Origin of the sequence: Paraburkholderia hiiakae (assembly GCF_904848665.1) — a bacterium.
GTDB classification, from domain to species: Bacteria; Pseudomonadota; Gammaproteobacteria; order Burkholderiales; family Burkholderiaceae; genus Paraburkholderia; species Paraburkholderia hiiakae.
Genome location: NZ_CAJHCQ010000001.1, coordinates 514,739 through 572,409 on the forward strand (window position 1 = coordinate 514,739; position 57,671 = coordinate 572,409).

Here is a 57,671-nt window from a genome sequence, read left to right on the forward strand (position 1 = left end):
CGCGATGTCGGCGCTCGACCACCAGATCGAAGTGGCCTCGCTCGACCCCATCGACGCGCCTTACGTGCGCGAATTCCCGCTCCCACTGCACGCCTTGGGCCCTGGCCGCGGGCACTACGGATACACCCCCGGCTACGTGCCGTGGCTGCGCGCGAACGCGAGGCGCTTCGACGCGGCGATCGTGCACGGGCTCTGGCAATACCACGGCTTCGGCGCGTGGCGCGCGCTGCGCCACGCCCAGGTGCCGTACTACGTGTACACGCACGGCATGCTCGATCCGTGGTTCAAGGCGACCTATCCGGGCAAGCATCTGAAGAAATGGGCTTACTGGCCGTGGGCCGATTTTCGCGTGCTGCGCGACGCCGCCGCCGTGATCTTCACGACCGACGAAGAACGCCTGCTCGCGCGCGAATCGTTCTGGCTGTACCGAGCGAACGAGCGCGTCGTGCCGTTCGGCACCAATGCGCCCAACGAGAGCGCGGACACGTTGCGGGAAGCCTTCCTGCAACAGTCGCCGCATCTGCGCAACAAGCGCATCGTGCTGTTCCTCGGGCGCCTGCACCCGAAGAAGGGCTGCGACGTGCTGATTCACGCGTTCGCCGAACATGCGCGCCAAACGCCGGATGCGCATCTGCTGATTGGGGGCCCCGACCAGAGCAACTGGCAGCCCGCGCTGCAAGCGATGGCGCAGTCACACGGCATTACGCACCGCATCAGCTGGCCGGGCATGCTGCAGGGCAATCTCAAGTGGGGCGCGTTTTTTGCTAGCGACGTATTCGTGCTGCCTTCGCACCAGGAGAATTTCGGCGTTGCCGTGGCCGAGGCACTGGCGTGCGGGCTGCCCGCACTGGTCTCGGACAAGGTGGGCATATGGCGCGAGATCGATGAGGATGGCGCGGGTTTCGTCGCGCCCGACACGGTCGCCGGCACGCAGCGGAACTTCGCGTCATGGCGCGCGCTCGACGAACGCGCGCGCGACGCGATGCGCGCGCAGGCACGGCGCACGTTCGATGCGCGCTTCGCGATGGATGGCATGGTGCGCTCGCTGCTCGGCTTGTTGCAGGAACATCTGTCGCACGCGGGCACTCGATTTCGCCCAGAGCACCCGCTGAGCGCCATGGCGCAGGGCGAGCCCGCGGAGCAAACCGAATAAGCGGAAAAAGCGGAAAAAAGACGGCATCAGATAGCGGAAATGGTAGGGATTGGCAGGGGTGACGAAGCAACGCAGCTGAAGCGTCATAACGAGTCGAACGATGGGCCCGCGTTGCACTTTCGTGGCGATGTGCGAATCCTGTGAGTAAGGGGGCAACACTATGTTAGACAGCACACCTGATTGTTCTGGCGGCGAGGCCGTGGATGCAACTGCAGCAACCGCGACGCAGCCCGCGCGCAGTTTGCGCGGATTATCGGCGGGCCGCGCACGGGCGGCCATGTCGGCGATGGTGGCCATGGTGACGACCGCGGCCCTGCTTGCGGGCTGCGGGCTCTCGCCTGGCATGACGGCGCCATCGAGCGTCACGCAGGCGAAGGCCGCGACCGGCGCCGCGCACACGGGCGGCAACGGAGATCAGCCTCCACCGGGCGCACTCGTCGAGATCAACAACGAACTGGTCGCAAAGGAGGCGGCGGAGAGACCGGCGACTGTCCCGTCGAACGTCGAGACGTTGTTCGGCACGCCCAAGCCCTACACGCTCGGGCCCGGCGACGTGCTGAGCATCGTCGTGTGGGATCACCCCGAGATGAATCTGCCATCGGGCGGCAGTGGTGGCGGCAACGGGGCGCAGGACCAGAGCGCGAGCCAGGTGCAGTCGGGCTATACCGTCGACTCGTCTGGCGCGATCCAGGTAGCCTACGTCGGGCCGATCCACGTGGCGGGGCTCACCGAGATGGAAGCGCGCAACCTCGTGGCGAGCAAGCTGGCCTACTACCTGAACAAGCCACAGGTGACGCTGCGCATCGAGTCATACCGCAGCCGGCGTGTGTATGTGGACGGCGAAGTGCGCACGCCTGGCCTCATGGTGCTCAACGACATGACGATGTCACTGCCCGAGGCGATCAACCGCGCGGGCGGCTTCACGGCGGCGGGCGACCGCTCGCGGGTTAGCGTGACGCGCGGCGACAAGACGATCCTGGTGAACATTCCCGACATGATCAAGAAGGGCGTGAACCCGGACAAAATCCTGCTGCAAAACGGCGACCTCGTGCGCGTGTATTCGGCGAACGAAAGCCGCGTGTTCGTGCTCGGCGAAGTCGGGCACCCGGGGCCGCTTCCGTTCGATAACGGGCACCTCTCGCTGAACGACGCGCTGGGCAACGCGGGCGGCATCAGCCAGGGATCGGGCGACGCCTCGCAGGTGTATGTGGTGCGCGGGCAGCAGGAAGGACACCGCACGGTCTTCCACCTCGACGCGTCGACGCCGGAAGCCATGGCGACGGCCGACGAGTTCGACCTGAAACCGAACGATGTCGTGTTCGTCGATGCCTCGGCGCTCGTGAAGTGGAGCCGCGTCATCAACCTGATCCTGCCGAGTACGCAGGCGGCCGCAGCGGGCCGGGCGGTGGGTTACGGCGGGTACTAGCGTGGCGGAGTTCGTGTGGGTATGAGCAGGCCTTCGGGCCTGCTCATACCGAGAATGAACGTGCTTGAAACGAGCCAGCCAGGAGCCGCCTTATGCCTTGGGCGGCTTGCTTTGCTCAAAGCGCCAGCGGATAAAGCGGCACGGATTGCCGCCATACACGCCGCCGGCTTCCAGCGATCGATGCACGACCGAGAGCGGCGTGACGACCGCCGAGCGTCCGATCGTCACGCCCATTTGCACCACGCATTTCGACGAGACCCACGCGCCGTCCTCGATCACGATCGGCGCGACATGCAAGTCCATGTTCGTGCGCATGTCGTGCGACCCCGCGCTGAGAAACGCCCCCTGCGAAATGCAGACATTCGAGCCAATGCGGATGGGCGCCTGGTTGTAGATCCACACGTCCACGCCGATCCAGCAGTTGTCGCCCATTTCCAGATTCCACGGCGCCTTCACACGCATGGGGTGCACGAGGCGGCAACCCTCGCCGACCTTCGCGCCGAACAGGCGCAGCAAGCCCACGCGCAGCGCGGAGAGCGGCAGCAGACGATTGTCGAGCACGCAGGTCTCGACGAGATACCACGCGGCCTGCACGAACTTGCCCCGGCGCGCGACGTAATTGCCCTTGCCCGCACGGCTCAAATCGATCACGCGGATGTCCGCGCTGGCAGACTGCGCTGCGGCCGGCGGCGCGGCGCCTGCGGACGGTGCCTCGCCAGCGCCATCCCAGCGACCCGCCGCGCTGACGCTCCCTTTGAGTGTCCCTAAACCTTCGACCGCTTCCGTCATGAACGCTCCTTGCCCATCCGGGTCGGTTCTCTGCGGCTTCCCTGCTGCTTTCCGGCTTGTCGCGAGCCCTGGCCGATTGGACAACGGGCCGCATCAAGCGACGATTTCATTATCGGGCGGCCTGCGCATCGCCTCTCGCGCGTGGCCGACACGGCAGGGGTTTTGGCGCAGCGGGGCGACGCTGCGTGGGCAACATGAAGGCTTGATGCCGCATGATTCGCGGCGCGCGGGATCCATGCCATGTTCAGCTTTTATCGTCATCGATTTGCACCTTATGCGCTCGCCGCCGCGCTGCAAACCGCGTGCGCCGCATGGCCGTGCCCGGTGTTTGCACAAAATGCCCCGTCCGGCGCGCCAACCGGCGGCTCGCCCGCTACTGCGAGCGACCAGAGCAGCCAGGGCGACACCCTCACCAATGCCGTGCAGCGCCAGAAACTCGACGAACAGCGCCTGCTCGGCGGCCCGGGCACTTCGGGCAACCCGTACAGCGTGACCCCGTACACCAGCAACGGCGCTTCGCCAGACGACGCGGAAGACGCGCTCACGAACGAAAAGCACATGCACGTCGTCACGCCAGGGGACTACGCAGCGAGCATGGCGAACGCCACGGGCGGCAGGGTCGACAGAGGCAGCGCTTCGGGAAGCAGCAGGATCGGATCGAACGGCAGGTCTCGCGCCGGCAGCGCTATGGCGAAGAATTCGGCAGGTGGACATCGATCGACCGCCGGGTACGACTACGGCGCAAGCCAAACCTCTCCGACCGCCCAGGTCTATGGCAAGCCGTACAGCAACCCGTACGGGTCACCGGACCAGACCAACTCGGAACTGTACAAATCGCCCTGGTAAATTCCGCCAGCAACCCAAGGCCACAAACGCGGCCTTGGGCGCCTTCGATCACACATCGGACTGCTCGACCTCTGGCAACGTCGACCCGCCCTGCCCCGCTTGATGCGCAGGTTGACCCGCGCCTTGCTGCGCCGAAGAACCGCCACTCGACGCTGACTGCGGCGCAACTCGCGTCTGACCCGCCGGCTCGGCAACCTCACCCGCGAGCCCGGCAAGCCTCGCTTCGAGCACGTCGAAGATCGCTTGCGGTGACAGCGTGCGCTTCGCGTAGCGCCGTGCGGCACGGCCAAGCGCGGCGCTACGCGCGGGGTCACCGGCCAGTTCGACGATCGCCGCGGCCAGCGCCTCGCCGTCCTCGGGCGGCACCACGATGCCATGGTCCGACACCACGTCGAAGAGACTCGTGCCGGGCCGCGCCATGGCGACCACCGCACGGCCGCTCGCGAGCATGCCCGTGAGCTTCGAGGGCATCACGAGGTCGGCGGCGTCGTTGCGCTGCGGCAGCACGTGGATATCGGCCACGTTCAGCAGTTCGTTGAGCATCGACACTGGCTGCAGCGGCAGCACATGACAGTTCGAGAGCGGCTCGCAACGCGCCATCAGTTCCCGCTTGGCCGCGCCGTCGCCGCAGAACACGAAGCTGATATCCGTGTGGGCGACAAGCGCCGTTGCGACGTCCGCGAGGATTTCGATGCCCTGCTTCGCCCCCATGTTCCCCGAGTACAGCACCACGGTGTTGTCCTGCGGGATGCCTAGGCGCCGCCGGAACGCGCTCGGATACGGCAGCGGAAAGATCGCCTGGGTATCGACCCAGTTCGGCAGGCACACGGCGCGTGAGGCGTCCGCGCCCTTGTCGATGGCGCGCTCGACCATGCGTGCCGAAATCGACGACACGGCGTCGAAGCGCCGCAACAGCCAGCGTTCGCCGGCGAGGGCCGCGCGCCCGAGGCGCGACCCCTGGCCGCCCTTGAGCAGCCCCAGATCGAATGCTGCATCGACTTCGAAGTCCTGAATATGCAGCCAGCTGCTCGCGCCAACGGCGCGCGCGAGCATGAGCGCGCCGGGCGCGCAAAAGAGCGTCGGCACGATCAGCATGACGGCCTGGGGCCGCCACGCCGCGAGCCGCGCGAGGAGCGGCAGCGACGAAAGTGCGAAGCTCGCCAGATGGACGATGCGTTTGAAGCCGCCCTGCTGCGAAGGCACCCACAGCGGCGCACGCCAAACGTCCACGCCACGCAAGGTTTCGCGTGTGTAGCGCCCCGCGCGATAGCCGTCGTGCACGCGCCACTGCGGGTAATAAGGCGGCGCGCAGACCACGCGCACCTCGTGGCCGTGCGTCGCGAGCAACTCCGCCATTTCGGCCGTGTATTTGCCGACGCCTGTCACTTCAGGCGCGTAATTCAGTCCGTAGATCAGGATTCTCATTGCGTTGCTTCCGTCCCTGAACTGCTTTTGAACTGCTCGTCTACCGCTTTCATTCGTCTCGCGCGTCGAGCGAAAAAAAGCGGGCGTCGTGCATCCGGTCCGCGCACGACGCCCACCACCAACCAGACGCCTCTTCCCTTTCGTCCCTGGGGCCGATTGTTTGAAAGCCACCGGTCCCGTCAGGTCACCTCAAACCCGCATGCCCGCCTCGTATGCCGGCGCGGCATAGGTTTGAAGAAAGTCGTCGTAGGTGCGGGCGAGCCCCTCCTGGAGGCCAATGTGCGCGTGCCAGCCCAAATCGCCCAGGCGCGACACGTCGAGCAACTTGCGTGGCGTGCCATCGGGCTTGGTCGAATCGAATACCAGTTCGCCGGCGAAGCCCACCACGTCGCACACGCGCTGCGCGAGATCGTGGATCGACAGATCCTCGCCAACGCCGACGTTGTAGACGCCGTCGCCGGTCTCGTGCTCCAGCACGAAGATCGTCGCATCGGCGAGATCGTCGACGTGCAGGAATTCGCGGCGCGGCCTGCCTGAACCCCAGACGGTCAAGGTGCGCTGGCCGTTGCTGCGCGCCTCGTGCGCCTTGCGGATGAGCGCGGGCAGCACGTGGCTGCTGCCGAGATCGTAGTTGTCGTTGGGGCCGTACAGGTTGGTCGGCATGAGCGAGACGAAATGCGTGCCGTACTGGCGGTTGTACGCTTCGCAGAGCTTCAGGCCTGCGATCTTCGCGATCGCGTAGGCCTCGTTGGTCGGCTCGAGCGGCGAGGTGAGCAGATACGTTTCGCGGATCGGCTGCGGACATTCGCGCGGATAAATGCACGACGAGCCGAAGAACACGAGGCGCTGCACGCCCGCGTTGTACGACGCCCGGATCACGTTGGTCTCGATCGCCAGGTTGTCCCAGGCGAATTGTGCAGGCTGCGTCGAATTCGCCAGGATGCCGCCCACGCGCGCGGCCGCGAGCAGAACTGCGTCGATGTTCTCGCCTTCAAAAAAGGCGTCGACCGCAGCCTGATCGGTGAGGTCAAGCTCCGCGTGGGAACGCGTGACGAGGTTACGGTAGCCGTGCGCTTGCAACGCGCGCACGAGCGCTGAGCCCACCATGCCGCGGTGGCCGGCAACGAAGATTCGGGAGTTCGTGTCCATGGCGTCTCACTCGTGATGTTCGAGAGCCTTGAAGCCGGCCAGCGTGACGAGCGCGTCGCGCCGGGCAGCCTGATAGTCGGCTCGCACCATTTCCTTGACGAGCGCGTGGAACGAGGTCGCCGGCTTCCAGCCCAGCTTCTCCTGCGCCTTCGAGGCGTCGCCGAGCAGCGTCTCGACCTCGGCCGGGCGGAAGTAGCGCGGATCGACACGCAGGATCACCTGACCCGCTTCGAGCCGCATCTCGCGCGAGTCCACATGGTCGACAATGCCGACCTCTTCGACACCGTTGCCCTCGAAACGCACCGTGATGCCCAGTTCCGCCGCCGCCGCGCGCACGAAATCGCGCACGCTGTATTGCACGCCCGTTGCGATCACGAAGTCCTCGGGCTTCTCTTGCTGCAGCATGCGCCACTGCATGTCGACGTAATCGCGCGCATGGCCCCAGTCGCGCATGGCCGAAAGGTTGCCGAGATACAGTTCCTTCTGCAACCCGACGGCGATGCGGGCGATCGCACGCGTGATCTTGCGCGTGACGAAGGTCTCGCCGCGCTGCGGCGACTCGTGGTTGAAGAGAATGCCATTGCACGCGTAGATGCCATACGCCTCGCGGTAGTTGACCGTGGTCCAGTACGCGAAGAGCTTCGCGACCGCATAGGGGCTGCGCGGGTAGAACGGCGTGGTTTCGCGCTGCGGCACTTCCTGCACGAGCCCATACAGCTCGGACGTAGAAGCCTGGTAGAAGCGTGTCTTCTTTGCGAGGCCGAGAATGCGGATCGCTTCCAGAATGCGCAGCGTGCCGAGGCCGTCCGCGTTCGCGGTGTACTCGGGCTCGTCGAAAGACACGGCCACGTGGCTCTGCGCGGCGAGGTTGTAGACCTCGTCGGGCGCGATCTCCTGGACCACGCGCAGCAGCGCCGTGGTGTCCGTCATTTCGCCGTGATGCAGGTGGATGCCGGGTTCCGAGTCGTGGGCATCGCGATACAGGTGATCGATGCGGTCCGTGTTGAAGAGCGACGAGCGGCGCTTGATGCCATGCACCTCATAGCCTTTGTTCAATAGCAGTTCTGCAAGATACGAACCGTCCTGACCGGTGATGCCGGTAATCAAAGCAACTTTGCGAGCCATTGCCATCGTTCTCTCCTCGCGTGCGCGAAATGGGATTCGGTGGTTTTCATCATCGACGACCGACCCGAAAACCGGCCGTCAACCTGCTGTTACCCTGTCGCTACCCTGAAACGCTTTCGTAACCGTAATAACCGCCGCGATACCCGCCGCCGATGAATGCGCCGGTCTTCGGCACGTCGGTGAGCAGCACGCCGCGCAGATTCACGCCGCCTATGCGCAGGCGCTTGACCGTTTCCTCGAGTTCCGAAATCGGGTGACGGCCATGGCGGATCGCGAGAAGCGTCGTTCCCGCGTAGCGTCCGATCACCGTCGAGTCGGTCACCGCGAGCACCGGCGGCGTATCGACGATCACGAGGTCGTACTTCGCGCCCAGTTCTTCGAGCAGCGACTCGAAGCGCGGACTCATCAACAGCTCGGACGGATGCGAGTGCAGCGAGCCCTTGGCGAGCACGTCGAGGCCCGGCAGCACCTCGTGCTGGATCGCGCGCTCCAGCTCCGCGCCGAGCAGCACGTCGGAGAGGCCCGGCTGGTGCGCAATGCCGAAGTGCGAGTGCACGTCGCCGCGCCGCATATCGCCGTCGACGATCAGCACGCGCTTGTTCACCGAGGCGACCAGCGCGGCGAGATTGACCGAGAGGAACGATTTGCCGATGTCGGGCCGCGAGCCCGTGAGCATCACGATGTTGTTGCGCGCGTCGTTGAGCGTGAGCTGCAGCGAGGTGCGCAGGCTGCGCACCCCTTCCACCGCGACGTCCTGCGGATTCTGCTGCGCGAGCACGTGCAGCCCGCGCCGGCGCGACGTCACGTGATGCTGCAGCCGCAGTTGTTGCGGGCTGCGCGGCACCACGGCGAACACCGGCACGCCGAGCGCGGCTTCGAGTTCGTCCGGGCGCTCCACGCCGCCGTACAGCGACTTGCGCACGAACGCGACGAGCACGCCCAGCACGAGACCCGCGCCGATCGCGAGCGCGATCACGAGCAGCTTCTTCGGACGCACGGGATCATCCGGCGCTTCGGCGAAATCGACTACGCGCACGTCGCCCACCTGGCCCGCGCGCGCTACACGCAGTTGCTGCGCGCTGTTCAAGAGGCTCGTGTAAAGCTCCGTGCTCACATGCACGTCGCGCAAGAGGCGCACGGCAGACTGCTCCGTATCGGGCAGTTGCGCCACGTTACGCGTGAGCTGCGACTGCGCGGCTTGCAGCGTGCCGATCTGCGCGTCGAGCGCCTGAACGGCCGGGTGATGCTCGGTGAAACGCTGCGCGAGTTCCGCGCGTTGCTGGCGCAGATCCTCGAGACGGATCTTGTTGTCGCTCACCTGCTGAAGCAGCAGCCGGCTTTCTTCGCCGAGATCGACCGTGCCGTGCTCGTTACGGAACTTGTTGTACTTCTGCTCGGCCGCATCGACCTGTGCGCGCAGTTGCGGCAACTGGTCGTCGAGGAACGCGAGCATGTGTTCCGCCTCCGCCGAGCGGCTCGCGATGTCCTGCTTGATGAACTCGTGCGCCACGTTGTTGAGGATCGCGGCCGTCGTCTTGCTGTTGTGGCCTTCGAGACTCGCGCGGATCACGCCGGATTGCAGCCCGACTTCCTGGATTTCGAGCGCGCGCTCCAGCCGGTCGACGGTGGTGAGCGTCGAGGCGCGCGTAAGGAGGAAAGGCGTTCCGGGCGCCCCGCTCAAGCTGTCCACGTGCAGCGCGATCGGCCCGACCGACGTATTGGCGCTCACGTCCTCGCCTACGCGGCCCTGCAGGAGCGGAATGCCGTCGGGGTCGCGCAGCGTGAACGTGCCGGGTTCTTCGCCGGCCACGACCGTGAAATCGCGCTCATACATCGCTTCGGGCGTATCGAAGCGCGATACCGCGATGTCGCCGCCACCCCATGCATAGCCGGACGGGCGCATGAACCCGGGCAGCTTCTGCGCCCAGGGCGAGCCCAGGATGCCGGAGAGCATGCCGCCAATCACAGGCATTTCGCGCGGCCGCGCCGAAATGTCGAGGTGCAGCTTGCGCACCGTTTCCTCGGTTACGTTGCGCGACTTCAACATTTCGATCACGCCGTTCGCGGTCGACTTTTCATCGAACATGCCCGTGAGCGGCGGCAGGCTGCTGTCCTTCTTGCTGGCGTCGCCCTTGTCGACGAGGTGGAACAGCACGTCGGCACGATAGGTCGGCGTGGCGAGGAAGGCATAGGCCGTGCCCAGCAGCGTGACGGCGAGCGTCACGATCGCGATCGCGCGCCAGTTCGCCACCATCGTTTGCAGGTAGTCGCCTAGGTATCGCTCGTCGGCGCCTGCTGCGCCATAGTAAGCGCCGTCATAATTCATCGCCATCTTGCTTCTCCCGAAACCTGGTGTTGCTTGCTGGTGATGCTTGCTCAAATGCGCCGCAGCGCTCAGTACGCGTTGCGGCCGATCAGCCCGTGAACGATCGTGGCCGCGATGATGCGCATGTCGAGCCAGAACGACCAATGGCCGAGGTAATACAGATCGTGCGCTACGCGCATTTCCATCTTTTCGAGGCGATCGGTTTCCCCGCGAAATCCGTTGACCTGTGCCCAGCCGGTAATGCCGGGCTTGATGCGATAGCGGTTGATATAGCCCTTCACCACGCTCTGATAAAGATCGTCGTGCTCGAGCGCATGCGGGCGGGGGCCGACCACCGACATGTCGCCGCGCAGCACGTTGTAGAACTGCGGCAATTCATCGAGGCTCGTGCGGCGCAGGAACGCGCCGAGACGCGTCACGCGCGGATCGTGGCGCGTCGCCTGGCTCACCGTGCCGGGCGCTTCCTTGTGCTCGCGCATCGTGCGGAACTTGTAGATCGTGAACACGCGGCCGTCGGCGCCCTTGCGGCGCTGCCTGAACAACACCGGCCCCGGCGAGGAAACTTTCACCGCAATGGCAATACCGATGAGAAGCGGCATGAGACTCACGAGCGCAAGCGCCGCGAACACGCGATCGAACATCGCCTTCTTGAACTGCGCGCTCGCGGGCAGTGGCGAGGCGACGAGGTTGATCGCGGGCACGCCGAGCAGCTCGATCACCGTACTGGTGTCGAAAAGAGCCAGCGAGCGCACGTCCGGAATGAAGCGGATGTTCACGAGGTCGTTGCGAAACTCGCTCACGAGCCGCACCACCGTGCGCTCCTCGGCAAGCGAAAGGGCGAGCCACAACTCGTGCACGTCATGCTCGCGGATATGCCGCGCGAACGCCTCGATCGTGTCGCACACCGGCGCGTCTTTCTCGCTAGCGGGTCGCGCGGATTGCGGCATCGTGTTGTAGAGGGCGCTCGCGCGAAAGCCGGAGCCTGGTTCCGCATCGATGCGCCGCACAATCTCGTCGCACTGCGAAGCGGAACCCGCAATGGCGACCTGATGGAGATTCATGCCCGCGCGACGCATGTGCGAAAGCACGCCGTGCGCGAGGAAGCGCCACGTGATGAGCAAGCCGCCCGCAAGCGCCGTCCAGTAAGCGAACCACAGGCGTGAAACGAGGTCGACGTGATGCATCGTTGAGTACATCGAGATCAGCGCGCAGCCCTGCACGACGAGCCAGGCAAGCGACACCTGGCCCGCGAGCAGCGCCTTGGAGCGGCCGCGCCACGACTGGTAAAGCTCGAACGCCGGAAAGATCACGAGCGCAAACGCCGCGGCGAGCAGCACAAAGGCTTCGTTCACGCCGCGCGGCACGACATCGTCGAAGCGGATCTCCGACGCCACGCTCGCGCCGATCATCACGGCAGATACGTCGAGCACTCTCGCCATCAGATTTTGTAGCTCGCGCATGCTTTCTCCCTTTTTTTCTCCCTGCAAGCCGTGCCGCTGCCTTCAACCGCAGCGGCCGTACGTATCGTCGAGACGGACGATGTCGTCCTCTCCCAGATACGCTCCCGACTGCACCTCGATGATCTCGAGCGGCACCTTGCCCGGATTTTCCAACCTGTGACGTACACCGAGTGGAATGTAAGTGGACTCGTTTTCCGTCAGAAGAAAGGATTCCTCACCACGCGTGACGAGCGCAGTGCCGCGCACAACCGTCCAGTGCTCGGCGCGATGGTGATGCAGTTGCAGCGAGAGCCGCGCGCCCGGCGTGACGACGATGCGCTTGACCTGGAAGCGCTCGCCGGAATCGATGGAATCGTAGAAGCCCCACGGACGTTGCACCTTGCGATGCGAATCCGCCTCGGGCGCGTGCTCGGCCTTGATGCGCGCAACGAGCCCCTTCACGTCCTGCACCTTCGAGCGGTCCGCGACGAGAACCGCATCGGCGGTCTCGACCACCACGAGGTTCGAAGTCCCCACGCAAGCCACGAGCCTGCCGTCGGAATGCGCGTAGGTCGCAACCGCCCCCTCGAACACCACGCGCCCGCGTCCCACATTGCCGTCTTCGTCTTTTTCCATCGCGGCCCACACGGCGTCCCACGAGCCGAGGTCGGACCAGCCCGCGTCGAGCGCGACCACCACGCCTTCGGGCGTCCAGCCGTTGCTGCCCGAAAGCCGCTCCATGACCGCGTAATCGATCGAGTCGGACGGTGCGCGCTTGAAGGCGTCTGCGGCCGGCCGGAACACGGGGCCGTCTTGCTGCCCGTCGACGAATGCGGCAAGGCACGCTGCATGCATGTCGGGCTGCAGTGCGCGCAGCGCGTCGAGCCAGACGCTCGCACGCATCACGAAGATGCCGCTGTTCCACCAGTAGCCACCCTGCGCGATGTATTGCGTGGCGAGTTCAGGCGCGGGCTTCTCGACGAAGCCGTCGATGCGGTGCGCGCCGTCGGCAATCGCCTCGCCCACGCGGATGTAACCAAACCCCGTTTCAGGCGAGCGCGGCGGCACGCCCAGCGTGACGATTGCGCCGCGCTGCGCATGTCGCGCGGCGCATTCGAGCGCGCGCTGCAGAGCAGCCGTATCCGCAATCGCATGGTCCGAAGGCATGACGATCAAGATCGCGTCGTCACCGTTTGCGCATGCGAGCGCCGCGCCGAGTGTGAGCGCCGGCGCCGTGTCGCGCCGCGCCGGCTCGACCACGAGCCGCGCGTCCATGCCGCACGCACGCAACTGATCGACGATCACGAAGCGGTGTTCTTCACCACATACGACGATTGGCGAACTCGCGACCTGCCACTCTGACGAAAAGCCGTCGAGACGATGCACGGTTGCCTGCAGCAGCGTATCGCTGCCCACCACACCAATTAGCTGCTTAGGGAAATGCTCGCGCGACATGGGCCACAAACGCGTGCCAGATCCGCCCGCCAGCACAAGCGGCACGATGCGCGTGCACGCTGCGGCTTCGACGCGGGCCTGACTCTGGCCCTCCTGAATCGATGACCTTTCATTCATGTTCGGACTCCTGCATATCGGGCAGGATCGCCTCGACTCGCGACGAGCGACCCTGTTACGGCGATGTGCGATCGTTATTACCGCGGCGTTACGAGGACCGCGGTTACAGTGCCTCTACACCGGCCTCGCGGCGGCTCTGCTCGCGGTATTCGGTGGGCGAAATCATCATGCGTTTGCGGAAGATCTTGGCGAGGCGGTCGCCATTGCCCATCCCGGTGCGGCGCGCGATCTTGTCGACCGGCAATTCCGAATCGGTGAGCAGGCTGCAGGTAATTGCAAGGCGCGCATGCAAAAGGTAATCAGATGGCGTGATGCCCATCTCCAGCTTGAAGCGGCGCAGAAAGTTTCGCTCGCTCATCGCCGCGACCTGTGCCGCGTCCGCTATCGAAATGGCGCGCTGACAGTTTTCCTGCAGCCAGCGCGCCGCTGCACGCACTTTGTCAGCCGGCGCGCTGCCAAGCGCATCGCCGAGAAACGGCAACAGGTTGCCGCCCGAATCGGGCATGAGCCGCTCCGTCACGGCGCGCGCAACATCGACACCCAAGTCGCGCTTAACAAGCGTGAGCGCGCTCTTCATCGACTCGAGCCGGTCGCCGGCGTCGCCGCCCGCTTCCTCGCGTCCCGTTTGCATCGCAAACGAGCCGAACTCGTGTTGCGTGCGCTGGCCGCACAGGCTCGCCGCCTCGAGCAGCGAACGGCCTTCACCAATCGGACGAATGGTGCCGGTATTCGCATGCACGCGACGCAGCCATGCGACGAGACGCTCGTCGTTGGCGGCCGCGAAGGCGCCCTTTCCACCCGCCACGAACAGCGCGTCGAAGCCGACGTAGTGGCGTGCATCGAGTCCATCTGTCCAGACCCGTACCGACGACGAGCACGTCACGTTGCCGCCATCGGCTGAAAGGATGCTTACATCGTAAGGTGAGCTACGAGTGGTGTCTGTCGAGAGTTCGTTCGCTACATGAAACACTTCAGCCACAATACCGGCGCCAAGGAGCGAACAACCATCGAACAGCAGAATTGCGATATGACGCACCTCTCGACTGATGCCCGCGGTCACTAGATGCGGGCGACTGAACGACGGTAAATCCAGACTTGCGTACGCCATGCTTTTCCCCTAAACAATCCCCCGTACCAAGCGAAAAGTCCCGGTAATAGCATTTCGATAGCATTCCATGTGCAGTGCATCATATGCAGAGAAAAATTCCCGCAACGACGACTGACCGAAACTGGCGAGACATTGGCGCATTTAGTCCGGTCGAGGACCGTTTAGAGGCTTGGGCGCCGAGTCAAATGACAAAAAGCAAACTGCGTGAAAGGCAATTTGTTCGATTACATCGACTTGGGCAAAAGTGCCGGATAACCGTTACAGGCCGGTATTTTCGCCTTTGTTACGACAAAATCGTTCGATGCCTTCCGATCGATGCGTACGCATGGGATGGAAGAGAAACGAGCAATAAAAGACTGCGACTCTATTCGTCTGATTAAATGATGTTTAAGAATCTTTGCGCTCAAATTTGGAGCATGCGAAACGCAGTTTAAACCTGTTAAATCCTGTTTGCGCCGCACAATAAAAAAATTCACAAAAAGCCGCTTTATATGCTTGGACTCCGCGAGCACTGCACAACTCTCTCGCGGGGCTTCCAGGGAGAATTGCGCGAAAAGCCTGGACGCTGGCGTCAAATGACTTGCTCGAACAACTAGGCTTACCCTTTCATGCTGTGAGGAACCTGCCAATGACATTGCGCCTAGCCCTTGCATCCGCGTTCGTGACCCCTCGTTGCGCGTGCCGCTCGCGCGCCTGTTCATGGGTGCCGGCTGCAACGCTCGCGCTCGTCCTTCTCGGCATCCTTTTCCCGGCAGTGAGTTGCCGCGCCGCCGACGCGCCCGTTTGCAGGAGCGCCGCCAGCCGCGCGGCGACAGACACAGGCGACGATCCCATCTCGGCCGACACACCCGGCAGCGACGGCACCCGGCTCTTTCCCCACGGCAAGAGCGTGCGTATCGAAGTGACCACGCGCGCTACGCGCGACGACAAGGTGCAATGGCAGCTCACGGATACGTGGAGCCGCCCGCAGGCCAGTGGCAACTTCACGGTGGCAGCCGGCCCACGCGTCACGTCGCTCACCTGCACGCTGCCGCAGGCGGGCTACTTCGCGTTTTCGGCGTCGCTGGCTTCGCAATCCTCTGCGGGTTTGCCCCAGCGCGGCACGCGGCCGGCCGGCATCACAACGTTCGGCGTGCTGCCCGATGTGAGCGCAGCACTGCCCGCACCGATCTTTGCGCGCCAGGACCTGCACCGCTTCGGCGGACAAGGCTCAGCATATATCGCGCCCGGCCAGCACTGTTGCGGCGGGGACGGCTTGCGTCCGCTCTACACGGACCTCGGCCTTGCGTGGGCCAACGACAAGCGCGGCTGGTATGTCATGGAACCGAAAGGTCCCAATACATTCGATGCTGCCGCCTCCCAGCTCGATCTGCAGTTCAAGCCTGGCGACATCATGCGATTGATCACGCTCGACGGGTTTCCCGCGTGGGCGAGTCCGAACGGCGAGGAGACCCACAGCTACGTGCCTTCGTCATTGGCCCAATTGCGCGATTACATGTCGCGCGTAGGCGCGGAGTCCGCACGCATCCGCGCGCGTGTCTTCCCGCGCCAGGCGCACAACTACTATCAGGTCACGTGGGAGCCCGACAAGGACGGCGGGCTGCCGTGGAAAGACACGGACGCGCATTTCGTCGATCTCTACAAGACCGTCTACGAGGGCATGCACTCCACCGACCCGTCGGCGATCGTGATGGGCCCAACCTATGCAGGCGTGCAGGGCAACACGGAGTGGCTCAAGAAGTTCGCACCGCTTGGCATTGCTAAATATATCGATGGTGTGACGATCCACGGCTACTACGATTTCGGCACGAGCCCTTCGCATCCACCGGAACGTTTGTACGGCGCACCCGACAAAGGCACGCTTTCGCTGCCTGAAGCCATGCGTGAGCTGCGCGCGACAATGCGCGACATGCTCAAACCCGGCGCCCCGCTCTTCGTGACCGAAACAGGTATTAGTTACGACATCGGTACGAACTACGCGGCCAACTATCCCGACGCGCAAACGCTCTACGCGCAGGGTGCGGTCGTGGCGCGCGCGCATCTGATCCTGCTAGGCGAAGGCGCGGACACCACGTTCATTTTCTATGGCGCGGACATGCCGGAGACGACGCCCGGCTACGGCGTGTTCTTCGAACTCGAACATCCGAAGGGCATGTACGGCGCGTCGAACATCAGCCCCAAGCCGGCCGCGCTCGCGGTCGCGACCATGACGCGGCTGATCGACGGTACGTATACACTCGGGCCGCTGCGCGGCACGCCCGCGGGCGTCTACGCTTACGCGTTCGCGCGGCCGGGCAATAGCGGCAATAAAGACAGCAAAGGCGGGGGCAAGGTGATCACGGCGCTGTGGAGCCACGACAACGCGCGCTGGAGCGCGAAAACCGGCTTCGATGCAACGCGCGCGACGAACTACACGCTTCAGGTGGACGCGCGCGGGCGCTCGGGCCAGGTGAGCGTGTTCGACATGATGGGCAACCCGACCACGATGACTTACAACGACGGCATGCTCCCGCTGCGCCTGACCGAGTCGCCCGTTTATGTGGTGTCGGACAACGCCGATGTCGCCAGATCGAACGCCGTCACGCCCGCAGGCTACGTCGCGCCGAAGCCTTGAGCGCGTGGGCGACGCCCCGCATCTTGGCCCACGATAGCGAGACTTAGGCGGCTGTGGACAGTGCAACGCGATATTGACCCGCCTAGACTGCTCTAGAACGCGACGCCTGATTGTCATGCGCCGCGCGCGCAGCGGCTGCGCTCGAGACAATCATATCGACACGACCGACACCCCACGGATCCACTCGTCCATGCTGTCGCCTACCGAATTCCTCGAGGTGGTGCGGCTCGCACCGCTTGTCGGGATCGACCTCATCGTCGCTGATGCCGACGGCCGCGTGCTGGTGGGCGAGCGACGCAATCGCCCGGCGCGCGGCAAGTGGTTCGTGCCGGGCGGACGCATTCGCAAGGACGAATGGCTCGACGCCGCATTCACGCGCATCGTCGAAACGGAGCTCGGCATTGCGGGCATGCAGCGCTCGGCCGCTCGCTTCGTCGGCGTGTACGAGCATCACTATCCGGACAACTTCGCGGCTGAGAACGGCATCGGCACACATTATGTTGTGCTTGCTTACGCGTTCATGCTGGACAGCACCGTGCCAGTCGGGCGCTTCGATCAGCACAGCCAGTACGCGTGGCTGTGGCCCGAGGAACTGCTGATGCGCGATGACGTGCACAAGAGCTCGAAACAATATTTCCGCTGAAAACGCGCAAGTGCCAGACACACACGCGCATTGCTTTGCGCGCGGACGTTGCGAAGCTCACATGTGGGTGGCGCTCGCGTGTGCCCGTGTGCGCCACGCGCGCGGGGCCCGAGTGCAACGCTCGAGCGAGCCCAAGCCAGCCTACCAGCGCATACCGAACCATTCTGCCAACTTCTCGGCATTTTCAGACTGCGCCGTGCGCCAGGGGTTCACCGGCCTATCATGAATCCCGAGAGCGTGATGTGACCGCATGTAACAGCCCGAACAGCCGGATCAGGGCACGCGGCGCAAAAACGCAACGTACTCCTGCGAATCCTTTCTGCGCGAGGAACCGGCCATGTACATCGATAGGGTGGTCTGCCGGCAAGCCGCTTTCCAGCCGCGCGGCGCTCACTTGAATTTCGGACACGTGGCCAAACGCATAGCCATTCTGGTTTTCGAGGGCTTCCCGCTTGGGGACGTGACCTTGCTCGCCGACGTGTTTCGTCTTGCGAACGATGCCTGCGCCGACACGCTTCCTGCTTATTCGATCGTCATGCTTTCCGAGCCTGGCGGCAACGTGGCCAGCGGCTGCGGCCTGCGGATATGGTCCGAGAGCCTGCATGGCCCGCTGCGCAGCGGCTTCGACACGCTATTCATCGCCGGCGGCCCCGGTGCGATGGAGGCGCGCGACAATGCGCGACTCATCACGCGGCTTCAGATGCTCGCACCGAAGGTACGCATCATCCGCGCGCTCGGCGAGGGACGTGCCGTGCTCGCCGCCGCAGATGTGCCCTTCCTGCGCACGGGCGGCAATACGGCAAGCTCGGCGCAGCGGTTGCGCCGCGCGCTGGAGGCGCGCAACGCCGGCGCTTCGGTCGTGACGCCTTCCGAGGCGCTCGTCGCCGCGCTGAAGGTGGTCAAGCGCAATCACGGCGTGGCGCTTGCGCAGCGTGTTTCCGAGGACTCGATGCCGGGCTCCTGGGAACGGCTCGGCCCCATGCTCGACGATGGCGAGGCGGACAGCGCAAACGGCAAGATCAACTCGGCGGCTCACTGGCTGCGCGAGAACTACCACCAGCCGATATCGGTCGCCGACGCGGCGCGCGTCGCGCAGATGAGCATGCGCAACTTCCTGCGCCACTTCAAGACGCAAACGGGCCTCACGCCGTCCGAATATCTGCTGCGTACCCGGCTCGATGCGAGTTGCCTGTTGCTTGCGCAAACCAATCTTCCCATCGACGAGATCGCGCAACGCTGCGGCGTGCCGCGCGGCGAGCGTCTGGCGCGGATCTTCCGGCGCAGGCTCTCGATTTCGCCATCGGGGTATCGCGCGGTAAACCGGAGGGCCTCGGGCGAGTGACTCCGGTTGCAAATCGATACATGATTTACTGCTGCTCACGCAAGACGCCGAGCTTTCGCGCGGCGTCTTTTTCATTCGGCGTACTCAGTATGTAACGTCAGCGTGCAACGTTACAGCATGCCTGAGCCGAAAATCTCCGTGTGAATGCGCGAGGCATCGACGCCGCGGGCAACGAGCGCCTCGCGCTGTTCGCGCATGAACGCCACGGGGCCGCACAGGTAATAGTCGGCGTCGGGCAGCAGCACATCCGCTTCGATGCGACCGATATCGATGCGCCCCTCGAAATCGTAGTCCACGCCCTGCCGGTCATTTGCGCCGACTTCTTCGTAGAACACCGCACGCTTGACGTTCGGGTACTCGGAGACGGCGTGACGCAGAAAGTCGCGGAATGCGTGCACATTCGCGTTGCGGCACGCGTGCACGAAGGTCACTTTGCGCTCGCTGCGTTCGGCGATCAACGTGGAAAGCATCGACTTCATCGGCGTGATGCCCACGCCGCCGCTCATCAGCACGACCGGCGTCGTCTTTTTGCGATCGAGCGTGAACTCGCCCATCGGCGCGCTCACGTGCACCACCGCGCCCTCTTCCACGCCGTCATGCATGATGTTCGACACGTGGCCCGGCTGTGCTTCGCCACGGCCAGCCTCGCGCTTCACCGAGATGCGCAGCCATTTGCCGTGGGGCGCGTCCGAGAGGCTGTACTGACGCGGCTGGTCCACGCCGAGCTTGTCGACGAAGCGCGTCACGCTCACATACTGCCCCGGCTCGAAACCGCCTGCGGATGCGCCGTCGGCCGGCGCGAGATAGAACGAGGTGATCTCCCCGCTTTCGACTTGCTTGCGCATCACCTTGAACGGGCGGAAGCCGCTCCACGAGGCGCCCTCGTACAGCTTCGCCTCGGTGCCGATCATGATGTTCGCGAGTTGCTCGTAGGCCAGGGCCCAGGCGTCGAGCGTAGGCTGGTCCACTGCGTCGCCGAGCACGTCGACGACCGCGCCGAGCAGATGGCGGCCGACGATCGGGTAGTGCTCCGGACGGATGTTCAGGCTCGCGTGCTTGTGCGCGATGTGCGTGACCGCGCCGCCGAGCGCGCCCAGATTGTCGATGTTCGCGGCGTAGGCATAGACCGCGCGCGCGAGCGTTTCGGGCTGGCTGCCACTTTGCTGGTGCGTCTGGTTGAAGATGTTCTTCAGTTCGGGATGCGCGGCGAACATCCGCTTGTAGAAGTGCTTGGTGATCGTGGCGCCGTGCTCGGCGAAAACGGGCGCAGTGGCCTTCACACGGGCCATCTGATCGACGGTGAGCGCAGTCATTTGCAGCTTCTCCTTGGTAAAGATGCACACACAATACATCTTTAAGGCGACAGCCCGACCCGGACATTTTGTCGCACCCCAGCAGTTCGCGGATTGCACCAGGTACGAACTCGCGGCGGGCGGTCGTGGGGCGGGCTTCAGCAGGGCTCCTGCAGTGCGGGAAACATCCTCTTTCGGACGGTAGCGAGGCGCTCGCGCCCCTTTTGTTCTCTACGCGCCTTCGCCCTTGCCCGCGCCGCGGTCGTGCCGCCAGAGCACGTCGCTGCCGCCCGCAGCCCGGTTAAGCACGCGCGCGAGCACGAACAGCAGATCGGAGAGCCGGTTGACGTAGCGGCGCGGCGTATCGGCGAGCGGCGGCCCCGAGTTCGGCGCGGCGCCCAGTGCGACGACCGCGCGCTCGGCGCGCCGGCATACCGTGCGGCACACATGGGCGAGCGCCGCCGCCCGCGAGCCGCCTGGGAGGATGAATTCCTTGAGCGGCGCAAGCGTGCCGTTGTATTGCGCGAGCCAGGCGTCGAGCCGCGCGAGGTGTTCGTCGGTCACGAGCGTGTGGCCCGGGATGCACAGCTCGCCGCCCAGATCGAACAGGTCGTGCTGGATAGCGACGAGCGCCCCGCGGACGTCGTCGGGGAGCGTCTCGCACAGCAACACGCCGATCTGCGAGTTCAGTTCGTCGATGTCGCCGATCGCGGCAATGCGCGCGTCGTCCTTGCGCACGCGGCTGCCGTCGCCGAGGCCAGTCGAGCCGTCGTCACCGGTGCGCGTTGCAATCTTGCTCAGGCGATTGCCCATGTTGTGCCCTCCGAGGCTGAAAATGCGCGTGGGTCGCGCATGACGCGCGCCCAGCGCCGTGTAAGGCGCGTACATCCGCCGGCCATTATAGGTTTCGTGCACCGCAGCATACGGAGCCCGGCTTTGCGCCCCGGTCGTTCAGCGTAAAATGGTCCGCGCCAAGAAGTCATACTCATACGAAGGAGACACCCGCGTGAATCACCCCGCGCCGCCGGCCCTCGCACGCCGCCCGTTCCCCACCGAACTCCTCGATCAACTGCGCAGCGCGTTCGGCGAACGCGTCTCCACGTCCGAAGCCGTGCGCGCCCATCATGGTCGCGACGAATCGCCTTTCGACCCGCAGTTGCCCGACGCCGTGGTGTTCGCGCAGAGCACAGAAGATATTCAGACCATCGTCAAGCTGTGCGCCCTTCATGGCGTGCCGATCATTCCCTACGGCAACGGCTCCTCGCTCGAAGGTCACTTGCTGGCCGTGCAGGGCGGCGTGTCGATCGACCTCTCGCAGATGAATCGCGTGCTCTCGATCAACGCCGAAGATCTCACCGTGACGGTCGAGCCCGGCATCTCACGCAAGCAGCTCAATGAAGCGTTGCGCGACACGGGTCTCTTCTTCCCGATCGACCCGGGCGCCGATGCGAGCATCGGCGGCATGACGGCCACGCGCGCCTCGGGCACCAACGCCGTGCGCTACGGCACGATGCGCGAGAACGTGCTCGGCCTGAAGGCCGTGCTCGCCGACGGCCGCGTGATCAAAACCGGCACGCGCGCGCGCAAGTCGTCGGCAGGCTACGACCTCACGCGCCTTTTCGTGGGCTCGGAAGGCACGCTCGGCGTGATTACCGAAATCACGGTGCGGCTCTACCCGCAGCCCGAGGCGGTGTCGGCTGCGGTGTGCGCCTTCCCTTCGATGGCCGAGGCCGTGCGCACGGTGATCGAAACGATTCAGATCGGTGTGCCGATCGCGCGCGTGGAATTCATCGACTCGCTCGCGGTGCGCGCGATCAACAAGCATTCGAACCTCACGTTGCGCGAGAAGCACACGCTCTTCTTCGAATTTCATGGCACCGAGGCGGGCGTGGCGGAGCAGGCCCAGCTCGTGCAGGAGCTTGCCGCGCAGCACGGCGGCGAAGGCTTCGAGTGGGCCACGCGCCCCGAGGACCGCACCCGCCTGTGGAACGCGCGCCATAACGCCTACTTCGCGATGCTGCAGCTCAAGCCCGGCTGCCGCGCCGTGACGACCGACGTGTGCGTGCCGATCTCGCGCCTCGCCGAATGCGTGATCGAGACCGAAACCGATCTCAAAGCCTCGCCGCTACCCTGCCCGATCGTCGGCCATGTGGGCGACGGCAACTTCCACGTGGCGATCCTGATCGACCCTGACAAGCCCGAGGAGATCGAGGAGGCCGAGCGCCTGAATCACCGCATCGTGCAGCGCGCGATCGCGATGGACGGCACCTGCACGGGCGAGCACGGCGTGGGCCTGCATAAAATGGGCTTTCTCGTGGAAGAGCACGGCGCGGACACCATCGACACGATGCGCGCGATCAAGCACGCACTCGATCCGCACAATTTGATGAATCCGGGCAAGATCTTCAGCTGGGCGGCGTAACCGACAAGCGCAGAGAAGCGCAAACGAGCGCAAACAAGCGCAACAGACGGGAGGAGACATGAACGCACCCGAGGCGAACTTGCCCGAGCTGAGCCCGGAAGCACTCGCGCAGCGTCAGCGCGAGGTGGTCCAGGCGTTGATGGCCGTATTGCCGGCGCATTGCCTGCTGCATCGCGAGGAGGACACTGTCGCCTACGAGTGCGACGGTCTTGCCGCCTACCGGCGGCTGCCGCTCGCGGTGGCGCTGCCGGAAACCGAGTCGCAGGTGCAGCGCATCGTGCAGATCTGCCGGCGCCTCGACGTGCCGGTCGTGCCGCGCGGCGCGGGCACCGGCCTCTCGGGCGGCGCCATGCCGATTCGGCACGGCATCGTGCTTTCGCTCGCGCGCTTCAAGCGCATTCTCGAAGTCGATCCCTACGCGCGCACGGCCACCGTACAGCCGGGCGTGCGCAATCTGGCCGTTTCTGAAGCGGCAGCGCCCTTTGGCCTTTACTACGCGCCAGACCCTTCCTCGCAGATCGCCTGCACGATAGGCGGCAACGTTTCGGAGAATTCGGGCGGCGTGCATTGCCTGAAGTACGGCCTTACCGTGCACAACGTCCTGCGCGTGCGCGCCGTGACGATGGACGGCGAGATCGTCGAATTCGGCTCGCTTGCGCCCGATGCGCCGGGCCTCGATCTGCTCGCGGTGATGATCGGCAGCGAAGGCATGTTCGCGATCGTGACCGAGGTGACCGTCAAGCTGATTCCGCGCCCGCAAACTGCGCAGGTCATCATGGCGAGCTTCGACGACGTCGTAAAAGGTGGCGACGCCGTGGCGGGCATCATTGCCTCGGGCATCATTCCGGCCGGCCTGGAAATGATGGACAAGCCCGCCACGCGCGCCGTGGAGGAGTTCGTGAACGCGGGCTACGACCTCGACGCCGCCGCGATCCTGCTGTGCGAAGCCGACGGCACGCCCGAGGAAGTCGCCGACGAAATCGCGCGCACGACCACCGTGCTGCGCGAGCATGGCGCCACGCGCATCCAGATCTCGCGCACCGAGGAAGAACGCCTGCGCTTCTGGTCAGGCCGCAAGAACGCGTTTCCGGCGGCCGGCCGCATCTCGCCCGACTACTACTGCATGGACGGCACGGTACCCCGCCGCGCGATCGGGCCGCTGCTCGCCCGCATCCACGAAATGGAAAAGCAGTATGGGCTGCGCTGCATCAACGTATTCCACGCCGGCGACGGCAACATGCACCCGCTCATTCTCTTCAACGGCAACGACCTCGACGAATGGCACCGTGCAGAGGCCTTCGGCTCGGACATTCTCGAAACCTGCGTCGAACTGGGCGGCACGGTGACGGGCGAGCACGGCGTGGGCATCGAAAAGATCAATTCGATGTGCGTGCAATTCTCGCCACAGGAGCGCGACGCGTTTCATGCGGTGAAACACGCGTTTGACCCGGCGAGGCTCCTCAACCCCGATAAGGGGATCCCCACGCGAGCGCGCTGCGCCGAGTACGGGCGCATGCACGTGCGGGGGAATCTGCTGCCACACCCTGAGTTGCCGCGCTTCTGACGGACACACAAACGCGCGCAAAGCATCGCGCCATTTATGCGTTTCGCGTGACCCGCATGAGGGTCCGCTCCGGGTTGTCAGGAGAGGTTCGCTCAGTACAATCGAACGAACCATATAACGAACGAGCGCGACCATCACGACATGGAAGAGGACGACATCGTCTCGGACTGGTCCGAACGCATCCGGGCGGCGAGCGCCGATGGGCGGGCGCTGCGCATTCGCGGCGGGGGCACCAAGGACTGGTACGGCCAGTCGCTCGAGGGCGAGATTCTCGACACGCGCGCACACCGCGGCATCATCGCGTACGACCCGGCCGAACTGGTGATCACGGCTCGCGCCGGTACACCGCTTGCGGAAATCGAAACGGCGCTTGCGGCCCACAGCCAGATGCTCGCGTTCGAGCCGCCGCACTTCGGCGCACAGGCCACCTTGGGCGGCTGCATCGCCGCGGGCCTGGCCGGCCCGCGGCGGGCGAGCGCGGGTGCACCGCGCGACTTCGTGCTGGGCGCGGTGCTCATGAACGGCCACGGCGAGGTGCTGCATTTCGGCGGCCAGGTCGTGAAGAACGTGGCGGGCTACGACGTCTCGCGTCTCATGGCGGGGTCGCTCGGCACGCTCGGCCTGATGCTGGAGCTTTCGGTGAAGGTGCTGCCGGTGCCGCAAGCGGAAACCACGCTCAAGTTCGACATGAACGGCACCGACGCCGTGCGCAAGCTCAACGAATGGGGCGGCCGCCCGCTGCCGATGACGGCGAGCGCCTGGCGCAATGGAACACTCGCGGTCCGCCTTGCCGGTGCGGAAGCGGCCGTGAAAACCGCGCGCTCGAGCCTGGGTGGTGAAGTGGTGGACGCCGTGGAGGCCGAACGTTTCTGGGCGGGCCTGCGCGAGCAGACCGATCCGTTCTTTGCCTCGATTGCACCGAATGCGGCGCTGTGGCGGCTCGCGCTGCCCTCGATCGCGGAGCCCTTGCAACTGCCGGGCGCGCAACTCATGGAATGGGGCGGCGCGCAGCGCTGGTGGATCACGGAAACCGACGCGCAAACGGTGCGCATCAGCGCGAAGCAAGCCGGCGGTCATGCCACGATGTTCCGCACGGGACGCGAGTACGACCGCAGTGCGGGCGTCTTCACGCCCCTGCCCGCGCCGCTCATGAAGATCCATCGCGGCCTGAAGGCCGCCTTCGACCCGGCCCGCATCTTCAATCGCGGCCGGCTGTATTCCGACTTCTGACGACACCCACACGCGGCGATGCAGACGAACCTCGCGGACTTCATACGCAACACCCCCGACGGCGACGAAGCCGACGCGATTCTGCGCAAGTGCGTGCATTGCGGCTTCTGCACCGCGACCTGCCCGACCTATCAGTTGCTCGGCGACGAGCTGGACGGCCCGCGCGGGCGCATCTATCTCATGAAGCAGATGGTGGAAGGCGCGCCGGTCACGAAGAGCACGCTCACGCACCTCGACCGCTGCCTCACGTGCCGCAGTTGCGAGACGACCTGCCCTTCGGGTGTGCAGTACGGGCGCCTCGTGGAAGTGGGCCGCAAGCACGCCGAACAGATGGTGAAGCGTCCGCTGCGCCAGCGCCTCATGCGCCGCCTGCTCGCGGGCCTGCTGCCGCGCCGCGCGCTCTTCACGCCGGCCATGCGCCTCGGCCAGCAGGTGCGCCCGCTCCTGCCCAAGCGTCTGCGCGACAAGGTGCCCGTGCGCCAGCGCTCGCTCGCGTGGCCCACGGCGAAGCACGCGCGCAAGATGCTGATGCTGCAAGGCTGCGTGCAGCCCTCGATGATGCCCAACATCAACATCGCCACCGCGCGCGTGCTGGATGCACTGGGCGTCGAGACGATCGTCGCGCCGCAATCGGGCTGCTGCGGCGCGATCCGCCTGCATATGGGCTACACCGACGATGCGCTCGACGACGTGCGCGCGAACATCGACGCCTGGTGGCCGTACATAGAGAACGGCGTCGATCAAGGCGTGGAGGCGATCGTGATGAACGCCTCGGGCTGCGGCGCGACGGTGAAGGAATACGCGCATCTGCTGCGCGACGATCCGGCCTATGTGGAGAAAGCGCGCCGCGTGGTCGAACTCACGCGCGATCTTTCCGAACTGCTGCCCGCGTTCGAGGAACAGTTGGTGGCCGCGACGAGGCGGCGCAGCATCAAGACGGTGGCCTGGCATCCTCCCTGCACGCTGCAGCATGGCCAGCAGTTGCGCGGCGGCGTGGAGAAGCTGCTCACCGCGCTCGGACTCGACGTGCGGCTGCCCGCCGATAGCCATCTTTGCTGCGGCTCCGCGGGCACCTATTCGATCACGCAGCCGCGCCTTTCCTACACGCTGCGCAACCAGAAAGTGGACCGGCTGCAGGCGCTGGAGCCACAACTGATCGTTTCCGCCAACATAGGCTGCATCACGCACCTGCAAAGTGGCACGGCGATTCCGGTCACGCACTGGATTGAGCTGGTCGAACATATGCTCGCGACAAATTGAGCCATCGGCAATGAAATCAGCGTAGCGAACCGCACGGCGCGCCAACAGTCGGCCGATTGGTATAAGACCGGGCATAGGCTTTCTGGCCAGTGTTTCGCGCCGTGCGCACTCCGTATAATGGCCGTCGTTCTGTTCGTTTTGGATCCAAAAGCGGCGCGAGCCACGCACGCGCCAGCCTTCAAGCCCGATGACCGATCTCTCCCACACTCTCGAAGCTGTCCGCGAGCGCATCGCGGCCGCCGCCCGCAACGCCGGCCGCGACCCGCAAAGCGTGGCGTTGCTCGCGGTTTCGAAAACGTTTCCCGCGCAGGATGTACGCGCCGCTCACGCTGCCGGCCAGCGCGCGTTCGGCGAGAACTACGTGCAGGAATCCGTGGACAAGATCGAGGCGCTCGCGGACCTGCGCGCGAGCATCGAATGGCATTTCATCGGGCCGCTCCAATCGAACAAGACACGCCCCGTAGCCGAGCGTTTCGACTGGGTCCATTCAGTCGATCGTCTGAAGATTGCCGAACGCCTTTCGGCGCAACGTCCCGCCGGCATGGCGCCGCTCAACGTCTGCCTCCAGGTCAACGTGAGCGGCGAGGCCAGCAAGAGCGGCGTCACCCCGCAAGAAGCGCAGCAGGTCGCGAGACAGATCGCCGCCCTGCCCAACCTGCGCCTGCGCGGGCTCATGTCGATTCCCGAGCCGGAAACCTCCCTCGAGGCGCAACGCGCGCCGCACCGCCAACTGCGCGAGCTGTTCGAAGCGCTTCGCGCAGAAGGCCTCGCGCTCGACACGCTCTCCATGGGCATGTCGGCCGACCTCGAAGCCGCTGTGCTCGAAGGCGCGACGATCGTGCGCGTCGGCACCGCGATTTTCGGCGCGCGCGACTACTCTCTTTGATTCACTGAACGATTCCATCACCATGAAAATTGCCTTCATCGGCGGCGGCAACATGGCCGCCGCACTCATCGGCGGCCTGATCCGCAAGGGCGTTCCCGCCGACAATCTCTACGCGATCGATCCGAACGAAGACGCCCGCAAGCGCAGCACCGAGCAGTTCGGCGTGCGCACCGGCGCCGCCGCAGACGCCGCGCTCGTGTCGTATGACGCAGTTCTGATCGCAGTGAAGCCGCAAATCGCCAAGGCCGTGGCTGAAGGCATCGCTCCTTACCTCGGCGCGCACCAGGTCGTCATCAGCATCATGGCCGGCATTCGCATCGACGACCTTTCGCGCTGGCTGAACGGCCATGCGCGCGTCGTGCGCACGATGCCGAACACGCCTGCGCTGATCGGCATGGGCGCAACCGGTCTCGTCGCGAGCAGCGGCGTCGACGCGGCGGGCCGCCAGCTTGCGTCCGACGTGCTCGGCGCCGTGGGCCAAACGGTGTGGTTCGACGACGAAGCGAAGATCGACGCGGTCACCGGCATCTCGGGCAGCGGCCCGGCCTACGTGTTCTACTTCATCGAAGCGCTCGAAGAAGCGGCGCGCCAGCTCGGCATGGACGAGCAGCAAGGCCGCGCACTGGCCATCGCCACGTTCGCGGGTGCGGCGCAGCTCGCGCTGCAATCGGACGAGCCGCCCGCCGTGCTGCGCGAGCGCGTGACCTCCAAGGGCGGTACGACGGCCGCCGCGCTGGCGTCGTTCGATGCGTCGAGCGTGAAGGCCGCCATCGTCAAGGGCGCGCTCGCCGCAGATGCACGTGCGAAGGAAATGGGCGAGGAATTCGGCAAGCAGTAAGCCTGCCGCAGCGTCCTGAAAAAAAAAGCGCCGGGTGTGTCATGCACCCGGCGCTTTTTCGTTTGGAGTCGATCTGGCCTTAGAGTCCCGCGACGGCGTAATGGGCCGCGATCCCTACGAACAGCACGCCGCCCAACCAGTTGTTGTGACGGAAGGCGGCGAAGCACGGCATGCGCTCGCGGCCCTTGATCAGCGTGTAGTGGTAAATCGCGCATCCCACCGCGGCCGCCCAGCCGAGCCAATAAAGCCAGCCAAAACCGAGGGTCAAGCCCACCCACACGTAAATGCCAAGCGTCACCGCGTAGCAGAGCATGATCGCGAGCACGTCGAACCGGCCGAACGTGAGCGCCGAGGTGCGAATGCCGATCTTGATGTCGTCGTCGCGATCGACCATGGCGTACTCGGTGTCGTAGGCGACGGACCAGAATACATTCGCGGCCAGCATGATCCACGCGAGTGCTGGCACGTGCTCCTGCACGGCGGCGAACGCCATCGGAATGCCGAAGCCGAATGCAATGCCCAGGTACGCCTGCGGTATCGCGAAGAAGCGCTTGGTGAACGGATACGACGCAGCCACGAACAGCGCCACGACCGAAAGCTGCTTCGTGAGCCCGTTGAGCGGCAGGATCAACAGGAACGACACGAGCGCGAGGCCCGCGGCAATCGCCACGGCTTCCCAGGCGCGAATGCGGCCCGACGTGATGGGGCGCTCGGCCGTACGCTTCACGTGGCGGTCGAAGTCGCGGTCGGCGTAGTCGTTGATCGCGCAGCCCGCCGAGCGCATCAGCACCGTGCCAAGCGTGAAAATGATCAGCAGCGAAAGCGGCGGATGACCGTCTGAGGCGATCCAGAGCGCGTTGAGCGTCGGCCAAAGCAGCAGCAGGCTGCCGATCGGCTTGTCCATGCGGACGAGCCGCAAATAGAGCGGGAGTCGGGCGAACATGATCGGGGCGGGAAAAGCGATGCCGCTATTGTAGGCCAGAGGTAGGCCAGGGCGCCGCGTTGCCGCCTGCGCCCTTGCCGCGAGCCGCACCCGAGCAAAAAGGGCCGCCGGACATCCGGCGGGCCTTGCACTGCACTTCTCGTGCGGCGCCGCTCTTTATATCAAGCCAGCAGCGAGCGCAGCATCCATGCGGTCTTTTCGTGCGTCTGCATGCGTTGCGTGAGCAAGTCGGCGGTCGGCTCGTCGTTGGCCGCTTCCGTTGACGGGAAGATCGCGCGCGCGGTGCGCACCACGGCTTCCTGGCCTTCCACCAGTTGGCGGATCATGTCTTCCGCGCTCGGCACACCGTCCGCTTCGGGAATCGACGAGAGCTTCGCGAATTCCTTGTAGCTGCCCGGCGCATGCACGCCCAGCGCTCGAATGCGTTCGGCGATTGCGTCCACGGCCAGCGCGAGTTCGTTGTACTGCCCCTCGAACATCAGATGGAGCGTGTTGAACATCGGCCCCGTAACGTTCCAGTGGAAGTTGTGCGTCTTCAGATACAGCGTGTAGGTGTCCGCGAGCAGGCGCGAGAGACCATCCGCGATCTTCTTGCGATCCTTGTCGCTGATGCCGATATTCACGTGCTGTACGGTTGCTTTTTTGGCCATGACGACTCCTTGTGTAGCAGTGAGACTACGCGTGCTCGTTGCGATCCGGTTGCGCCGCCTACGCCTCTTAATGCTGGCGCGCGAACGCTCGATCGGCCGTCAGTGTAGCCTGGAAATATCAGAAAACCGGCTCATCCGGCCCTAGTGCCCAGCAACGAGCCCGGCTCGTTCAATGTCCCGCGAGGTGCGCCAGGGCTTGCGTGGCGATCGCCACGAAGCCGCTCGCCACAATCGCGAAGCCCACCACGTGACGCACGATCTGCGTGCCTTGCGCGCGTGTGCGCGCCATCGTAGCGGCCTCGCCTCGTCCCATGGTTCTGAGGGTCATCGTCATCGTTCGGGTCATGATCGTGCTCCTTTAGTGTTTCCTGGAAGTCCTGCTTCGGGCGCGGCTCGCTGTCTCAGCGTTGTGACAACAAACCGCGCCTCCTGCCTTATTTGGCCTGCTTCGCGATCGCGTCGATCACGCCTTGCGCATACGCCGGATCGGCGCGGCGGAAGTGCTCGATCTGGCGCTCCACGATCTCCGCGGGCACACCGTTGATATGCCGCGCGATGTTCGCGAAGAGCCGCTCGCGTTGGCCCGCGTCGAACAGCCGGAACAGCGCGCCCGGCTGGCTGTAGTAGTCGTCGTCTTCGCGGTGATCGTAGTGATCGACCGCACCCGCTGCGAGCGGCGGCTCACCGGCCTGCGGACGCTGCGCGAAGTCGCCGGAACGGCTCGGCTCATAGTTCACGTTGCCGCCGAGGTTGCCGTCGGTGCGCATTGCGCCATCGCGGTGGAACGAGTGGAACGGGCAACGCGGCGCGTTCACCGGAATCTGGTGATGGTTCACGCCAAGGCGATAGCGCTGTGTGTCGCCATACGAAAATAACCGCCCCTGCAACAAGCGATCCGGCGAGAAGCCGATGCCCGGCACCACGTTCGCCGGCGAGAAAGCGGCCTGCTCGACATCGGCGAAATAGTTCTCCGGATTCCGGTTCAACTCGATCGTGCCGACGTCGATCAGCGGGTAGTCCTTGTGCGGCCACACCTTCGTGATGTCGAACGGGTTGTACGGCACCTTCGCGGCATCGGCCTCGGGCATCACCTGAATGCGCAAGCGCCACTTCGGGAAGTTGCCCTTCTCGATCTCGTTGAAGAGATCGCGCTGCGCCGATTCGCGGTCCTGAGCAATCACCTGCGCCGCTTCGGCATCGCTGTAGTTCTCCACGCCCTGCGCCGACTTGAAGTGGAACTTCACGTAAAAGCGCTCGTTGCCGGCGTTGATGAACGAGAACGTGTGCGAGCCGAAACCGTGCTGCTGGCGATAGTTCTTCGGAATGCCGCGATCGCTCATGAGGATCGTCACCTGATGCAGCGACTCCGGGTGACGCGACCAGAAGTCCCACGCGGCCACGTTGCTGCGCATGTTGGTGCGCGGGTCCCGCTTTTGCGTGTGGATGAAGTCCGGGAACTTGAGCGGATCGCGAATGAAGAACACCGGCGTGTTGTTGCCGACGATGTCCCAGTTGCCCTCTTCCGTGTAGAACTTGATCGAGAAGCCGCGCACGTCGCGTTCTGCATCGGCCGCACCGCGCTCGCCCGCCACGGTCGAGAAACGAATGAAGAGCGGCGTTTCCTTGCCCACTTCGCCAAACACTTTCGCCTTCGTGTAGCGCGAGATGTCGTGCGTGACCTTGAGCGTGCCGAACGCGCCTGAGCCCTTCGCGTGCACGCGGCGCTCGGGAATCACTTCGCGGTCGAAGTGCGCGAGCTTTTCGAGCAGCCACACGTCTTGCAGCATCACGGGGCCGCGCGGACCGGCGGTGAGGGAGTTCTGGTTATCGACGACGGGCGCGCCGGCTGCCGAGGTGAGAGTACGGTCGGTCATGCTGGATTCCTTTCTTGCTTGCGGGTGTGTTCTGGAATGCGGGGAACTTTGCGGCGGGGTCGCGCGAGAGACGTCAGGCGGACAGCGCGCGGTCGACCAGCAGCGAGAACCACACAGTGCGAAGGCCAGAATCGGCGCGGGCCGAGATGCTGGGTGCGGGAGTGTTCGAGTGGGTGGTGTGCATCGCTTCCTCCAGGGAGTTCCGGTTGGGATCGGTTTGAGGAAACTTTATCAGCGACTATCGATATATAAAATTTGATTTATTTAATCTATCGAATAGGCGTTGATTATTGGGGTCGCAAGAAACGTAAGGATTAGGAGAGGGATTTGCAGCGCGGGCGAATGCCGCGCCACAGAGGTAAACGCGCCGCGCAGCCCGAAAGGCGCACGGCGCGATGTACGTCAGGCCGCCTCGGCAGGCGCCTCGATCTTCCTCACGCCAGGCAAGTCGCAGGCGTGGATGGCGTCGACGATCGCCTCGATCGCCGGCAAGCGCGTGAAGCTCTTGCGCCACGCAAGCACCACGCGGCGGTCGGGCACCGGCTCGTCGAACGGCACGTAGGACAGCAGCCCGGAATCAACACCGCCCGCGTGCGGCTTCACCTCGGTCACCGACATGCGCGGCAGCACGGTAATGCCAACACCGCTCGCGACCATATGGCGGATCGTCTCCAGCGACGAGCCTTCGAAGGTCTTCTGGATGCCGTCGGCGTTTTGCGAGAAGCGCATCAGTTCCGGGCAGACACCCAGCACGTGGTCGCGGAAGCAATGGCCGCTGCCGAGCAGCAGCATGGTTTCCTGCTTGAGGTCGTCCGGGTCGATCTTCGGGCGCTGTTCCCAGGCATGGCCCGAAGGCAGCGCCACGACGAACGGCTCGTCGTAGAGCGGCCGCAGCGTGAGGCCGGTTTCGGGGAACGGCAGCGCCATGATCGCCACGTCGATCTCGCCCTGCTTGAGCAGTTCGATGAGCTTGAGCGTGTAATTCTCCTGCAGCATGAGCGGCATTTGCGGCACGCGCTTGATCATCTGCTTGACGAGCGTGGGCAGCAGGTACGGCCCGATCGTGTAAATCACGCCAAGGCGCAGCGGCCCCACGAGCGGATCCTTGCCCTGCTTGGCGATTTCCTTGATCGCGAGCGTCTGCTCGAGCACGCGCTGCGCTTGCGTCACGATCTGCTCGCCGATGGGCGTCACGCTCACCTCGCTCGTGCCGCGCTCGAAGATCTGGACGTTCAGTTCGTCTTCGAGCTTCTTGATGGCGACCGAAAGGGTCGGCTGGCTCACGAAGCAGGCTTCCGCGGCCCGTCCGAAGTGGCGCTCTCGAGCTACCGCGACAATGTATTTCAATTCAGTGAGCGTCATTCGGGGACCAATCAAAAAAGGTGAATCAATAGTTTGTAGTTATACACCTATGGCGAAGATTCGCCAATAATCAGCACCCCTATGCGGGGCGTGATCATCGCAAAAGGGTCAGGGTCAGACGGCGCAGGCGCGCGCAGGTTCCTCACCACGGACTAAATGGACTGTTTACGCTTTCAGGTACTGCTCGCGCGCGCCGAGCCAGCGATTCAGATGCTGCGTGACGACATGCGGAAACTCGTGCAGCAGGCGATCGGCGGCGCCGCGCGCGGGCTCGATGAGCCACGCGTCGTTTTCGAGGTTCGCGAAGCGCAGCATCGCCGCGCCGGATTGACGCGCGCCAAGGAATTCGCCGGGGCCACGGATTTCGAGGTCCTTGCGCGCGATCTCGAAGCCGTCCGTCGTTTCGCGCATGGTTTGCAGGCGCGCGCGGCCCGTGAGCGACAACGGCCCCGTATAAAGCAGCACGCACACCGAAGCGGCGCTGCCGCGCCCCACGCGCCCGCGCAACTGGTGAAGCTGCGCGAGGCCGAAGCGCTCCGCGTGCTCGATCACCATCAGCGAGGCGTTGGGCACGTCCACGCCCACTTCGATCACCGTCGTCGCCACGAGCAGTTGCACTTCGTTGCGTGAGAACGCATCCATGACGGCGGCCTTGTCCGTGGAAGCGAGGCGCCCGTGCACGAGGCCCACGGTGAGTTCCGGCAGCGCGGCCACGAGCGTTTCGTAAGTCTCGACGGCCGTTTGCAGCTGCAACGTCTCGCTCTCCTCGATCAGCGGACATACCCAGTACACCTGACGACCCGTGAGCGCCGCCGCGCGCACGCGCGCGATCACTTCCTCGCGGCGCGCGTCGGAAATGAGCTTCGTGAGGATCGGCGTGCGGCCGGGCGGCAGCTCGTCGATGGTGGAGACGTCGAGGTCGGCGTAGTACGTCATGGCGAGCGTGCGCGGGATCGGCGTGGCCGACATCATCAGTTGATGCGGCTGGAACTCGCGGTGCGCCTGATCCGGCGCTTTCGCGTTCTGCGCCTTGGCACGCAATGCGAGCCGCTGCTCGACGCCGAAGCGATGTTGCTCGTCGACGATCACGAGGCCAAGGCGCGCGAATTCCACGGCATCCTGAATGATCGCGTGCGTGCCGATCACGAGCTGCGCCGTGCCGAGCGCCGCGGCTTCGAGCGCCGCGCGCTTCTCCTTTGCCTTCAGGCTGCCCGCCAGCCACGCCACCTGCACGCCGAGCGGCTCGAGCCAGCCGCGCAGCTTGCGCGCGTGCTGTTCCGCGAGAATTTCGGTAGGCGCCATGAGTGCGGCCTGGTAGCCCGCGTCGATGGCCTGCGCGGCCGCGAGCGCCGCGACCACGGTCTTGCCGCTGCCGACGTCGCCTTGCAGCAGGCGCTGCATGGGGTGCGGCTGTTCGAGATCCTGTGCGATTTCGGCGACCACGCGCTCCTGCGCGCCGGTGAGCGTGAACGGCAGCGCGCCGCGCAGACGCGCGAGCAGCGTCTCTTCGCTCTTGCGTCCCGCGACGTGGCGAGCCATGGCGGGCGCGGCGCGCGTGCGGCGCTCTTCGTGCGCGCGCTTGAGCGACAGTTGCTGCGCGAGCAGTTCCTCGAACTTGATGCGAGTCCACGCGGGATGCGTGCCGTCGATAAGCTCGTGCTCGTCGGCGTTCACGGGCGGATGGTGCAGGGTCTTGACCGCATCCATGAGGGGCGGCACGTTCAGCGGATCCATGAACTCGTGCGCCACCGTTTCGGGCAGGAGTTCGGGCAGATGCGCGCGCGAAAGCGCGTTGTCGATCGCCTTGCGCAGATACGCTTGGGTCACGCCCGCCGTGGACGGATACACCGGCGTGAGCGCCTGCGGCAGCGGCGCGTCGCCCTCCACGACCTTCACCGCCGGATGCACCATCTCCATGCCGAAGAAACCGCCGCGCACGTCGCCGCGCACGCGCAGACGCTTGCCGATCGCCATCTGCGCGACCTGCGAACCGTAGAAGTTCAGGAAGCGCAGATGAAGTTCGTCGCCGTTGTGGTCTTGCAGTTTCACGACCAGTTGGCGGCGCGGACGATAGGCGATCTCGTTGTCGAACACCACGCCTTCGGTTTGCGCGATGCCGCCCGGCAGCAGTTCGCCGATGGGCGTGAGCGTGGTTTCGTCCTCGTAGCGCATCGGCAGATGCAGCACGAGATCGATGTCGCTGCGCAGTCCGAGTTTGGCGAGGCGGTCGGCGGTTTTGGTGAGCTTGGGCTTGTCTTTGGCCGCGGCTTTTTCGGCAGCTTTTTCTGCGGATTTTTTGGCGGCGCGTTTGCGCGCGGGCGCTGCAGCCCCTTGCGCCTCCTCCGGCTGCCGCGTCCGCGCGCCGTCCTCGGGCAGGCGCGCGTCGTCGGGCGCGTCGCTCGCGGAATCGGATTCGGACATCAATCGGTTAGCGGATGGGGGCATAGGCAGCTTCGCAAGTACAATATCGGCTTTCCGGCATGGCGCGGCGCGTGCAGCGCGACGGCCTTGCTCTCGGGCACATCGCTGGCGTCGCTATCGCGCATGTCCCGCAATCATAGCTGCTCACCGTGCGTGGGCGGCCATTGCAGCCGCTTTTTGGGGCGCAACCGTTTGACGGTGCGGCCCCGCAAAGCCGCCGCGCGCCGGGCCTCCGGCGCATTTCCGTTATTTCAGGCCGCATGTTCAAGCTTTCCGATTTCGATTTCGACCTCCCCGAGGAACTGATCGCGCAGACCGCGCTGCCCGAGCGCAGCGCGAGCCGTCTGCTGGAGGTCGACAACACCACGCCGTTGCCAGGCCAACCTGCGCGTTTCAGCGACCGCCGCTTCTCCGAACTGCCCGCGTGCATCGCGCCGGGTGACTTGCTCGTCTTCAACGATACCAAGGTGCTGAAGGCGCGTTTCTTCGGCCAGAAGGCCAGCGGCGGCAAGATCGAGGTGCTCGTGGAGCGCCTGACCGGCGCGCGCACGGCGCTCGCGCAGATCCGCGCGAGCAAGAGCCCGGGCCCCGGCACGGTGCTGCGCCTCGCCGACGCGTTCGATGTGACAGTGGGCGAGCGCGTCGACCAGTTCTACACGCTGCACTTTCCCGAAGACTGCCTCACGCTGATCGAGCAACACGGCCGTCTGCCGCTGCCGCCCTACATTACGCACGACGCCGACGCGAGCGACGAAACGCGCTATCAAACGGTGTTCGCGCAGAATCCGGGCGCGGTGGCCGCGCCCACGGCGGGCCTGCATTTCGACGACGCCCTGCTCGCGCAACTCGACGCGCAAGGCGTGGAGCGCGCAACGCTCACGCTGCATGTGGGTGCGGGCACGTTCCAGCCGGTGCGTGTGGAGAACATCGCCGAGCACAAGATGCATAGCGAGTGGTACGAGCTGCCGCAGTCGCTCGTCGACAAGATCGCCGCCACGCGCGCGCGCGGCGGCCGCGTGATCGCCGTGGGCACGACCTCGATGCGCGCGCTCGAAGCCGCCGCGCGCGACGCCGACCGCGAAGGCCGCGCGCTCGCGGCAACGCAGGCGGAAACCGATATTTTCATCACGCCTGGATACACGTTCCGCGTGGTCGACCGGCTCGTCACGAACTTCCATCTGCCGAAGTCGACGCTCTTGATGCTCGTATCGGCGTTCGCGGGCATCGAAACGATCCGCGCGGCGTATCGTCACGCAATTGCCGAGCGGTATCGCTTCTTCAGTTACGGTGACGCGATGCTGCTCACCAGGACAGACGACGCGCTCAACAAGTAACACTCACGCTTTCCAGGCCGTCACGCGACAGACAAACCACGCGCGGCGGCGTTTCACCATCTGCGCCGGACTGTTTTCCGGTTGCACAGGAGTCCATGCATGACCGACGGTCATCAAAACAACGCACGCGCCGAACACGGTGCATACCTGGGCGAACGCCCGCAAAATGGCCTGAAATTCGAGCTGCTCGGCACCGACGGCCTCGCGCGCCGCGGCCGCGTGACGCTCAATCACGGCGTGGTCGAAACGCCGATCTTCATGCCCGTGGGCACCTACGGCACCGTGAAGGCCACGCAGCCGCGCGAGCTCGAGGAAATGAAGGCGCAGATCATCCTCGGCAACACCTTCCACCTGTGGCTGCGCCCAGGTCTGGAAACGATCGAGGCGCATGGCGGCCTGCACCGCTTCATGGGCTGGAACCGCCCCATCCTCACGGATTCGGGCGGCTTTCAGGTGTTCTCGCTCGGCGACCTGCGCAAGATCTCGGAAGACGGCGTGCGCTTCGCCTCGCCCGTGAACGGCGACAAGCTGTTCCTCTCGCCAGAAGTGTCGATGCAGATCCAGAAGGTGCTGAACTCGGACGTCGTCATGCAGTTCGACGAGTGCACGCCCTACGCGACCAACGGCGTGCCGACCACGCACAAGGAAGCCGCCGACTCCATGCGCATGTCGATGCGCTGGGCGCAGCGCTCGATCGACGAATTCAACCGCCTGGGTAATCCGAACGCGCTCTTCGGCATCGTGCAAGGCGGCATGTTCGAGGACCTGCGCGACGAATCGCTAGCCGGCCTCTCGCAGATGCCGTTCCACGGCTACGCGATCGGCGGTCTTTCGGTGGGCGAGCCCAAGGAAGACATGATGCGCGTGCTCGAACACATCGCGCCGAAGCTTCCGGCCGACAAGCCGCACTACCTGATGGGCGTGGGCACGCCGGAAGACCTGGTGGCGGGCGTGGCCTCGGGCGTCGACATGTTCGATTGCGTGATGCCCACGCGCAACGCGCGCAACGGCTGGATCTTCACGCGCTTTGGCGACATCAAGATCCGCAATGCCGTGCACCGCAACTCGCTGCGCCCGCTCGACGAACAATGCGGCTGCTACACCTGCCGCAACTTCACGCGCGGCTACCTGCACCATCTTCACCGTGTGGGCGAGATTCTCGGCGCGCAGCTCAACACGATCCACAATCTGCACTACTACCTGGAGCTGATGAGCGAGATGCGCGCGGCAATCGAGACGAAGACGTTCGCGGCGTTCCGCCAGCGCTTCGCCGAGCAGCGCGCACGCGGCGTGGACTGAGCCCGGCCACGAAACATTACAATAACCTTTCGCGACAAATGGCGCGGATAGGGCATCCGGTCCGCTCGAACCGCCCAGCTTTTGACATGCGGGCACGCCGCGCCGGGGTGCGATTCGAGATAAGCACTTGATCGCAAAGCCTATTTTGCGTCATCGTCGCGATGAATGCCGGTGGTAGAATAACCGGCTCGCTTTTTGATCGTAAAAAACGGAGAGACCAACGTGTCGTTCATTTCCAATGCCTTCGCGCAAGGCAGTGCAGCAGGTAGTGCCGAATCGAGCCTCATGAGCTTCCTGCCGCTCATTCTGATGTTCGCTGTCCTGTACTTCATCATGATCCGTCCGCAGATGAAGCGTCAGAAGGAACATCGCAACATGCTCTCGGCCATGGCCAAGGGCGACGAAGTGATCACGAGCGGCGGCATCGTCGGCAAGGTGACCAAGGTCAGCGAAGCCTACGTGGGCGTCGAAATCGCTGATGGCACGGAAATCACCGTGCAGAAGTCGTCGGTCTCGACCATCCTGCCGAAGGGCACGATCAAGTCGCTGTAAAGCTTCACGGCATTATCGAGGCCGTTGCCTCCCAAAGAACGGCCTCGCGCGCCCCGCCCGCCCTCGCAGCCACTGACAAGAAAACGTCAATGCAGGAACGCCCCGAAGGCAACGCCGGACGCGCGCACAGCGCTTAAGGCCATTCCCCTCCCCCGTTGGGTCAACCAATGAACCGTTATCCCCTCTGGAAATATGTCGTGATGCTGGTGGCGCTCGTCATCGGCTTCGTGTACACATTGCCCAATTTCTTCGGCGAAGCGCCCGCGGTCCAGGTGTCGAGCGGCAAGGCCACGGTCAAGCTCGACTCGGGCACGCTCGCCCAGGTCGAAGCCGCGCTGGCCGCGAACAACATCAAGGCTGCCGACGTCACGTTCGACAACTCGTCGTTGAACGCGAACATCCGCGTGCGCGTCGCCGACACGGACACGCAGCTGCGCCTGAAAGACGCGCTCAACCACGCGCTGAACGCCGACCCGAGCGACCCGCAGTACATCGTCGCGCTGAACCTGCAGAGCGCTTCGCCGCGCTGGCTCACGTCGCTGCACGCGCTGCCGATGTATCTCGGCCTCGACCTGCGCGGCGGCGTGCACTTCCTGCTCCAGGTCGACATGAATGGCGCGCTCAACAAGAAGCTCGACTCCGACGCTTCGGACGTGCGCACGCTTTTGCGCGACAAGAACATCCGCGACGGCGGCGTGAACCGCGTGAACCAGTCGGTGGTCGTCAATTTCGCCGACGCCGACGTGGCCGAGGAAGCGCGCAAGCTGCTCGCGGGCACGGGCGGCATCACCGAACTCGCGTGGGCCACGCAGAACAATCCCGAAGGCGGCGTGCAGCTCGTCGGCACGTTCACGCCGGCTGTGAAGACGGCGGTTCAGCAAGCCGCGCTCAAGCAGAACATCCAGACGCTGCATAACCGCGTGAACGAGCTTGGCGTGGCCGAGCCCGTGATCCAGCAGCAAGGCGACGACCGTATCGTGGTCGAGCTGCCGGGCGTGCAGGACACCGCGAAGGCGAAGGACATCATCGGCCGCACGGCGACGCTCGAAGCGCGCCTCGCCGACCCGATGGGCCTGCACCCGGACGTGAACGCGCCGGTACCGCCGGGCGACGAGCTTTTCACGCAAGGCAACGCCGCGCCGGTGCTGCTGCGCAAGCAGGTGATCTTCACCGGCGACCGCATCATCGACGCCTCGGCGGGCTTTGACGAGCATCAGCGTCCGTCGGTCAACATCCGCCTCGATTCGGCGGGCGGCCGCGCGGTGCGCGCCGTGTCGCGCGACAACATCGGCAAGCCGATGGCGATGGTGCTGTTCGAAAAGGGCAAGGGCGAAGTGCTGACAGTGGCGACCATCCAGTCGGAACTGGGCGACCGCTTCCAGATCACGGGCCAGCCCACGCCGCAGGCGGCCGCCGACCTCGCGCTGCTGCTGCGCGCAGGCTCGCTGGCCGCGCCGATGGACATCATCGAGGAACGCACGGTCGGCCCGAGCCTTGGCGCGGACAACATTCGCAAGGGTTTCGACTCGGTGATCTACGGCTTCGCCGCCATCGCCGTGTTCATGATCGCGTACTACATGCTGTTCGGCGCGATCTCGATGATCGGCCTTTCGGTGAACCTGCTGTTGCTCGTGGCGGTGCTCTCGATGCTGCAGGCCACGCTCACGCTACCGGGTATCGCGGCTATCGCGCTGGCGCTCGGTATGGCCATTGACGCGAACGTGCTCATCAACGAGCGCGTGCGCGAAGAGCTGCGCCACGGCGCGCCGCCGCAACTGGCTATCCAGAACGGCTACGCGCACGCCTGGGCGACGATTCTCGACTCGAACGTGACCACGCTCATCGCCGGTCTCGCGCTGCTCGCATTCGGTTCGGGCCCGGTGCGCGGCTTCGCGATCGTGCACTGTATCGGCATTCTCACGTCGATGTTCTCGGCCGTGTTCTTCTCGCGCGGTCTCGTGAACCTCTGGTACGGCGGCAAGAAGAAGCTCAAGTCGCTCGCGGTGGGTCAGGTGTGGCGTCCGGAACCCGATGAAGGTACGCCCGCGCTCGCAGGCGCCGACGCTGGCACGGATACGGGTCGCGCGATCGCTGCAAATGCCACAAGCGCCACGAAGCGCGAACCGGCCAAGGCCGGCGCTAAGGGCGCCGCGCGCGCCAAACCGGTCGTGCGCCGCCGCGATGCCCAGGGCGGCAGCGGCGGTTCGGGCAACAACACCGGCTCGTCCCGCTGATACGGAGTCAAGAACATGGAATTTTTCCGCATCCGCAAAGACATCCCGTTCATGAAGCACGCGTTGATCTTCAACGCGATCTCGCTCATTACCTTCATTGCGGCGGTGTTCTTCCTCTTCCACCGTGGCCTGCATCTGTCGATCGAGTTCACGGGCGGCACGGTCATCGAAGTGCAGTACCCGCAGGCGGTGCCGCTCGAACCGCTGCGCGACTCGCTCACGAAGATCGGCTACGGCGACGCCCAGGTGCAGAACTTCGGCACCTCGCGCGACGTGCTGATCCGCCTGCCGCTCAAGTCGGGCCTCAGTTCGGCGCAGCAGAGCGACCAGGTGATGTCCACGCTCAAGGCGGCGGACCCGCAGGTGCAGTTGCAGCGCGTGGAGTTCGTCGGTCCGCAGGTCGGCAAGGAACTCGCCACCGACGGCCTGCTCGCGCTCGCCTGCGTGGTGGCGGGCATCGTTATCTACCTGTCGTTCCGCTTCGAATGGAAGTACGCCGTGGCCGGCGTGATCGCGAACCTGCACGACGTCGTGATCATCCTGGGCTTCTTCGCGTTCTTCCAGTGGGAGTTCTCGCTCTCGGTGCTCGCGGCGGTGCTCGCCGTGCTCGGCTACTCGGTGAACGAATCGGTCGTTATCTTCGACCGGATTCGCGAGACCTTCCGGCGCGAGCGCAAGATGAGCGTCGCCGACGTCATCAACCATGCGATCACGAGCACGATGTCGCGAACCATCATCACCCACGGCTGTACGCAAATGATGGTGCTCTCGATGTTCTTCTTCGGCGGCCCGACGCTGCACTATTTCGCACTGGCGCTGACGGTCGGTATTCTCTTCGGCATCTACTCGTCGGTGTTCGTCGCGGCGGCACTCGCGATGTGGCTCGGCGTGAAGCGCGAAGACCTCGTGAAGGACAAAAAGGAAAAGTTCGATCCGAACGATCCGAACGCGGGCGCGCAGGTTTAAGCTGCGCTTCAGCAAAAAAGCCGGTTCTCGCGAACCGGCTTTTTTTTCGTGCATACGCAACGGCCTTCGCCGCGCCATCGTTCCTGGCTACTGCTTGATGCCCTCGGTCTGGATGTGCAGCGTGGTCTTCATCTTGAAGCCGTACTTCTTGCCCATGTCCATACCGAAGTCGTCGCGGTTGAATTCGGCCTCGGCCTCCACGCCGCACACCTCGCGCTTGAGCACCGGGTGTTGAATGCACTTGAACGACTCGATCTCCAGCTTGAGCGGTCGAGTCACACCGTGCAGCGTGAAGTCGCCGATGACCTCCTTGGGTGTGTCGCCGTCGAAGACGATGCGCGTGCCCTTGTAGGTCGCGGTGGGATATTTCGCGACGTCGAAGAAGTCGTCGCCCAACAGATGCTTGTCGAGTTGCGGATTGCCGGTCTGCACGGAGGACGGATCGATCGTCACGTCCACGGTGCCCGTTTTCGCCGCGCGGTCTAACGTGACCGTGCCCGTGGTCTTCGTGAACTTGCCGCGCCACGTGGAAAGGCCGCCGAAGTGGTCGGCCTCGAAGCTCGGAAACGTGTGGTTCGGATCGAGCTGGTAAGTATCGGCGGCGTGCGCCAACTGGGCTGCGAGCGATACCAGGGCGGCCCCAGCGGCCATCAATGCGAGCTTGTTCAAAGGCATCTCCTTAAAGCCGTCGAGCTACTTGTGCGCGACGACGATATGAAACTTGATGAGCACTTCGTCGGCGACGATCGAGGTGTCCTTCCACTCGCCGGTGCCGATTTCGAAGGCGAGCCGGTGGATCGGCAGCGTCCCGTCGAAAGTCTGCGTTCCGCCCTGCTGCGTGAGCACGACGGGCACGGCCACGTTCTGCGTGTGCCCCTTGATCGTGAGTTTGCCGCTCACGCTGTACTGGTTCGTGCCGGTCGGCGCGATCGCGGTCGAGACGAACGTTGCCTGCGGGAACGACTTCGCGTCGAACCAGTCGGGCCCGTGCACCGAATCGTTGTAGGTCGGGTCGCCAAGATCATAGCTCGCCGTGTCGACCGTGATCTTCGCGCTGCCGCTCGCGGGCTTGCCCGGATCGAAGTCGATCCGGGCGTCGAACTTCGTGAAACTGCCCTGGACCGGCACGTTCATCTGGCGCGAGACGGCGACGATCGTGCTCTTCGCCGCGTCGAGCTGCGCGTGGGCGGCCCCGCCCGCGAACAGCGCCGCGACGCCCCCGGCCCACAGCGCAGCGGCCCCGACTGCCTGGCGCCACCGATAAAAACGAATCCACCTCGACAATGCTTCCATGATCGTCTCGCTTTGATTTCGTAGTCGTTCGCTTCGTGGACCTGGCCTCGCCGACGTTCCGCAGCCATCCGGCTCCCATGCCCGAAAGATAATCCATATTGTGTGACAGCAAACATCTGGAGATAAGCGCCCGGTCTCTGCCGCCCCCGCACGCGCGGACGGCGCAAACGTGGCACACTCGCAGCCCGTTGGTCGCGCACGCAAGCGCCGCCTGACTGCCAGACCCAGCGGCTTACCCACCGGCGCAGGCCCGCGACTCGTTGCGGCACGCCGCCGGGCGCGTTTGGTAACATGGCGCGAGGCGCTGTCAGCACCTTCCGGCATGCGCGCCGCCGTCGCGCGTCCTTCGTTCACGTCGTTTTGCGTTACCTGCCCGCATGGCCCAGGACAAACTAATCGCGTGTCACGATTGCGACGCGCTCTACCGCAAGCCGCGGCTGCTCGGCCGCCAGACAGCGCGCTGCTCGCGCTGCGGCGCCACGCTCTACAGCAGCGCCGCGTCCCAGCTCGACCGCATCTGCGCCATCACGGTCGCTGCGCTCGTCACCTTCATCATCGCCCAGTCGTTCCCGATCATCGAGCTCGATGCGAACGGTATCACTACGGAGTCGAGCCTGTTCGGCGCCCTCGTGGTGCTCTGGCACGAGGACATGGAGGTCATCTCCGTAATCGTGTTCTGCGCAACCACCCTCTTTCCGCTCACGGAGATGGTGGCGCTGCTCTACGTCCTGCTGCCGGTGCGGCGCGGCTTCATTCCACCAGGCTTCGACTACGTGCTGCGCGCCATCCAGTTCGTGCGGCCCTGGGGCATGCTCGAGGTGTTCATGCTGGGCGTGCTCATCACCATCGTGAAGATGGTGAGCCTCGCGCGGGTCATTCCCGAGACCGCGCTCTTCGCCTTCGGCGCGCTCACGCTGATGTTCACCGTGGTCGTCACGTTCGATGCGCGCACGCTCTGGGACATCGCCGACAGCCTGCGCGACGCCGCACGCGCGGCGCGCGAGGGCGGCACGGATCCGAACGGGCAAGCTGGCGACTCCGGCGGCTCCAGCGGTCCGCAAGCGCCGCGCCCGCCGTCGCCGGCCGCGCCCCACCCGCTCGACGAGCCCGAGATCCGCGAGCCCGGTGCAAGTACGCAAGACCCGGCGCCGCCGCGCGGCGGCCCGCTCCCCAAGGGCCCCCGATGAAATACCAGACCGCCACCGACGCCGGCTACGTCTCCTGCCACGCCTGCGGGCACGTGCAGCCACACGAGCGCGAGCGCCAGCACGTGCGCTGCGCACGCTGCGGCTCGCCCGTGCACGAGCGCAATCCGGACAGCATCATGCGCACGTGGGCGCTCCTCATTGCCGCGGCGCTGCTCTACATCCCCGCGAACCTGCTGCCTGTGATGCATACGGCCTCGCTCGTCGGCGACGAAGACGACACCATCATGAGCGGCGTGGTCTACTTCTGGACGTCGGGCGACTGGCCGCTCGCCGTGATCGTCTTCATCGCGAGCATTCTCGTGCCGATGCTCAAGCTCTCGGTGCTCGCCCTGCTCGCCTTCACCTCGCAGCGCGGCTCGAAATGGCGGCCCGTCGAACGCACCAAGCTCTACCGGCTTGTCGAATTCATCGGGCGCTGGTCGATGCTCGACGTGTTCGTTGTCACGCTAACCGTCGCGCTGGTACGCTTTCAGTCGCTTGCGGTCATCACGGCGGGCCCCGGCGCGATCGCGTTCGGCTCGGTCGTGATCCTGACGATGATCGCCTCGATGCAGTTCGATCCACGCCTGATCTGGGATCCGGTGGACGAAGACAAACACAAACCTGCGCAACACTCACAGGATCAACCCCATGAATAGTCCGAAAGGACCGACCCCGCCCAATCTGCCGGAGCCGGAGATCGTCAAGCCGCGGCGCTGGCTGCCCTCGCTCGTCTGGATCGTGCCGATCGTCGCGGCGCTGATCGGCGTGGCGCTCGTCGTGAAGTCGGTCGCCACGCGCGGCCCGACCATCACGATCAGCTTCACGAGCGCCGAAGGGCTCGAGACCGGCAAGACCAAGGTCAAGTACAAGGACGTGGACATCGGCTCGGTGCGCGCGATCAAGCTCTCGCCCAACCTTTCGCATGTGATCGTCACGGTCGAGCTCACCAAGGACGCCGAACGATTCGCCGTCAAGGACAGCCGCTTCTGGATCGTGCGCCCGCGCATTGGGGCAAGCGGCGTCTCGGGCCTCACCACGCTGCTCTCGGGCTCGTATATCGGCGCGGATGCTGGCCGCTCGCAGGACTCGCAAAGCGATTTCGTCGGGCTGGAAGCGCCGCCTGCCGTAACCATCGACGAAAAAGGCCATCGCTATACACTGCACAGCGCGACACTCGGCTCGCTCGACATCGGTACGCCAATCTTCTATCGGCGCATCCAGGTGGGCCAGGTGACAGCCTATTCGCTCGACAAGGACGGTACGGGTGTCACGGTGCAGGTATTCGTGAGCGCGCCCTTCGACCAGTACGTGGGCACCAACACGCGCTGGTGGCACGCGAGCGGCGTGAACGTGCAGCTCGATTCGAACGGCATCAAGGTCAACACGCAGTCGCTCGCTACGATCGTGGTGGGCGGCCTCGCGTTCCAGGCCCCGGCTGGGCAGTCCATGGGCCCGCAAGCGCCCGACAACGCCACCTTCTCGCTCGCCTCCGACGAGAGCGAGGCGATGCGCGAGCCGGACGGCGCGCCGCAACGCGTGGTCATGTACTTCAACCAGTCGTTGCGCGGTCTTTCGGTGGGCGCGACGGTCGATTTCCGCGGGATTGTGCTCGGCCAGGTGACCGACATCGGCATCGAGTACGACCCGAAACAGCACAACTTCACGATGCCGGTGACGATCGACCTCTACCCGCTGCGCCTGTCGCGCCGCATCCGCGGCGAAGCGCCCGCGCCGCATACGCCGCAAAGCCAGGAACTGATCAAGCGGCTCGTCGCGCGCGGCCTGCGCGGCCAGTTGCGCACCGGCAATCTGATCACGGGGCAGCTTTACATCGCGCTCGACATCTTCCCGAAGGCGGGCGCCGCGACGGTCGACTTCAACCATGATCCGCTCGAACTGCCCACCGTACCGAACTCGCTCGAGGAACTGCAACTGCAGGTGGCCGACATTGCGAAGAAGCTCGATCAGATTCCGTTCGACAAGATCGGCAACAACCTGAACGAGTCGCTCAAGAACGCCAACCAGTTGTTCGGCAAGGTGAACGATCAGATCCTGCCGCAACTGCAAGGCACGCTCGACCAGGCGCAGAAGACCTTCAACGCCGCGCAGTCCACGCTGCAGCAGGATTCGCCGCTGCAGTCCGACGTGCGCCAGGCGATGCAGGAACTCACGCGTACGCTGCAATCGCTCAACGCGCTCTCCGATTACCTGGAGCGCCATCCCGAATCGCTACTGCGCGGCAAATCTGGAGACAAGCCATGACGTTCCGACGAGTCCCCTCCCTTGCCACGCTCGGCGCGCTTCTCGTGGCAGCCGCGCTGGCAGGCTGCAGCTCGCCCGCCAGCCGGTTCTACACGCTCAGCCCGACTGACGACACCGCTCGCACCACCGCCGCGCCCAGCGCGGGCAACGCGCAATGGCTGATCGAGCTGGCGCCGGTGGATGTTCCGCCGCAGGTCGCCAAGGCGCAGATGGTCGTGCAAACCGACGCTAACCAGGTGCGCGTACTCGAGCAGGAGCGCTGGTCCTCGATGCCCGGCGACGAGATCCGCCGGGCACTCTCGGGTGACCTCACGCAGCAGCTCGGCACCATCGACGTGTACGGCTCGCCGCATCCCGAGGGCGTGCCCGTGTACCGCGTGAGCGTGAACGTGCAGCGCTTCGAATCGTGGCCGGGCTCGCATGCGCTCATCGACGCCGTGTGGAGCGTACGCGCGCTCGACACGCAAACGGTCCTGACCTGCCGAAGCGTGCTCAACGAGAAGGTGGGCGACGGCTACGACGCGCTCGTCATCGGCCATCGGCAAGCGGTCGAGGCGCTCTCGCAGTCGATCGCGAGCGGCGTGCGCGCGCTCGCGGCCGCACCGCGCGTGAGCGCGCAAGCGAATGGCGCGAAGGCTGGCGCGCGGGCGAAGCCGGCGCCGAGCATCGCCTGTCCGCAGATGGCGGCCGCCGGCGGCTGAGTGGGCGGTGTGCCGCTGACGCGGACCTGCGGCGTACCGGATCCCTACGCTCCGAAGGCGATCGGGAGCCAATAAAAAAACCCGCGCGCGGCGCTTGCGGCGCAGGGGCAAGTGACGATGCAAATGGCGGCCAAATGCAGGCATTGAGCGCTCTCCCGCAGCGAACGCGCCATGCAGGCCTGGCCGCCCCCGCAACCCGCGTACAATAGCGCCTTCCCCGCAGCGTCCCATCCTCCTTCATGTCTTTCGATTTCTTTGCCCCCTGCCCGCGTGGCCTCGAAGCCGCGCTCGCCGCCGAACTGGCCGAAACGGCGCAACGGCGCCTGCCGCCCGGCGCACTCCAGGTCGGCGCCGAGGTGCCCGGCGGCGTGCATTTCCGCGGCAACTGGGCCGGCGGTATCGCCGCCAACCTGCATTCGCGCATTGCGAGCCGTGTGCTGCTGAAGATCGCCCAGCGCCCGTACCGCAGCGAACAGGACATCTACGCGCTCGCGCGCGAGCAGCAGTGGGAGAAGTGGTTCTCGGCGAACGAGACGATCCGCATCGACATCACCGCGATCAAGTCGCCGCTGCGCAGCCTCGAATTCGCCACGCTGCGCGTGAAGGATGCGATCTGCGACCGCATGCGCGATAAGTCCGGTGCGCGCCCCAGCGTCGATACCGCCTTTCCCGACGTGCGCGTCTTCGCCTTCCTCACGGCGAACGAGTGCACGCTCTATCTCGACACTTCGGGCGAGCCGCTCTTCAAGCGCGGCTGGCGTCTGGACAAGGGCGCGGCCCCCCTGCGCGAGAACCTCGCCGCGGGCATCCTGCGCCTCACGGGCTGGACACCCGGCACGCCGCTCTATGACCCGATGTGCGGCAGCGGCACCTTCCTCGCGGAAGCGGCGCAAGTCGCACTCGACATCGCGCCTGGGCTCGATCGCCGCTTCGGCTTCGAGTCGCTCAAGCAAGCCGACATGGCAGCGTGGCGGCACCTCAAGAGCGAGGCGAACACCGCACGCAATCTCGCGCAAGGCAAGACCGGCGATCTGCTGATCTACGGCAGCGACATCTCCGACGTCATGCTGGAAAAGGCGCGCGCGAACTTCAAGCGCGCCGGCTTTGGCAACGTGTCGCTCAAGCAGCTCGACGCGCGCAACATGACGGCGCCCTCGGCTGCGCCCGGCATTCTCGTGGCGAATCCGCCGTACGGCGAGCGTATCGAAGTGCGGGGCCGCAATGCGCGCGGCGAGGTGCGCCCGACGGCGCGCGAGCTGCGCGGCGACGATGACGAAGGCTTTCGCCGCGCCAAGGACGAGGCGCCCGACGCCGAGTTCTTCCAGGCGCTCGGCGACGCGCTCAAGCAGCGCTTCACAGGCTGGCGCGCCTTCGTCCTCACCTCGGACCGCAAGCTGCCGGGCCAGTTGCGCCTGCGCGAAGCCGCCAAGACGCCGCTCTTCAACGGCGCGCTCGAATGCCGCCTGTTCCGCTTCGACCTGATCGCGGGCAGCGTGCGCCAGCGCCCAGCCAGCGGCGGCGCGAACCCCGCCGCCGGTAACGACGACGCCAACTGACATTGGCAAACGCGCACGGCGGGTGACGTTTTCACCCGCCGCCGCGCCGCGCGTGGCTCAGCTCTGCGCCACCGCAGGCGCGCCTGGCGCGTTCAGCGCCAACGGATACCCTTCGTACTCCGGAAACATCTTCGGCAACGTGAACGCCGGCATCGAATAGCGCGAAAAGCAGCGCGACGTCGAAGCCGGATGGATCAGGTGCAGACAGCTCGCCTGCGTGTCGTCCGCGGCGAGCACCTTGCGGCCCGCTTCGACAATACGGCGGATAAAGCTCTCGTCTTCGCTCAGGTCGATATCGTCGAAGCGCGCCTCCTCAAAAAGCGCCTTGCGATACACGTACGAGAACCCGTAGAAAAGGATGAAGTCCGCGCCAATCTTCATCTTGTCGTGGAACTCGACCGTCGCGACGCTATTGCCAGTCAGCACATAGTGCAGCCCCACGCGTGCATTCAGGTCCATGTAGCCGAAGAACCGCGTATGCGGCGCGAACATCCAGAAGGTCGAGAGCTTCAAGAGGTCCGCGCCGTTCTCCTCCAGCATCCGCACCATGCCGGCGAGATAGTGGGAGGCGTAGTGGTCGTCGTCGTCGAAGTGGGCAATCAGCGCGCCGTGCGCCTCGTTGACGAGAAAGTTGCGTTTGCCTCCAATCGACATGCGCGTTTTCGACCAGTAGTAGCGCACGCGCGCGTCGGTCTTCGAGAGCGCGCTCAGGAAGGCGCTGGGTTGCGGGCTATCGTCGAGGATGAGCCATTCCCAGGCCACGCGCTGACGCTGGATGCAGCGCCAGATAGCCGGCAGAAAAGCTTCGCGGTTGCCCGTGGGCGTGATGATCGAGACGGTGGGAGACATGCGAGTGCGGGGATTTTGAACCCCTCGATTACAGCAGAGACGCGCCGAAGTCTCTCTCGAAAAGATTCGAATCCGCCGCCGAAGCGCGCGCGGCGCGGCGCGCCAAACCTACTGACAACACGCTGTCAGCAGCCCCCTGGCACACTGCTTCTACGCCATCCGGCGAGGCTGCCACCGCCCGGCTGCCGCCATTCACAGTCCGCCGTTGCCTTCGAGGAGTGCATCGTGTCTACCGATCTGTCCCGTGTGATCTCGTGGTTCGAAATTCCCGCGCACGACCTGGAGCGTGCCGCCCGTTTTTACGAAACCGCCTTCGACACCGCGCTGCAGCGCGACGTGGTCGGCGGCGTCCCGATGGCGCTCTTCGCCCACACCGATACTGAAACCGGCGGGTGCATCGTGTTCAATCCGCATGACGCGAAGCCCGACCCGAAGGGCGTGCTCGTGTACCTGAACGCGCAGCCTTCGGTCACGGCTGTGCTCGACCGCGTGGAAAAGGCCGGCGGCAGACAGCAGGGGCCCGCTGTCGAGTTGCCGAACAACTACGGCTACATCGGCTTCTTTATCGATACCGAAGGCAACCGCGTCGGTCTGCACGCACCGAAGCTCGGTTGACCGCCGCCGGGCGCTGCGCGCGCGCCCGGCGCTATCATCCGTGCTTATCCAGATCACCGCGCCGATCACCGCGCCCGCCTTCGCGACCGCCCAGCCATGACCCGCCGCGCCGACCGCCTTTTTCGCATCGCCGAACTGCTGCGCGGCCGGCGTCTCACCACCGCGCAGCAACTGGCCGACTGGCTCGAAGTCTCGCCGCGCACGGTCTATCGCGACGTGCGCGACCTGCAGCTCTCGGGCGTGCCCATCGAAGGCGAGGCGGGCATTGGCTACCGGCTCGCGCGCACAGCGAGCCTGCCGCCGCTCACCTTTACCGCCGACGAACTCACCGCGCTCGCCGTGGGCGCGCGCATGGCCGAATCGTGGGGCGGCGCGGCGCTTGCGAGCGGCGCTCGCGGCGCGCTCGCGAAGATCGCCGCGGCCATGCCTGCGGAAAAGCGCGCCGTGCTGGAACGGCTTGCCGTGTTCGCGCCGGCCTATCACATGGATCACGCGTTCTCGGACAAGCTCGACGCGCTGCATCGCGCCGTCGACACGCGGCTCGTCGTTCGCTTCGCGTACTGCGACCGCATCGGCGCGCATACGGAACGGCGCATCTGGCCGCTTGGGCTCGTCTACTGGGGCGCACAGTGGACCGTGGGCGCCTGGTGCGAAATGCGCGAGGACTTTCGCAACTTCAACATCGCGCGCATGGAAAACGTGGAAGTGCTCGAGCAGTTTCCCGATGTGAGCGGACGGCGGCTCGCCGACTATTTGCGCCGCGTGAATGCGCCGTCGCTGTGAGCGGTCTACGCACGCCGGAATTGAAAAAGGCGCGCATCGCTGCGCGCCTTTTGCGTGGGTTTGAAGCAAGCGGCGCTTACTCCACCGCTTTCACCATCTCCTCGATCACCTTCTTCGCGTCGCCGAACACCATCATCGTCTTGTCCATGTAGAACAGTTCGTTGTCGAGTCCCGCGTAGCCCGCCGCCATCGAACGCTTGTTGACGATGATCGTGCGCGCCTTGTACGCCTCGATGATCGGCATGCCCGCGATCGGCGACTTCGGGTCGTTCTTGGCCGCCGGGTTCACCACGTCATTCGCGCCCAGAACGAGCACGACATCGGTCTGGCCGAACTCGTTGTTGATGTCCTCCATCTCGAACACCATGTCGTAGGGCACTTCGGCTTCCGCGAGCAGCACGTTCATATGGCCCGGCATGCGGCCCGCCACCGGATGGATCGCATAACGCACGTCCACGCCCTTTTCGACGAGCTTGTCGGTCAATTCCTTGAGCGCATGCTGCGCGCGCGCCACCGCGAGGCCGTAGCCCGGAACGATCACCACGCTTTCCGCATTGCCGAGCATGAACGCCGCATCATCGGCCGAACCCGACTTCACCGGACGCTGCTCCTGCGCCCCACCCGCCGCCGCCGCGCCCGCCTCGCCGCCGAAGCCGCCCAGCAGCACGTTGAAGAACGAGCGGTTCATCGCGTGGCACATGATGTACGAGAGAATCGCGCCCGAAGAGCCCACCAGCGAGCCCGCGATGATCAGCATGGCGTTGTTCAGCGAGAAGCCGATGCCCGCCGCCGCCCAGCCCGAGTACGAGTTCAGCATCGAGACGACCACCGGCATGTCCGCGCCGCCGATCGGGATGATGATGAGCACGCCCAGCGCGAATGCGATCAGCGTCATGATGATGAACGGCAACCACGACTGCGTGATGAAGAACAGGATACCGAAGCCGATCATGCCGATCGCGAGCATCAGGTTGATCAGATGCTGGCCCGGATAAACCACCGGCGCGCCCTGGAACAGGCGGAACTTGTACTTGCCCGAGAGCTTGCCGAAGGCTATGACCGAACCGCTGAACGTGATCGCGCCCACGAACGTGCCGATGAACAACTCGATGCGGTTGCCGTACGGCAGGAAGCCCGGATACGGCGCGTCCTCTGCAACCAGCCCGAACGCTGCCGGTTCAGAGACGACCGCATACGCAATGCACACCGCCGCCAGACCGATCAGCGAGTGCATGGCCGCGACGAGTTCGGGCATCTTCGTCATCTCGACGCGCGCGGCGACAAAGGCCCCAAGGCCACCGCCCACCACGAGCGCCCCGAACAGCAGCGCAAGACCAAGCCCGAGATTCGAGCCAAACTGTGCGGACTCCTTCGTGATCAGCGCAAGCGTGGTGAGGATGGCAATGGCCATCCCGACCATGCCGAACATGTTGCCGGCGCGCGCGCTCTTCGGATTCGACAGCCCCTTGAGCGCCTGAATGAAGCAGACCGACGCCACCAGATAAAGCAGCGTAACGACGTTCATGCTCATTTACGCGCCCTCCTTGGCCGGACTGGAGAGCTTTTTCGGCTCCTTCTTGCGGAACATCTCCAGCATTCGCCTCGTGACGAGGAACCCGCCGAACACGTTCACGGCCGCAAGCAGCACGGCAAACGTGCCGAAGAACTTGCCCGCGCCGCCCACGGTCAGGCCTGTGGCGAGCATCGCGCCGATGATCACGATCGCCGAGATCGCATTGGTTACGGCCATGAGCGGCGTATGCAGGGCGGGCGTGACGTTCCAGACCACGTGATAGCCCACATACACGGCCAGCACGAAAATGATCAGGTTGATGACGGTATGGTTGATGACTTCCATTCCTGTTCTCCCCTTTATGTCTTGCGCGTGACCTGACCGTCTCGGGCCAGCAGCGTGGCCGCGACGATGTCGTCCGCGAGATCGATGTTGAGCGTGGCTTCCTTCGTGACGATGAGCTTCAGGAAGTCGAGCAGGTTGCGCGCGTAGAGGGCCGATGCGTCGGCGGCGACCATCGACGCGAGGTTCGTGTAGCCGCAGATCTGCACGCCGTGGTGTGTCACCACCTTGTCGGCTTCGGTGAGCGGGCAATTGCCGCCGCGCCGCCCCGTCGCCTCGTCGGCGATCGGGCCGCGTCCTGCGGCAAGATCGATCACCACCGAGCCCGGCTTCATCGCCTGCACGGTTTCCGAAGGCAGCAGCGTAGGCGCGTCTCGGCCTGGAATCAGCGCGGTCGAGATGACGATGTCCGCCTGCTTCGCGCGCTCGTGCACCAGCGCCGACTGCCGCGCGAGCCAGGAAGGCGGCATGGGCCGTGCGTAGCCGCCCACGCCAACGGCGGCTTCCCGCTCCTCATCGGTTTCGTAAGGCACGTCGAGGAATTTCCCGCCGAGCGACTCGATCTGCTCTTTCACGGCCGGGCGCACGTCCGAGGCTTCGATCACCGCACCCAGGCGCTTCGCGGTCGCGATGGCCTGCAGCCCCGCCACGCCCGCGCCGAGAATCAGCACGCGCGCGGCCTTCACCGTACCGGCGGCGGTCATGAGCATCGGCATGAAACGCGGATAGAGCGTCGAGGCCACCAGCACCGCCTTGTATCCGGCGATGTTGGCCTGCGACGACAGCACGTCGAGGCTTTGCGCGCGCGTGGTGCGTGGCGCGGCTTCCAGCGCGAACGCCGTCACGCCTGCCTCGGCCAGCTTGGCGGCGTTTTCCGTATTAAAGGGATCGAGCATGCCGACGAGCACCGCACCGCGCTTCATGAACGGCAATTCGCTGACGGTTGGCGACTGGACCTTGAGCACGAGGTCCGCGCCGAAGGCGGCGGCCGCGTCGGCGACCTGTGCGCCTACCGCCGTGTACGCCTCGTCGAGATAGCTCGCGCCGGCGCCCGCGCCGGCCTGGATCGTGACCGTGTGGCCCTGGGCGACGTACTTCTTGACTGTCTCCGGCGTCGCGGCCACGCGGGTTTCGTTCGCCCGTGTTTCTGCGGGCACTCCGATATGCATCGTTGTTTCCTCCTCGACCTTCTTGTTCTAGGTGTTCTGGCTCGAATCGAGCGAAGGGAGGCCGACAAACGGCGTTCAAGCGTCGGCATCCACTGCAACGGCAAACGACGGCACCACTTTAACCGAAAGCAGCGGCGGCTTTGTAGCGGGAATTGCCCGCTTTTGTGCGATGCACACAACACGTTGTCTCGTCCGACCGGACGGTCGGCAGTGCCAGGCGAGCCGGGCATGCGCCCCGCCGTTGTCCGACCCGGGGGCCCGATCCGGCCCCGGGCAGCGTTCGCGCCGTCCCGGTAAAATACCGGCCCATGAATGAGGAAACCTGGGCACCCCACGTCACCGTGGCCGCGATCGTCGAGCGCGACGGGCGTTTTCTGCTCGTCGAAGAGCACACGCCAGCCGGCCTGCGTCTGAACCAGCCCGCCGGCCATCTGGAAGCGGGCGAAACGCTGCACGAGGCGGTGGTGCGCGAAACGCTCGAGGAAACCGCGCACATGTTCACGCCTGAAGCGCTCGTCGGTGTGTATATGACGCACTTCGGCAAGCCGGGAGAAAGCGGTGCGACGTATGTGCGCTTCACGTACTGCGGCAGTGTCGCGGCCGAGCCGGAAAACCGCGCACTCGATCCTGACATCGTGCGCACGGTGTGGATGAGCGCCGACGAACTGCGCGCGGCGAGCGAGCGCCATCGCACGCCGCTCGTGATGCGCTGTGTCGACGATTACCTCGCAGGCAAGCGCGTGCCGCTGGATTTCATCCAGACGCACGCGACGGCGCCCAAGGTAGCACCCAAGATGAACTAAGGCAGCAACGAAATGAGCAAACGTAAGGTCGTGGTAGGCATGTCGGGCGGCGTCGATTCGTCGGTGACCGCATGGCTGCTCAAGGAGCAGGGGTTCGACGTCGTCGGTCTCTTCATGAAGAACTGGGAAGACGACGACGACGGCGAGTACTGCTCGACGCGCCAGGACTGGATCGACGTGGTATCGGTCGCGGACCTGATCGGCATCGACGTGGAAGCCGTGAACTTCGCCGCCGAATACAAGGACCGCGTGTTCGCGGAGTTCCTGCGCGAGTATTCCGCGGGCCGCACGCCGAACCCGGACGTGCTCTGCAACGCCGAGATCAAGTTCAAAGCCTTTCTGGACCACGCCATGTCGCTCGGCGCGGAAACGATCGCCACGGGCCACTATGCGCGCGTTCGTCAGAACAACGAGCGTGACGGTCGTTTCGAACTGCTGAAGGCGCTCGACCACACGAAAGATCAGTCGTACTTCCTGCATCGCCTGAACCAGGCGCAGCTTTCGAAGACGATGTTCCCGCTCGGCGAGATTCCGAAGACAAAGGTGCGCGAGATCGCCGAGAAGATCGGCCTGCCGAACGCGAAAAAGAAGGATTCCACAGGAATCTGCTTCATCGGCGAGCGGCCGTTCCGCGACTTCCTCAACCGCTATCTGCCGACCCAACCCGGCCCGATGATGACACCCGACGGCCGGGTCGTGGGCGAGCACATCGGCCTCGCGTTCTACACGTTCGGGCAGCGCAAGGGCATTGGTCTTGGCGGCAGCAAGGATGGCAGCGGAGACCCATGGTTCGTGGCGGGCAAGGACATGGCTTCGAACACGCTCTACGTCGTGCAAGGCCACGATCATCCGTGGCTGCTCGCGCACGAACTGCGTGCGGGCAATGTGAGCTGGGTGGCGGGCGAGCCGCCGGCGCAGGACCATGCGTGCGGCGCGAAAACGCGCTATCGCCAGGCCGATGCGCCCTGCTCGTTCCATACCGCAGACGAATTCGGCGCGGGCCAGTTCACGCTGCGTTTTCCCGATGCGCAATGGGCCGTGACGCCCGGCCAGTCTGCGGTGCTCTATGACGGCGACGTGTGCCTGGGCGGCGGCATCATCGAAGCGGTGACGACGCTCGCGCCGCACGTGCCCGCGGTACTGCCGCCTGAAGCGCCGAAGAAAAAGAAGCGCGTACCGCGCAAGAAGCCCGCCGCGGCCACGACCGCGTGACGCAAGCAACGTCAGGCAAAACGTAAGAAAGCACCGCGCGGCGCCTTGGGCGCCGCGTTTTTTTGCAGACTTTCGACGCCTGCCAGGCGCCGCTCAAACGGCATGCCCGCTTCCCTGCCAGATTCACGAACTTGCGGCATCATTCCCGCAAGCCGCGCCCAGCGACCGCGCGGCTGACGCGCACCGCCCCTTCACGAGAGGAGAGCCCAAGGGCGCGCATTAAATCAAGTTCGAGGAGTTCCCCAATGTTTTCCCGACGTTATCTCGCCATGTGGGGCGCGGTGCTGCTGCTCGCGGCCTGCGTCGCCGCGGCTGCTCTCCATCACCTGTCGTGGTACTGCGTGATCGTGCCCGTGCTGCTCGTCGCGCTCGGCCTCTATGACATGTTCCAGGAGCGCCACGCAATCCTGCGCAACTACCCGATCTGGGGCCATCTGCGCTTTCTGTTCGAGTTCGTGCGGCCCGAGATCCGCCAGTACTTCGTCGAGGACGACACCGACGAAAAACCGTTCTCGCTCGCTCAGCGCAGTCTCGTCTATCAGCGCGCGAAGAACGCGGTGGACAGCCGCCCGTACGGCACCGAACTCGACGTAAAGGCCGTGGGCCACGAATGGATCAGCCATTCGCTCGCTCCCACGAAGCTCGCAGGCAGCGACTTCCGCGTGCTCGTCGGCGCAAACCGCGCGCAACCGTACTCGATGTCGATCTTCAACATCTCGGCGATGAGCTTCGGCGCGCTCTCCGCGAACGCGATCCGCGCGCTCAACATGGGCGCGAAGAAAGGCGGCTTCGCGCACGACACAGGCGAAGGGTCGATGTCGAAGTATCACCGCGAGAATGGCGGCGACATCATCTGGGAGATCGCCTCGGGCTACTTCGGCTGCCGCAACGACGATGGCACCTTCAGCGCCGAGAAATTCCAGCGCCTTGCGAGCGAGCCGCAGGTGAAGATGATCGAGGTGAAGCTCTCGCAAGGCGCGAAGCCCGGCCACGGCGGCATGCTGCTCGCCGCGAAGGTCACACCCGAGATCGCCGAAACGCGCGGCATTCCCGTCGGCCAGGATTGCGTCTCGCCCGCGCGCCACTCGGAATTCTCCACGCCGCGCGGGCTGCTCGAATTCGTCGAGCGTCTACGCAAGCTCTCGGGCGGCAAGCCCACGGGCTTCAAGCTGTGCATCGGGCATCCGTGGGAGTTTTTCGGCATCGCCAAGGCGATGCTCGAAACCGGCATCCTGCCCGACTTCATCGTCGTGGACGGCGCGGAAGGCGGCACGGGTGCGGCGCCCCTCGAATTCACCG

General features: G+C 65.1%; 48 protein-coding genes and 1 pseudogene (2 of these 49 running past the window's edge). 27 read left to right on the forward strand and 22 right to left on the reverse strand.

The window, feature by feature from the left end; genetic code table 11:
• Positions 1–1,153 carry the 3' portion of a glycosyltransferase gene (locus JMY28_RS02230; RefSeq protein WP_201694200.1) on the forward strand. 77 nt of this gene lie to the left of the window's left edge, so the window shows 1,153 of its 1,230 coding nt (coding positions 78–1,230); its start codon lies off the left edge, out of view; it ends in the stop codon at positions 1,151–1,153.
• A 277-nt stretch (positions 1,154–1,430) separates the two neighbouring features.
• Positions 1,431–2,579 carry a polysaccharide biosynthesis/export family protein gene (locus JMY28_RS02235; RefSeq protein ID WP_236596674.1) on the forward strand — a complete coding sequence of 383 codons (1,149 nt, stop codon included), beginning with the start codon at positions 1,431–1,433 and terminating at the stop codon, positions 2,577–2,579.
• A gap of 90 nt (positions 2,580–2,669) precedes the next feature.
• Here JMY28_RS02235 and JMY28_RS02240 read toward each other — a convergent pair whose 3' ends face one another.
• Positions 2,670–3,368: a DapH/DapD/GlmU-related protein gene (locus JMY28_RS02240; protein ID WP_236596656.1), complete on the reverse strand. Its 699-nt coding sequence runs from the start codon at positions 3,366–3,368 to the stop codon at positions 2,670–2,672.
• Positions 3,369–3,608: 240 nt separating this feature from the next.
• Here JMY28_RS02240 and JMY28_RS02245 point away from each other — a divergent pair, with 240 nt between their 5' ends.
• Complete coding sequence (locus tag JMY28_RS02245) at positions 3,609–4,214, forward strand: hypothetical protein (protein ID WP_201694204.1); 606 nt, start codon at positions 3,609–3,611, stop codon at positions 4,212–4,214.
• A gap of 48 nt (positions 4,215–4,262) precedes the next feature.
• Here JMY28_RS02245 and JMY28_RS02250 read toward each other — a convergent pair whose 3' ends face one another.
• The 7 genes from JMY28_RS02250 to JMY28_RS02280 form a co-directional block, all read right to left on the reverse strand.
• Complete coding sequence (locus tag JMY28_RS02250; protein ID WP_201694206.1) at positions 4,263–5,639, reverse strand: glycosyltransferase WbuB; 1,377 nt, start codon at positions 5,637–5,639, stop codon at positions 4,263–4,265.
• Positions 5,640–5,828: 189 nt separating this feature from the next.
• Positions 5,829–6,788, reverse strand: coding sequence for a GDP-L-fucose synthase family protein (locus JMY28_RS02255; protein ID WP_201694208.1), 960 nt, complete (start codon positions 6,786–6,788; stop codon positions 5,829–5,831).
• A 6-nt stretch (positions 6,789–6,794) separates the two neighbouring features.
• The gene (gene gmd / locus JMY28_RS02260) at positions 6,795–7,913 is read right to left on the reverse strand and encodes a GDP-mannose 4,6-dehydratase (protein ID WP_201694210.1); all 1,119 of its coding nucleotides are present in this window, start codon (positions 7,911–7,913) and stop codon (positions 6,795–6,797) included.
• Between the two features lie 100 nt (positions 7,914–8,013).
• The gene (locus JMY28_RS02265; RefSeq protein ID WP_201694211.1) at positions 8,014–10,245 is read right to left on the reverse strand and encodes a polysaccharide biosynthesis tyrosine autokinase; all 2,232 of its coding nucleotides are present in this window, start codon (positions 10,243–10,245) and stop codon (positions 8,014–8,016) included.
• Between the two features lie 62 nt (positions 10,246–10,307).
• On the reverse strand, positions 10,308–11,699 hold the full coding sequence (locus JMY28_RS02270; RefSeq protein ID WP_201694218.1) for an undecaprenyl-phosphate glucose phosphotransferase: 1,392 nt from the start codon (positions 11,697–11,699) through the stop codon (positions 10,308–10,310).
• A 42-nt stretch (positions 11,700–11,741) separates the two neighbouring features.
• A complete protein-coding gene (locus tag JMY28_RS02275; RefSeq protein ID WP_201694220.1) occupies positions 11,742–13,250 on the reverse strand; it encodes a mannose-1-phosphate guanylyltransferase/mannose-6-phosphate isomerase in 1,509 nt (502 codons plus the stop codon).
• A gap of 103 nt (positions 13,251–13,353) precedes the next feature.
• A complete protein-coding gene (locus JMY28_RS02280) occupies positions 13,354–14,358 on the reverse strand; it encodes a GlxA family transcriptional regulator (protein ID WP_201694222.1) in 1,005 nt (334 codons plus the stop codon).
• 628 nt (positions 14,359–14,986) lie between these two features.
• On the opposite strand from JMY28_RS02280, the gene JMY28_RS02285 reads away from it, so the two are divergent.
• From JMY28_RS02285 to JMY28_RS02295, 3 genes are all read left to right on the forward strand, one after another.
• Positions 14,987–16,972, forward strand: a complete 1,986-nt coding sequence (locus JMY28_RS02285) for a hypothetical protein (protein ID WP_236596657.1) — start codon at positions 14,987–14,989, stop codon at positions 16,970–16,972.
• Between the two features lie 190 nt (positions 16,973–17,162).
• Positions 17,163–17,615, forward strand: coding sequence for a GDP-mannose mannosyl hydrolase (locus tag JMY28_RS02290; RefSeq protein WP_201694224.1), 453 nt, complete (start codon positions 17,163–17,165; stop codon positions 17,613–17,615).
• A 337-nt stretch (positions 17,616–17,952) separates the two neighbouring features.
• Positions 17,953–18,957 carry a GlxA family transcriptional regulator gene (locus JMY28_RS02295; RefSeq protein ID WP_201694226.1) on the forward strand — a complete coding sequence of 335 codons (1,005 nt, stop codon included), beginning with the start codon at positions 17,953–17,955 and terminating at the stop codon, positions 18,955–18,957.
• Between the two features lie 110 nt (positions 18,958–19,067).
• On the opposite strand, the gene hmpA is transcribed toward JMY28_RS02295, so the two are convergent.
• Together hmpA and JMY28_RS02305 are read right to left on the reverse strand one after the other, a co-directional pair.
• Entirely contained in the window at positions 19,068–20,270 is a 1,203-nt protein-coding gene (hmpA, locus tag JMY28_RS02300; protein ID WP_201694228.1) for an NO-inducible flavohemoprotein, read from the reverse strand.
• Positions 20,271–20,480: 210 nt separating this feature from the next.
• Positions 20,481–21,062 carry a cob(I)yrinic acid a,c-diamide adenosyltransferase gene (locus JMY28_RS02305; protein WP_201694230.1) on the reverse strand — a complete coding sequence of 194 codons (582 nt, stop codon included), beginning with the start codon at positions 21,060–21,062 and terminating at the stop codon, positions 20,481–20,483.
• A gap of 193 nt (positions 21,063–21,255) precedes the next feature.
• Here JMY28_RS02305 and JMY28_RS02310 point away from each other — a divergent pair, with 193 nt between their 5' ends.
• The 6 genes from JMY28_RS02310 (at position 21,256) to proC (ending at position 28,449) form a co-directional block, all read left to right on the forward strand.
• Entirely contained in the window at positions 21,256–22,671 is a 1,416-nt protein-coding gene (locus tag JMY28_RS02310; protein ID WP_201694232.1) for an FAD-binding oxidoreductase, read from the forward strand.
• A gap of 58 nt (positions 22,672–22,729) precedes the next feature.
• Positions 22,730–24,235 carry an FAD-linked oxidase C-terminal domain-containing protein gene (locus JMY28_RS02315; protein WP_028201996.1) on the forward strand — a complete coding sequence of 502 codons (1,506 nt, stop codon included), beginning with the start codon at positions 22,730–22,732 and terminating at the stop codon, positions 24,233–24,235.
• Positions 24,236–24,376: 141 nt separating this feature from the next.
• Positions 24,377–25,465 (forward strand): glycolate oxidase subunit GlcE, encoded by a 1,089-nt coding sequence (gene glcE, locus JMY28_RS02320; RefSeq protein WP_201694234.1) that lies wholly within the window; start codon positions 24,377–24,379, stop codon positions 25,463–25,465.
• An 18-nt stretch (positions 25,466–25,483) separates the two neighbouring features.
• Positions 25,484–26,725, forward strand: coding sequence for a glycolate oxidase subunit GlcF (glcF, locus tag JMY28_RS02325; RefSeq protein WP_201694236.1), 1,242 nt, complete (start codon positions 25,484–25,486; stop codon positions 26,723–26,725).
• A 187-nt stretch (positions 26,726–26,912) separates the two neighbouring features.
• On the forward strand, positions 26,913–27,611 hold the full coding sequence (locus JMY28_RS02330) for a YggS family pyridoxal phosphate-dependent enzyme (RefSeq protein ID WP_201694238.1): 699 nt from the start codon (positions 26,913–26,915) through the stop codon (positions 27,609–27,611).
• Between the two features lie 22 nt (positions 27,612–27,633).
• A complete protein-coding gene (gene proC, locus JMY28_RS02335) occupies positions 27,634–28,449 on the forward strand; it encodes a pyrroline-5-carboxylate reductase (protein ID WP_201694240.1) in 816 nt (271 codons plus the stop codon).
• Between the two features lie 79 nt (positions 28,450–28,528).
• Here the strand turns inward: proC and ubiA are convergent, their stop codons facing one another.
• The 6 genes from ubiA to recG form a co-directional block, all read right to left on the reverse strand.
• The gene (gene ubiA, locus JMY28_RS02340) at positions 28,529–29,392 is read right to left on the reverse strand and encodes a 4-hydroxybenzoate octaprenyltransferase (RefSeq protein WP_201694242.1); all 864 of its coding nucleotides are present in this window, start codon (positions 29,390–29,392) and stop codon (positions 28,529–28,531) included.
• A 161-nt stretch (positions 29,393–29,553) separates the two neighbouring features.
• Positions 29,554–30,042, reverse strand: coding sequence for a Dps family protein (locus tag JMY28_RS02345; protein ID WP_201694244.1), 489 nt, complete (start codon positions 30,040–30,042; stop codon positions 29,554–29,556).
• Positions 30,043–30,211: 169 nt separating this feature from the next.
• On the reverse strand, positions 30,212–30,388 hold the full coding sequence (locus JMY28_RS02350; RefSeq protein WP_201694245.1) for a hypothetical protein: 177 nt from the start codon (positions 30,386–30,388) through the stop codon (positions 30,212–30,214).
• Positions 30,389–30,476: 88 nt separating this feature from the next.
• Positions 30,477–31,916, reverse strand: a complete 1,440-nt coding sequence (locus JMY28_RS02355) for a catalase (protein WP_201694246.1) — start codon at positions 31,914–31,916, stop codon at positions 30,477–30,479.
• Positions 31,917–32,318: 402 nt separating this feature from the next.
• Positions 32,319–33,278 carry a hydrogen peroxide-inducible genes activator gene (locus JMY28_RS02360; RefSeq protein WP_201694247.1) on the reverse strand — a complete coding sequence of 320 codons (960 nt, stop codon included), beginning with the start codon at positions 33,276–33,278 and terminating at the stop codon, positions 32,319–32,321.
• A 165-nt stretch (positions 33,279–33,443) separates the two neighbouring features.
• Positions 33,444–35,699, reverse strand: coding sequence for an ATP-dependent DNA helicase RecG (recG, locus tag JMY28_RS02365; RefSeq protein WP_407945455.1), 2,256 nt, complete (start codon positions 35,697–35,699; stop codon positions 33,444–33,446).
• A 260-nt stretch (positions 35,700–35,959) separates the two neighbouring features.
• Here recG and queA point away from each other — a divergent pair, with 260 nt between their 5' ends.
• The 5 genes from queA to secF all read left to right on the forward strand — a co-directional run bounded on the left by queA (position 35,960) and on the right by secF (position 42,084).
• A complete protein-coding gene (queA, locus tag JMY28_RS02370) occupies positions 35,960–37,033 on the forward strand; it encodes a tRNA preQ1(34) S-adenosylmethionine ribosyltransferase-isomerase QueA (protein WP_201694249.1) in 1,074 nt (357 codons plus the stop codon).
• A 99-nt stretch (positions 37,034–37,132) separates the two neighbouring features.
• Positions 37,133–38,332 (forward strand): tRNA guanosine(34) transglycosylase Tgt, encoded by a 1,200-nt coding sequence (gene tgt / locus JMY28_RS02375; RefSeq protein ID WP_201694250.1) that lies wholly within the window; start codon positions 37,133–37,135, stop codon positions 38,330–38,332.
• Between the two features lie 222 nt (positions 38,333–38,554).
• Positions 38,555–38,884 (forward strand): preprotein translocase subunit YajC, encoded by a 330-nt coding sequence (gene yajC / locus JMY28_RS02380; protein ID WP_201694251.1) that lies wholly within the window; start codon positions 38,555–38,557, stop codon positions 38,882–38,884.
• A gap of 167 nt (positions 38,885–39,051) precedes the next feature.
• Positions 39,052–41,118 carry a protein translocase subunit SecD gene (gene secD, locus JMY28_RS02385; RefSeq protein WP_201694253.1) on the forward strand — a complete coding sequence of 689 codons (2,067 nt, stop codon included), beginning with the start codon at positions 39,052–39,054 and terminating at the stop codon, positions 41,116–41,118.
• A gap of 15 nt (positions 41,119–41,133) precedes the next feature.
• The gene (gene secF / locus JMY28_RS02390) at positions 41,134–42,084 is read left to right on the forward strand and encodes a protein translocase subunit SecF (protein WP_201694255.1); all 951 of its coding nucleotides are present in this window, start codon (positions 41,134–41,136) and stop codon (positions 42,082–42,084) included.
• 87 nt (positions 42,085–42,171) lie between these two features.
• On the opposite strand, the gene JMY28_RS02395 is transcribed toward secF, so the two are convergent.
• Both JMY28_RS02395 and JMY28_RS02400 read right to left on the reverse strand, forming a co-directional pair.
• Entirely contained in the window at positions 42,172–42,735 is a 564-nt protein-coding gene (locus JMY28_RS02395; RefSeq protein ID WP_201694597.1) for a YceI family protein, read from the reverse strand.
• Between the two features lie 42 nt (positions 42,736–42,777).
• Entirely contained in the window at positions 42,778–43,377 is a 600-nt protein-coding gene (locus JMY28_RS02400; protein WP_201694256.1) for a YceI family protein, read from the reverse strand.
• A gap of 377 nt (positions 43,378–43,754) precedes the next feature.
• On the opposite strand from JMY28_RS02400, the gene JMY28_RS02405 reads away from it, so the two are divergent.
• The 5 genes from JMY28_RS02405 (at position 43,755) to JMY28_RS02425 (ending at position 49,086) form a co-directional block, all read left to right on the forward strand.
• On the forward strand, positions 43,755–44,564 hold the full coding sequence (locus JMY28_RS02405) for a paraquat-inducible protein A (RefSeq protein ID WP_201694258.1): 810 nt from the start codon (positions 43,755–43,757) through the stop codon (positions 44,562–44,564).
• A complete protein-coding gene (locus tag JMY28_RS02410) occupies positions 44,561–45,223 on the forward strand; it encodes a paraquat-inducible protein A (protein WP_201694260.1) in 663 nt (220 codons plus the stop codon). Before JMY28_RS02405 ends, JMY28_RS02410 begins: the two co-directional genes overlap by 4 nt.
• Positions 45,216–46,829 (forward strand): PqiB family protein, encoded by a 1,614-nt coding sequence (locus JMY28_RS02415; RefSeq protein ID WP_201694262.1) that lies wholly within the window; start codon positions 45,216–45,218, stop codon positions 46,827–46,829. Before JMY28_RS02410 ends, JMY28_RS02415 begins: the two co-directional genes overlap by 8 nt.
• A complete protein-coding gene (locus tag JMY28_RS02420; protein ID WP_201694264.1) occupies positions 46,826–47,530 on the forward strand; it encodes a PqiC family protein in 705 nt (234 codons plus the stop codon). The genes JMY28_RS02415 and JMY28_RS02420 overlap by 4 nt, the downstream gene beginning before the upstream one ends.
• Before the next feature lie 239 nt (positions 47,531–47,769).
• A complete protein-coding gene (locus JMY28_RS02425) occupies positions 47,770–49,086 on the forward strand; it encodes a THUMP domain-containing class I SAM-dependent RNA methyltransferase (RefSeq protein ID WP_201694265.1) in 1,317 nt (438 codons plus the stop codon).
• A 57-nt stretch (positions 49,087–49,143) separates the two neighbouring features.
• On the opposite strand, the gene JMY28_RS02430 is transcribed toward JMY28_RS02425, so the two are convergent.
• Positions 49,144–49,935, reverse strand: a complete 792-nt coding sequence (locus JMY28_RS02430; RefSeq protein WP_201694267.1) for a glycosyltransferase family 2 protein — start codon at positions 49,933–49,935, stop codon at positions 49,144–49,146.
• A 225-nt stretch (positions 49,936–50,160) separates the two neighbouring features.
• Here JMY28_RS02430 and JMY28_RS02435 point away from each other — a divergent pair, with 225 nt between their 5' ends.
• Together JMY28_RS02435 and JMY28_RS02440 are read left to right on the forward strand one after the other, a co-directional pair.
• On the forward strand, positions 50,161–50,550 hold the full coding sequence (locus JMY28_RS02435) for a VOC family protein (RefSeq protein ID WP_201694269.1): 390 nt from the start codon (positions 50,161–50,163) through the stop codon (positions 50,548–50,550).
• 90 nt (positions 50,551–50,640) lie between these two features.
• Positions 50,641–51,333: pseudogene (locus JMY28_RS02440) on the forward strand (helix-turn-helix transcriptional regulator); the annotation flags it as partial.
• A 76-nt stretch (positions 51,334–51,409) separates the two neighbouring features.
• On the opposite strand, the gene JMY28_RS02445 reads toward JMY28_RS02440, so the two are convergent.
• The 3 genes from JMY28_RS02445 to JMY28_RS02455 are packed head-to-tail and all read right to left on the reverse strand — an operon-like array spanning position 51,410 to position 54,357.
• Positions 51,410–52,864 carry an NAD(P)(+) transhydrogenase (Re/Si-specific) subunit beta gene (locus tag JMY28_RS02445; protein ID WP_201694271.1) on the reverse strand — a complete coding sequence of 485 codons (1,455 nt, stop codon included), beginning with the start codon at positions 52,862–52,864 and terminating at the stop codon, positions 51,410–51,412.
• Positions 52,865–53,191, reverse strand: a complete 327-nt coding sequence (locus JMY28_RS02450) for an NAD(P) transhydrogenase subunit alpha (RefSeq protein ID WP_201694273.1) — start codon at positions 53,189–53,191, stop codon at positions 52,865–52,867.
• Positions 53,192–53,205: 14 nt separating this feature from the next.
• Positions 53,206–54,357 carry a Re/Si-specific NAD(P)(+) transhydrogenase subunit alpha gene (locus JMY28_RS02455; RefSeq protein WP_201694275.1) on the reverse strand — a complete coding sequence of 384 codons (1,152 nt, stop codon included), beginning with the start codon at positions 54,355–54,357 and terminating at the stop codon, positions 53,206–53,208.
• Between the two features lie 308 nt (positions 54,358–54,665).
• On the opposite strand from JMY28_RS02455, the gene JMY28_RS02460 reads away from it, so the two are divergent.
• The 3 genes from JMY28_RS02460 to JMY28_RS02470 form a co-directional block, all read left to right on the forward strand.
• A complete protein-coding gene (locus tag JMY28_RS02460; RefSeq protein ID WP_201694277.1) occupies positions 54,666–55,160 on the forward strand; it encodes an NUDIX hydrolase in 495 nt (164 codons plus the stop codon).
• A gap of 12 nt (positions 55,161–55,172) precedes the next feature.
• On the forward strand, positions 55,173–56,372 hold the full coding sequence (gene mnmA / locus JMY28_RS02465) for a tRNA 2-thiouridine(34) synthase MnmA (protein ID WP_236596658.1): 1,200 nt from the start codon (positions 55,173–55,175) through the stop codon (positions 56,370–56,372).
• A 245-nt stretch (positions 56,373–56,617) separates the two neighbouring features.
• Positions 56,618–57,671, forward strand: partial view of an FMN-binding glutamate synthase family protein gene (locus JMY28_RS02470; protein ID WP_201694279.1) — the 5' portion only. Its footprint extends 554 nt past the window's final position; only the first 1,054 of its 1,608 coding nucleotides appear in the window; it begins with the start codon at positions 56,618–56,620; its stop codon lies beyond the right edge, outside the window.

Coding starts and splice junctions, on each gene's coding strand:
- JMY28_RS02410 (WP_201694260.1), top strand. CDS start 44,561: ATGAAATACCAGACCGCCACCGACGCCGGCTACGTCTCCTGCCACGCC.
- ubiA (WP_201694242.1), bottom strand. CDS start 29,392: ATGTTCGCCCGACTCCCGCTCTATTTGCGGCTCGTCCGCATGGACAAG.
- JMY28_RS02305 (WP_201694230.1), bottom strand. CDS start 21,062: ATGGGCAATCGCCTGAGCAAGATTGCAACGCGCACCGGTGACGACGGC.
- JMY28_RS02420 (WP_201694264.1), top strand. CDS start 46,826: ATGACGTTCCGACGAGTCCCCTCCCTTGCCACGCTCGGCGCGCTTCTC.
- JMY28_RS02290 (WP_201694224.1), top strand. CDS start 17,163: ATGCTGTCGCCTACCGAATTCCTCGAGGTGGTGCGGCTCGCACCGCTT.
- JMY28_RS02405 (WP_201694258.1), top strand. CDS start 43,755: ATGGCCCAGGACAAACTAATCGCGTGTCACGATTGCGACGCGCTCTAC.
- JMY28_RS02430 (WP_201694267.1), bottom strand. CDS start 49,935: ATGTCTCCCACCGTCTCGATCATCACGCCCACGGGCAACCGCGAAGCT.
- JMY28_RS02415 (WP_201694262.1), top strand. CDS start 45,216: ATGAATAGTCCGAAAGGACCGACCCCGCCCAATCTGCCGGAGCCGGAG.
- JMY28_RS02460 (WP_201694277.1), top strand. CDS start 54,666: ATGAATGAGGAAACCTGGGCACCCCACGTCACCGTGGCCGCGATCGTC.
- proC (WP_201694240.1), top strand. CDS start 27,634: ATGAAAATTGCCTTCATCGGCGGCGGCAACATGGCCGCCGCACTCATC.
- JMY28_RS02315 (WP_028201996.1), top strand. CDS start 22,730: ATGAACGCACCCGAGGCGAACTTGCCCGAGCTGAGCCCGGAAGCACTC.
- JMY28_RS02395 (WP_201694597.1), bottom strand. CDS start 42,735: ATGGCCGCTGGGGCCGCCCTGGTATCGCTCGCAGCCCAGTTGGCGCAC.
- JMY28_RS02295 (WP_201694226.1), top strand. CDS start 17,953: ATGTACATCGATAGGGTGGTCTGCCGGCAAGCCGCTTTCCAGCCGCGC.
- JMY28_RS02275 (WP_201694220.1), bottom strand. CDS start 13,250: ATGAATGAAAGGTCATCGATTCAGGAGGGCCAGAGTCAGGCCCGCGTC.
- JMY28_RS02265 (WP_201694211.1), bottom strand. CDS start 10,245: ATGGCGATGAATTATGACGGCGCTTACTATGGCGCAGCAGGCGCCGAC.
- JMY28_RS02400 (WP_201694256.1), bottom strand. CDS start 43,377: ATGGAAGCATTGTCGAGGTGGATTCGTTTTTATCGGTGGCGCCAGGCA.
- JMY28_RS02330 (WP_201694238.1), top strand. CDS start 26,913: ATGACCGATCTCTCCCACACTCTCGAAGCTGTCCGCGAGCGCATCGCG.
- JMY28_RS02285 (WP_236596657.1), top strand. CDS start 14,987: ATGACATTGCGCCTAGCCCTTGCATCCGCGTTCGTGACCCCTCGTTGC.
- JMY28_RS02245 (WP_201694204.1), top strand. CDS start 3,609: ATGTTCAGCTTTTATCGTCATCGATTTGCACCTTATGCGCTCGCCGCC.
- JMY28_RS02255 (WP_201694208.1), bottom strand. CDS start 6,788: ATGGACACGAACTCCCGAATCTTCGTTGCCGGCCACCGCGGCATGGTG.
- tgt (WP_201694250.1), top strand. CDS start 37,133: ATGACCGACGGTCATCAAAACAACGCACGCGCCGAACACGGTGCATAC.
- JMY28_RS02280 (WP_201694222.1), bottom strand. CDS start 14,358: ATGGCGTACGCAAGTCTGGATTTACCGTCGTTCAGTCGCCCGCATCTA.
- gmd (WP_201694210.1), bottom strand. CDS start 7,913: ATGGCTCGCAAAGTTGCTTTGATTACCGGCATCACCGGTCAGGACGGT.
- JMY28_RS02455 (WP_201694275.1), bottom strand. CDS start 54,357: ATGCATATCGGAGTGCCCGCAGAAACACGGGCGAACGAAACCCGCGTG.
- JMY28_RS02425 (WP_201694265.1), top strand. CDS start 47,770: ATGTCTTTCGATTTCTTTGCCCCCTGCCCGCGTGGCCTCGAAGCCGCG.
- JMY28_RS02450 (WP_201694273.1), bottom strand. CDS start 53,191: ATGGAAGTCATCAACCATACCGTCATCAACCTGATCATTTTCGTGCTG.
- secF (WP_201694255.1), top strand. CDS start 41,134: ATGGAATTTTTCCGCATCCGCAAAGACATCCCGTTCATGAAGCACGCG.
- hmpA (WP_201694228.1), bottom strand. CDS start 20,270: ATGACTGCGCTCACCGTCGATCAGATGGCCCGTGTGAAGGCCACTGCG.
- JMY28_RS02350 (WP_201694245.1), bottom strand. CDS start 30,388: ATGACCCGAACGATGACGATGACCCTCAGAACCATGGGACGAGGCGAG.
- glcE (WP_201694234.1), top strand. CDS start 24,377: ATGGAAGAGGACGACATCGTCTCGGACTGGTCCGAACGCATCCGGGCG.
- JMY28_RS02355 (WP_201694246.1), bottom strand. CDS start 31,916: ATGACCGACCGTACTCTCACCTCGGCAGCCGGCGCGCCCGTCGTCGAT.
- JMY28_RS02360 (WP_201694247.1), bottom strand. CDS start 33,278: ATGACGCTCACTGAATTGAAATACATTGTCGCGGTAGCTCGAGAGCGC.
- recG (WP_407945455.1), bottom strand. CDS start 35,699: ATGTCCGAATCCGATTCCGCGAGCGACGCGCCCGACGACGCGCGCCTG.
- JMY28_RS02345 (WP_201694244.1), bottom strand. CDS start 30,042: ATGGCCAAAAAAGCAACCGTACAGCACGTGAATATCGGCATCAGCGAC.
- JMY28_RS02235 (WP_236596674.1), top strand. CDS start 1,431: ATGTCGGCGATGGTGGCCATGGTGACGACCGCGGCCCTGCTTGCGGGC.
- secD (WP_201694253.1), top strand. CDS start 39,052: ATGAACCGTTATCCCCTCTGGAAATATGTCGTGATGCTGGTGGCGCTC.
- JMY28_RS02240 (WP_236596656.1), bottom strand. CDS start 3,368: ATGACGGAAGCGGTCGAAGGTTTAGGGACACTCAAAGGGAGCGTCAGC.
- JMY28_RS02445 (WP_201694271.1), bottom strand. CDS start 52,864: ATGAGCATGAACGTCGTTACGCTGCTTTATCTGGTGGCGTCGGTCTGC.
- queA (WP_201694249.1), top strand. CDS start 35,960: ATGTTCAAGCTTTCCGATTTCGATTTCGACCTCCCCGAGGAACTGATC.
- JMY28_RS02250 (WP_201694206.1), bottom strand. CDS start 5,639: ATGAGAATCCTGATCTACGGACTGAATTACGCGCCTGAAGTGACAGGC.
- glcF (WP_201694236.1), top strand. CDS start 25,484: ATGCAGACGAACCTCGCGGACTTCATACGCAACACCCCCGACGGCGAC.
- JMY28_RS02270 (WP_201694218.1), bottom strand. CDS start 11,699: ATGCGCGAGCTACAAAATCTGATGGCGAGAGTGCTCGACGTATCTGCC.
- mnmA (WP_236596658.1), top strand. CDS start 55,173: ATGAGCAAACGTAAGGTCGTGGTAGGCATGTCGGGCGGCGTCGATTCG.